Genomic DNA, 57671 nt, shown 5'->3' on the forward strand with positions numbered 1-57671 from the left:
GCGGGGCCGTTTCGCTGGCGAGCAATTCGCTGAGAATGCCCGGCATCAGCAGCGAACCGCTGACGAGCGAGCGGATGACGTTACGGCGGGAAGTATTCAAGGCGTTCATCCAGTCCATCATAGCAACGAGCACTGGTCCGGTCGCAACTGCCGTTCGTCTCCGGCTTGCGTCCCAGGCTGGCCAGCCAGTAAGAATAATCGTAGTCCGTGATTGCCGGCAAACCGCGAGAAAGAAACACCATGTCCGATCTCTCCAAGCAGCAAATTCCGCCCGCCACGTTCACCACGCTGCTGCAAACGATTGCTGCCCAAGCCAGCGTCGCGCTCGGGCTGATTGCCGATCCGCGCACGGGCAAGCCCGAGGTCAACCTCGACCTGGCCAAGCACTTCATCGACACACTGGTGTTGCTCGATGGCAAAACCAAGGGAAACCTCACCAGCGACGAAGCGGCATTGCTCGCCGCGGCCACGGGCCAATTGCAGATGACGTTTGTAAATCTGAAGAACAAAAAGTAATTCGCTCGCAGTATTGCTGTGCTGCTATCGCGTCCCGGCAGAACAACCGGCATTTCTGCTCAATCCCTACAGCGAGCTGGTCGATAGGTAGGAACAGGGGGACGCTATGAACCGATTTCATCTTCAACTGCGCGCACTGCTGGCAAGCTGCTTTCTCTGCGGCTGCCTGCTGACCAGCAGCGCCAACGCAGGTCATCCCCAGTACTGGACGATCGGCCGGCATCAGCCTGGCGAAAACGTGCAGGCCTTGCATCCCCAAGGTTACGCTTACGGTTGGTTCGGCGCGAGTTCGCGACCTCAAGCCGCACGGCAATCGGGCTACTACGGTTTGTACCGCCAGTGGAACTTCGAATAGTCCCGCCAAGCCAAAAGCTAAGCGTTTCGCCGTTGCGTGGCAGCGCCACGACCTTGCCACACGCGGCCTGGTGAGCCGCTGCTGTCGGTGGCTTCGAAGTGAGCCTCGGGGTGCGACGGCCGCATGTACTCGATCATCGCAAAATTGGCGGCGTCGATCAGATACTCGGTGTTGCCCGTCTCGGCATACTTTTGCAGCCGCAACTCGAGCGACTTGATCGCATCGACCTTGTGCGGATAAGCGTCCGCCACCTTGCCGTACTTGTGAAACGACACGAGCATGCGGTTGCGCATGTACTGGACAAACTGCTCGTCAAATTCAGACTTCGGCAGCAACGGATCGGCGGCATTCTTCATCTTGGTTTCTCGCTGCGTCCCATTTTACGGGCGAGGTGCGAAGGCAGCAATGAGCGCGCTGCAGTGTTCGCCCACGCGTCAGTCCTTCTTGGCATGCGTCTGCTCGTACACCGCCAGTAGCACCGCTTCCACATCGGCGTATTTTTTCTTTGCTTTCAGCACTGCGTCGAGGCTCTTGCGGGCGTCGGCTTCATTGTGGCCGAGGGCGCGGAGGGCTTCGTAGGCTTCTTCGACCACGTCGCGCTTGATGTCGGCTTCGTAGGTCACATCCTTGGCGATGAGGAGTGCGAACTTCGACATTTTTCGCCGCAGCTTGGCAATGATCCGTTCGCCGAGCGCTACGCCAATGCCGGGAAGCGAAGCCAGCCCCTTGGCGTCTTGCTCTTCGATCATGCTGGCGATGTCTTGCACGGGCCGAACCATCGCGCGGAGAGCTTTTTTGCCGCCGACGCCGTCAACGGAGCAGAACATTTCGAAGAACTCGCGTTCCACGTCGGTTGCAAAGCCAGTCAGTCGCGGCGTGACCTTGCCGCGCGAGGGATCGCCGTCGATGGTGTAGATCGTTTGCAGCGAAACGCTCTGCCCCAGTTGCTGGCCGAGACTGCGGCGGGTCGATTCCGAAATGAAGACCTGATATTCGAACGGGGCGGCTTCGAGCAGAACGAAATCTTCCTGAACTTTCAGCAGCTTGCCGGTGATGCGCGTAATCAAAGTTGAGTCCACTCCGTTGCAGTTGAGAAATGCATCCAGAGCGGCATTGTAGCAACCGCCGCTTAGCGGCGGCGGAAGCGGCCGCGGGTGGAATTCATCGACGGAGTTTTGCCGTGCTCGCGCTCCCATTGCTGAGAACCGTAGTTGATACCGCTGATGTTGTAGCTCGAATAAGGATTCTTCGAGCTGCCGGCGACGACTTCGAGCGCATTAAAACTGGCCGTCGTAACCAAGACCGCCAGCAGCAAAATGATCAAACGCGTCATGGCCATGCTCCGCAACACTTTCGACTCGACTGTTTCTCAAAATCGGCTCCCCGTATCTTACGAGCGCAGCGAAAAGGCAAATGTTACATCTCTTTCACCAATTGCCGCCGGCCAACCGCGAATCTTACGTACGCTCGCGTTATGATGGTGCCGAACGGCTTGTTCCTCGCGGAAGATCGCAATGCCCATCGAATTCTTGTGCCCGACTTGCCAGCAGCAACTGCGCGTGCCGGACACCGCCGCCGGGAAAAATGCCAAATGTCCCAAGTGCGCGACCATTCTGACCGTGCCCGGCAGTTCTCCCAGCGATTCGCCGCTGTCGCCGCCACCGCAAGCCGGTTTTGATTTCTCGCCGCCGAAACCCGCCCCTCCAAGTCAACCGCCACTAGCTCCAGCGCCGGCGGCAAATTCTTTCGCGAGCACTGCTCCTAGCAACCCTTTTGCCGATCCACCGAAGGAAGCCAACGCGTTCGGATTCAACGACGCCCGTTATGCACCAGCGGGCCATTCGACAAACCAAGCAACCATTCCAGCCGTCGCACCGAATCCGTATGCTTCGCCGCAAGGTGGTTATCAGGTTCAGCGTTTAGCTACGCCGGGCCAACTCGGTTACCAGATTGTCGAGGTCACGCCGATCGTGAACCACGCCATTGAAATCTGGAAGAACCACCTGGTCATCGGCGTCGTTAAGTCGCTATTACCTGCTTTGATATTCATTCCCTTGGTGTTTCTACTGTTGCTGGCGATCGGCGTCGCGGCCAAAGCGAACGAAGCGCTCGCCTATGTCATCATGATTCCGGCCAGCTTGATCTTCGTCGTGGCCGAAGTCTGGCTGTCGATCGGTCAGGTACAGATGAGTCTCAAACTGGCCCGCGGTCAGGAGGCGCACCTCTCCGAGATCTTCGGCGGCGGCGAGCGGTTGCTGCCGATGCTCGCCTACACCCTGCTGCTCGCGCCAGTCATGATGGTCTCGGTCTTTATGGCCCATGTGCCGCTGATTTTATTTCTCCTCTTCTGCTGGCCCTCCTATTATCTGGTGATCGAAGGTAAATGCGGCGTGCTCGAATCATTCCGCCTCGCCAAGCAGATCACGGAGGGGAACAAGCTGACGTCGTTCGTCTTGGCGCTCGTCGTTTATGGCTTCAGCATGCTGGGGTACATGGCGTGCCTGGTGGGGATCATTTTCGTCATCCCGTTGATCTCGATCATGTTTGCGACGGCTTACCTGATGATGACGGGCCAACTGCCGATCCCTCCCAAACCGCAACCGCAGTACTACCCGCCGCAGCCAAATCCGCACCAGGGTTACGCCCAACCACCGCAATATCTACCGCCACCGCAGCGGTGATCTGACTCGGGAGGGCGAGGCTTCCGCCGAGCCGCGGCGGTCAAAAGCAGTCGCCAGCAGCCATTGCCGTTACCTCGGCGGCTCGGCAGGAGCCTCGCACTCCCGCTCTCCCCGGAGTGACGAGGCGAGCCAATCCGGCAAAAATTCTGGCAACCTTTCTTTGCCAGAAACTGCTACAGAGTCTTGATTTGCCGCAAACGAGAGTAAAATTAGAGCTGGCAGCTTTACTCGCCCCGCGCAGGGGTGTAACTTTTTTCCAGCGGAAAATGTTTCCCTTGTCTCAATCGCTGTCAAATCATTGCTGCGAGTGTGCGGCAGCTCGGCTGAGTCTGGGAGTGCGCGATGCCAGCTGGAATGTCGTAGACTGCATTGACCACTGACTGATTACCGAACTGTTGCCGCAATCGGAACAAGGCAATACGTTCAAATCAGTGCCACATTAACCAGGGGAGGTAAAGCGGAACCGAATTCTGGGGACATACGTCAGCTAGCGATATGCGCAGCACATCTCCCGCTGCGAGCCAGCCGATACTCATTACAGAGTGTGTGCTCCCTAAGGAATGAACCCGTCGAGCGATTCACGGTTCCGCCACGGTTATGGCAAAACTGAGCGTCGAGCAATTTTTAGAGTTCGTCGAGAAGAGCAAACTGGCCGAGCCAGAACTGTTGCGCAAAACTCTCGACAAGCTCCGCGCCGCCAATTCCGGTCAACTGCCGGACGACGCCGATCGTGTTGCCGAAGCTCTCATCGCTGCCAACCTGATCACCAAGTGGCACGTCGATAAGCTGATGGACAAGAAGTACAAAGGCTTCATCCTCGGCAAATACAAACTGCTGCGACTACTCGGCAGCGGCGGTATGAGCACCGTCTATCTGGGCGAACACATCCTGATGCATCGCCTCCGCGCGATCAAAGTGTTGCCCAAGGGCCGCGTCAACGATTCGTCGTACCTCGCCCGCTTTGTGCGCGAAGCCCAAGCCACGGCGTCGCTCGATCACAACAACGTGGTCAAAGCCTACGACATCGACAACGACGGCGACACGCACTACCTGGTGATGGAATACATCGAGGGGAAAGACCTGCAGAACATTGTGAAGCAGGAAGGCCCGCTGCCGCTCGAAGTCGCTTGCAATTACATCGCGCAGGCCGCCGACGGTTTTCAATATGCGCACGAGAACGGCTTGATCCATCGCGACGTGAAGCCGGCGAATCTGCTCGTCGATAACAAGGGCACGGTCAAGATTCTCGACCTCGGTCTCGCGCTCCTCGCCGATGAAGAGCGTTCGTCACTGACGGTCGCCCACAACGAAAATGTTCTCGGCACGGCAGACTATTTGTCGCCGGAACAAGCCGTCAACAGCCACAAGGTCGACTCGCGGGCAGATATCTACAGCCTCGGTTGCACGCTCTATTTCGCGCTGACCGGCCATGCGCCATTCACCGATGGTTCGCTGGCCCAGCGGATCGCCAAGCATCAGCGCGAGATGCCGGAAGACATTCGCAAGGAGCGGGCCGAAGTGCCGCGCGACCTCGCCGATATCTGCTGGAAGATGATTCAAAAGCGGCCCGAACGGCGCTTCGCACGGATGAAGGACGTCGCCGACGCGTTGAAGGGCTGGCTGAGCTCGCGCGGTTTCAAAGCCGATGCCACCGTCAGCGGCGCGGTAAAAATCAACGGCACACCGGGCGGAGCCACTGGTGGTGCGGGAAGCAAAGGGGGCTCGTCGAAGGCCCTCAAGCGACCAACGACCGGCAGTGGAGTGCGCAAGACTCCCGCCGTCGATGACGACACACTGGCCGACAAGCAGCGCCAAGAAACGATCAAGGGGATCGTCGCCGAATCGGACGCCGCCGCCAAACCAGGCAGCAGCAAGTCGAACGGCAAAGTCACAGGCGACAGCAGCAAGAACATCAAGGTCGGCCCACGCCTGCCGAAGGCCAAATCGCTCGATACACCCGCAGCCAAGCCCGGCAGCGATACGAAGATGCCCGCCGCAGCCACCGGCGCTGCTGCCGCCGCCAAACCGGCTCCCGCTGCCAAGAAGACCGAAACCGGCAGCTTCGACTTCCTGAACAACTTGCCCGCGCGGTCGGGTTCCAGCCCGTCCTTTCCGGCAGTTTCGTTGCCGAAGAACACCAGCGGCGCGATCCCCGCTGCCAAACCAGCGGCTGCCAAGCCCGCTGCCCCTTCGGGCCCTTATGTAAAAACGGCCCCTGCCGTCGGTGCTGCTCCTGGCGCAGCGGTCGCAACCAGTGCTGCTAAGAAAGCGGCCGCCTTGCCGATGTGGATGTTCCTCGCCGGTGGCGGAGCGGTTCTGCTACTCGTCATCGCCGTTGTCGTCGGCGTGGTGATTTCTAGCAGCGGCAAACCAACGCCCCCCAAGGGAAAACCCGCTCCGGCCAAGAACGTCGCCCCCAGCAACGAACCCGACACCAGCTGGAAAGCTCCCGAGCGCAAGCCAGGCGCCATCTTCGCGCCCGTGACCTAAGCGCTAATGCTCCTTGGCTGTTAATCCTCGTCGAGGATTTCGCTGTAGCCTGAAGTTTGAATCACCTCAGGCCGAGCGCGTTTCAAGCGGATGCGATCGGCGCGGGTGAGTTTGGCTCGTGGCATCTCGACTTTCCGCAGGTTTTTCATGGCAATAAGATGGTCGATCACGCGGCCATCAGTTTCATGTCCCGGATGCTAAGTTCGCGTACGTTCGAGTTGGCAAAAGACTGCAGGCAGTCGCCGGTGATCGGAGTGCTCTCGATTTCCAGCTTATTTAAGCTCTGCAATTCGGCGAGCTGCGCAACGCCGACGTCGGTGACTTGTGCTTCACGCAGGTAGAGCGATTCTAAGTTTGGCAGCCTGGCCATGCTATGCAGCAGTTCATCGTTGATTTCATTGCCCGTCAACATCAGCGTTTCAAGTTGTGGCAGGGCTCCTAAATCAATCGAGTCCAACTCGACATTTCGCAAGATTAGTATTCTCAACCCTGCGCAGGCCTGCAGTTCGCGAAAGTCCGCTGCGGCGAGTTGGGTGTCGGCTATCGACAGCATGTGTAAGCGGGGAAGTTTCGCCAGGGGTGCGAGCAGCCCGCGAGTGGGGGTTGCTGTAATGGTGACTACGTCCAGGTCAAATTGTCGCAACAGCTCTACGTCGCGCGGCGTGACCTTGGCTTCAAAGAAGTAAGCTGACGTGGTGTCGTAGCGATGATCGCCGTACAACAGGCGATTGAAATAGCTCTGCCGGTCGGAAGCTGATGCCGTTTCGAACTTCACTCCTTTTCGCTGATACTCCAGCATGGCCCAACGTTGCGATTCAGTTCGCTGGCGCGCGGCGAGTACGATCCCCACGAGTGCCGTAATGATGAGCAACAAGCGAATGGAAAACTGCGGCAGCCAACGGCGACGAATGGGCGGCGGTGACGGCTGGTGGTTGGTCATCGATGAACGGTGGCGAAGTTAATCGCCGGGTTGGCTCTCGTGTTCTAGAAGCGGGTCGAAAGTTTGCGTGATATCGGGCCGGGCTCGTTTTAGTTTAGCTCGATCCTCCTTCGCGAGCTTCGTCCCTTTCAATTCCAGCGACTTGAGCTTGCGCATGCCAATGAGATGGTCGACGGCGGATGAGTCGACGTTGGTGTCATTAAGTTGCAGATTCGTCACATCCGAATCGGCGAACTCCTGGAAGCAAGAACCGTTGATCGGCGTTTTTGACAGCCACAAATTGCACAGGGCAGGCAAGTGCGCCAGCTTGGCCAAGCCGGCGTCGGTAATTCGCGTGTCGTAAAGGTACAGCAGTTCGAGTTTCGATAGCTTGGCGACTCCCTTGAGCAATTCGTCATTTGCAAAGGGACCGACGAGTTCCAAATACTGGAGGTCAGGGAAGCTAGAGAGATCCACAGGTTCTAGTTCGACTCTCGTAAGCGCAAGCCAGAACAAGTGAGTCCCGCGGAGGTCGTCAAAATCACTGGCGGTAATGCGCGCGTCTTCGATGTGCAATATCCGCAACTCCGGTAGCTTCGCAATTGAAGGCAACAAGCCGCGGACGGGAGTTGATTTAAATCCCACGCTGTCGAGTTGCGGAAATGCGAGCAGCGACGAGGTGTCTGCCGGAGAGATTTTGCCATTTTTCGCAAAGGCAGAACTGATGGCGTCGTATCGCTTGTCGCCGTGGTACAGGCGATCGAGCCAAGGTTGCGAAGATGGACTGTTCGGGCCGTAGAATACAAATCCCTTCGCGGTGAGCTTTTGAAATGCGTGATGCTGAGATTCGGTCCGCTGACGCACGAAGACGAGCAGAACACCACAGAGCGCAGTCGCGATCAGAAGCAGACGCAGCGAAAATTGTGGGAACCAGCGGCGAACAGATGGTGTTGCGTTTGACATGTTCCACGGTTCCCGACGGACAGGGGAAGGCTAACGCTGCGCGATCACCGGCTTTTCAGCGGTTCGTTCATTGGCAACTTGATTCAGCAGCTTCACGAGTTGGTCGCGGATCTTTTCTTCGGCGTCGACTTGCAGACAACTCGTGCGGGCTCGCCAGGTGGTGTAGCCACCGAGTTTGTGGAGTTCTTCGGGCGGGATGTACCCCTCGCAGCCGTTGGCGAGTTCGATGTTCATGGTTGTTTTGAACGGGCTGTTCTTTTTGATGAAGAGGCCGGTGCTGGCGTAGGTTTCGTTGGGGATGGCTGCGATGCCGAGGTCGCCGAGGCGGATGGCTTGCAGTTTCAGCTCGCGCGTCGGCGGCATGGCATGCATCAGGAGCGTTTCGCGAGCGTAGACTTCGGGCACGGTTTTTGGTTTGCGGCCGTCAAACGTTTTGACGAACTCGGTGGCCTGCTCGACCTCTTCTGCCGTCGGCTTGCGGATCTTGAGCGTCAGTTTTTCTTCCTGCATGACGATCGGCAGCCAATCGAAGTATTCGATCTTTTGGAACGCTGCAAACGCCGCAGCGGCGACTTCTTTGGCGACGGTTTCGCGATCGAACATCCGCTTCGGCTTGGTGTAATCCATCAGCCACATGTCGCCGCTGGTCGCGTTGCTGTGAACGGCCATGAAGTCGGCAGACTGGTCGGCGCCGAGGAGCCGGCGCATTTCATCGCAGACATTGGCGTAGTAATCGGCCGACACGCCCTTGGGTCCGCCGACGTAGTGGAGCGAATAATTGGTGAGGACGGCGAGGGGTTTGCCGTCGGGCGTTTGCAGGCTGAGGACGGGGATTTCGGGATCGGTCGGGCCGGTGGCGCGGATCTTGTTTGGATTATCGAAGCCGGGATGCATCATCACGGTGTCGTCCTTCGTGCCGCCGAAGGGATTGGTCGGCGCGATGCCGGGCTTCATTTCCCAGTGACGGCAAGCGACGTTTGTTTCATCGCGGCCGACGGCCCAACCGATGCGGGCGGGTTTGAGTCGTTCCTTGGCTTGGGTAATTCCCTTGGCGATTTGGATGGGTAGAAACTTCGTGTATTTCTCGTCGGCATCGGAGCCGAGACAGCCATGTACGCTTGGCGCGCTGTGCGTGTGCGTGGCAGAGATCAGCATGCGGTGGGTGGGAATGCCCGTCGCTTTGGCGGCCATCTCCTTGGCTTCGTCGAGCAGCTCGCGCGGCATCATGCAGCTATCGACGACGACGATGGCGATCTGCACCGAACCGTCGTCGAGCACCAGGCAGCGGGCATGAATGCGGTCGTCGACCTTGTCGATCACTCGCTCGCTCATGCCGCCGTTCACGATCACCGGCAGCTCAAGCGGCGAAACATCGATGGCGAACGCCCCGGCGCGAAAGACTGGCCGATCGGCAGCAGAAATGATCGAGCAGTAGAACAAGCAAGCGACAGCGGCAAAAACTCGCAGCAACATCGGCGGGCTCCGTGCAGAAGCATCGTGAAGATGTCGCCAATGTAGCAAAGCGGCTTGCGAGTATCACGCCGCAGTGCGGATTCGCTGCTGCGGCTGGATTTGCTGAATGACCGCAGCCGGCGCGATCGCTGCGGCGATGGCCTGCTGCAGATCGGTGGCTCGGCAAGGCTGAGCGACGACCGCGCTGATTCCCGCAGCACGAGCGCGCTCGAAATCGTCAGGGCGCGGGAACGCTTGCAAGAGAATCGCCGGAGTGCTCGGCTGTTCGCCGGGCGTCTGTTCGCACCAAGATTGCCAGGCCGACCAATCGCAGAAGATCCGCAGGGCCGGTTCGCTGGAGATCGCGGGCTGGTACGTCGCTTGCCAGATCGTGCGCTGGCCGAGCGACTGACACAGACCGGCAATGCCCTGATAGTCGAGCTGTCGCGCGGCGTGGATGGCGAGCCAGTGTGGAGCGAGTGGCGCCGTTTCTTCAACTGCAATTTGCGAGAGAATCGCCGCGGCCCCTTGATGCCAGTAGCATCGAGTCGCATCGAGCAACGGCCTGCCGCTGCGCGGTTCGCCTTCCGACCAACTGCCGGCAACGACAACGCAGCGCGCTAGTGGATCGAGGATTTGCACCGCATCGACTTCGGCTTGGGCGAAGTCGCCACTGCGCGATTGCAGCCAGACGACGGCGGAAGCTTGCAGACATTCGGCGGCATCGTTGGCGCGGGCGAGTCGCCAGGCGCGCAACAAGTCAGCCGTCGTTTCAAACGAATAGACAATCGCGCGCGTGGCCAAGTCGCGAGCAACGGCGCCTAGTTCGGGCGAAAGGTTTCGTCCGACGAGATGAATGGTGGGAAAACGCATGGCATCCTTGCCTTCTGAAAAAGTTACTCCGGCAGGAGCAATTCCAAGCGGCTCATTTCGGCGAGCAGATCTTGGGGTGTTTCTGAGAATCGCAACGCTTCGATGAATCCCGCCGAACCGATCAAGCGGCTGAGGCGAGCCAACGTTCGCAGATGGCTGGCGTCGTCGACCGAGCAAATCAAAAAGAATAGGTCCGTCAGCTGGCCACCCTCGGCGCCAAAGGGCATGCCCGATCCGGTGCGGCCGAAGGCGATGAGGGGCTGGGCGAGTATCTGCGGCAACGGCCGGCGCGGGTGCAGCAGGGCGATGCCGTTTTCGAGGGCCGTGGGGTGGAGGTTTTCGCGAGCCCGTACGGCTTCGGCCATTTTCTCGGGATCCCACAAATAGCCCGAGTTGGCGGCCAGTTCGCACATGTCGTCGATCACCGAGCTGCGGGTCCGCGATTCCAGCGGCAGGGCGATGGCCGCGGCGGGCATCATTTCGACGATTCGCACCGGCGGCTGTAGATCACTGGCCGCTCGGTTGAGCACCCCTTCGACGTTTTGCAGGTCTTTCTCATCCGCAGCCCCGATCCGGTCCTCAAGCCAATGGTGGATTTCGGCCAGCGAGAACCGCCATTCACCGCCGTGGCGCCGGCCGGGCACGGTGCCGCGCTCGGCCATTCGCTGCACCTGTGAGGGAAGCAGGTGGAGATATTTGGCCAGGCTATCGAGATCGAAGTCGTCGCGGGTCATGAGAAGGGCTTGGTTGTTGGAGAGCGGGCAATCTGGGATGAATTTTCGCCCGTAATCGCTAGCGATGTCTAGTCCGAAAACCATCTGGCGGAGATAAGCCACCCGGTGGCGTGAAAATGCCAGATTGCGGCTCAGCCTACCCTCCAAAGCCTAGACAGTCCCTAGCCGTCAAATTAACCTAAAACCGTCCCAGATTGCCCTCCCCGCAAATTTTTCCTCCATTTCCCCTCGATAGCCTGCCCCGCCTCCATCGCGAAGAAGTCCCTCTCCCACTGGGATTTCGCGTCGGTTGTCAGCTTGGTTATCCACACGGAGTAGCGGCGACAACTTGTCACCACCCAGGCAATTGGCCTCTCCCTCGCCCGGTAATTCGGGTGGTTTGGCTGATGGTGATCGGCGATCGCGCGCAAAGATTATGACCCCAGAAGAACTCGGTGCTCTGTCAGAGCGAACGCCCCGTTTGCGCTCGCAACAACAAAAGTCGATTCGTCCCAAAGTGGACGAGTCACTGCCGGTCTCAACGCCGCTGCCCTCGCGCGGAACGCGTAATGGCTGGCCGACGACAGCCATCCTCGTGCTGGCCGATGTATGTGCCATTCTCACTGGTTTGACGATGGCTGCGATTGGTGTAGCTTGGTTCCGCGATGCGTGGGGCTGGCTGAACATGGATTCGGCGCGACTCGCCATTGGTTACACGGCTGCGATGTTCCTGGGCCTGCAAGCTCAAGGCTTGTATCGCAGCTTGCAGTTGCGACCCGCCGCGGAACTGCGCGTGATGGTCATCACCAGCCTGCTAACGATCTGCTTGCTTGGCACGATTCTGTTTGCCATGCCCGGCGTTTCGGAAGGGGCCTGTGCTTGCTTGATTTTCTCGAGCCTGGTGTTTGCCTTCGTCGCGCCGCTCTATCGCGCGGTTGTGCGCTTGACTGCTGGCCGCACCAACTGGTGGGGCAAGCGCGTGATCATCGTCGGCGGCAGCCGCCGCGGCTTGCTCACTTATCGTTGGTTGCAAAAACACTCGTCCATCGGTCTGCGACCGGTCGGCATTGTCGAAGATGTGCTGTCGCCGGCCAGCTGCCAGGAAATCGAAGGCTATCTCGGCCAATTCGATGATCTGACCGAGATCGCCGCCGAAAATCATGTCGATACCGCCGTGCTCGCGATGTCGCCGCACTTCGATGACGATACCCGCCGCATGATCTCGCGCGGTGGTTTCGGCATTCGCCACTGGATCGTCATTCCCGAATCGCAAGGCATGCCGCACCTATGGGCCACGGCTGGCGAAGTCGCCGCCCAGCCCGCGCTCGCCATGCACGTTGGTCTGTTGTCGCCGCTGGCGCTTGTCACCAAGCGCGCTTTCGATATGGCCATTGTGACGCTTGGTTCGCTCCTCGCTTCGCCGCTGCTCATCTTCATTGCAGTGGCCGTGCGGTTGAGTTCGCCGGGACCGATCTTCTATTCACAGGAACGGGTCGGCCGTCACGGTCGTCGTTTCCGCGCGTGGAAGTTCCGCAGCATGGTTCCCAATGCCGATCAGGTGCTGAAAGATTTACTCGCCAAAGACCCCGTGCTCCGCGCCGAATGGGAAGCCGATCACAAACTGAAGAACGATCCGCGCATCACCTGGATCGGTCGGATTATTCGCAAGACCAGCCTCGATGAACTGCCGCAACTTTGGAATATCTTCCGCGGTGAGATGAGCCTGGTCGGACCACGCCCGATCGTCCACGCCGAAGTCGAAAAGTACGGCGAGTACTACGAGCAGTACGCTGCCGTCACTCCCGGCTTGACCGGCCTATGGCAGATCAGCGGTCGCAACAAGACGACCTACGAACAGCGGATCGAGTTCGACGCTTACTACGTCCGCAATTGGTCTCTCTGGTTGGATCTGCACATCCTGGTCAGCACCGTCCGCGTGGTGTTGCTGCGAGAAGGTGCGTTCTAATCCTTTGTCGTCGTTTTCTCCGAAACGATCGGTTAAGGCGGATCTACAGCAGGCCAAAGGAACGAGCTCCGCGAAGTTCCGGTTTGGCGAGTAACCTCCACTCGCCAAACAGCCGAAAGTCGCGGAGCTCTTTCGGCGGCGCGGTAGGTTAACCTCCATTCATCGAGCACGGAGTGATCGACGACAATGGAGCGTGAGGGCTACACTGGGCTCATGCCCGAACCCAAACTCATTCAAATCGCCATTGCTGTTGTCGCCCGCGCAGGGAGTTTTCTTATCGGTCAACGACCTGAGGGCGTTGCGCTAGCTGGGTTGTGGGAATTTCCGGGCGGCAAGATGAACGCTGGGGAAACTCCCGAAGCGGCTACCATTCGGGAATGCCTGGAAGAAACCGGCCTGGCCGTGCGCGCCGTATCGCACTATCCAGAGTGCGTGCAGGAATATCCGCACGCGACCGTTCACTTGCACTTCATTGCCTGCGAGCCGATCGATCCAAGTGCGCCGCTGCTGCCGCCGTTTCGCTGGGTGCCGGCGGGTGAGCTCGCCCATTATGAGTTTCCCGAGGGGAACCGAACGCTGCTGAAATTGCTGACGGCAACTTAGTTACCGATTCTCTGGGACGCGGTGTCACAGGCGAGCAACTCGGCGGTATGGCCGATGTCTCACGTTGTTTCCCTCGCGATTCTTTCCTGGAGTTCAGCCATGCGTCCGCTACACAAAGTGTTGTATTTCATCCCGATGGTTTTCGGTTGGCTGGTGTCGTTCGCCGCGCTGACGTTTCTCGCCATCGTTTTTGCTGACGGTCGCGGACGCGATCGCGAGGTAATTCCCTTCCTGATCTTTCCCGCGATGCTGCCGGCGATGATCGGCGTCGGTTTGCCGATGATGATCTTGATGTACAAGGCCTGGAATTCCATTCAGGATGGCTCGCCGCGAACCACGCCCGGTGTAGCCGTGCTGCTGCTGTTCGTGCCGCTATTCAACCTCTACTGGATGTTTCAGGCCTGGTGGGGCTGGGCTCAAGATTTCAATCGCTATGCCCGGCAGCGCAACCTGACCGTGCACCGCGCGCCCGAAGGACTCGCGCTGACTTATTGCATCCTGCTGTTGCTCAGCTCGATTCCCGTCCTCGGCTTGCCCTTTGCGATGGTGAATCAGGTGGTGCTGCTGATTCTGGCTTACTGCTGCATCAACAGCATCAACAGCTTGATCGCGGCTCGCTCGACGACCGTCGAAGCTGAAGTGGTCTAATCATCGGCACCGATTCTCGCCGGCATGGGCTGCATGGCCGAAATCGGTGGGTTTAGTCGAAATTGCCACGAACAGAGGAATGAGCTCCAAGAAATTCCGGTGTTGGGCGCGTGGACGTCTGAAGCGTCACACAACCGCACGCTCATCTCGCCGAACTTGCTGGAATATCGCTAGCGCTTATTCCAGCGGTTCTCGGCTTGTGACCGCCACCACCGAACATGGAATATTCGGCGACAATATTAGCCTTGTTCGGCGCGTTGTAGTCGCAGTGCATGCTTGGCGGTGAAGGCCATCTTGTCGTGCTTTTTCAGAAACGCGCGCAGCTCGGCAACCTTGGCAGTGATGTGAATCGACTCGCGGCGTTTCACGGCGTTGGGGTCTTCGCTGGGCGCGACGGTCTTCACCGAGCCGTTGAGTTCGCCCTTCTGAATGGCAGCGATGATGAAATCGCGATCGAGCATGTAGACGAGCACACGATTCTCGTTGGCAAACTCATAACGCAGAATCGCGTACTCCGGCGCTGCCTCAGGAGCGGCCATGTTCATGCTCACGAACTGCCGCTCACCGATGCGAGTTACAAAGAACGGCTGACGCTTGGTTTCGATCACGCCAATGTCGCTTACTTGATAAGTCACGAGCTCGTGCGTCTTTTCTTGATCGGCGACTTTGCCCAAGATGAACCTCCCTGGTCCAAGTCGATCGGGCTCTGGCTCCTTCTTCTCGCCCTCTTCCTTCGCGGGCTCTTCGGCTGGCTTTTCATCGTTGTACACATCCCACTGGCCATACAGTCGCTCGTCGAGAACCGAATCGGTGGCATCCGACAGCGGATGCTTCGAAATCGGCACTGCATCGCAACCAGTGAGGGCGAAGATGCCGAAGAGAGCGAGAGCCAAAAGTAGACGGCTGAGCGCGAGTGACATGAGAAGCTCCTGAGCGTGAAGAGGTACGCTTGAGATGTTGCGAGCCGGCTATTTATTCCCTGCATTGTCCGTCGAATTCTTCGGCTGCACCAGCTTGTCGGCGAAATCGGCGACGAACGTTCGCTTCCCTTTGGTCACGATGGTGTGCCCTTCGGCTTCCAGCAGCTTTTGCTGAGCAGCGATGCCGCCCGGATATTTGGGATTGAGTTCGCCGCCGGCTTTGAGCGTTCGCCACCAGGGAGTGATTCTCTTTCTGCCGGCGACTCTTTGCTCCTCGGCTGCGTGCGCGGCGATCCAGGCAAAGATGCCGCAGGTAATCGAACAGCCGGTCTCCGTCGCGTGCTGGGCGGCGACGCCCCGCCGGAGTTCGGTAGTCGTGACGAGCTTTCCCTTCGTGACTTGTTTCATCAGGGCATCGATGTCGCGAGGCCGCGGCACGACCATCGTCGCGCCGCCCCAGCGCGCTCGTTCGCCCGGTTTCACATCGATCAACTTCGGCAGGCCTTTTTCGTGCGCGAGTTTCTCAGCCCAGGTTTTGCGTTGCGAGGTTTTTGAAGACGTGGGCATGATAGATTGAATTCCTAAGCAATGTTCGAAGTCACAATTCCTGGCTGACGCCGCGGGTTGTGACGGGCGATGCTGCGCAATATACCCACCACGTAATGCTGGTCGCTAACGAAAACAATGACTGAACCGGCCGCCGATACCGAAGACACTGCCGCCGATCTCGCCCGCTATGCGCGACAATGGCGGTTTGCGCCGCTGGGCAAAGAGGGACAGCGGAAGCTGCTCACATCGCGCGTGCTGATTGTTGGCTGCGGCGCGCTGGGCAGCGTGCAGGCGAATACACTCGCGCGCGCGGGAGTGGGACATTTACGGATTGTCGATCGGGATTTTCTTGAGCTGAACAATCTGCAGCGGCAGGTGCTGTACGACGAAGACGATGTGGCAGCCGGTTTGCCGAAGGCGATTGCGGCTCGCAATCGATTAGTGCGAATCAATTCGCAAATCGAAATCGAAGCCCATGTCGCTGATCTCGATCACACGAATATCGAACGGCTGCTTGACGGCGTCGATCTGTTGCTCGATGGCACCGACAATTTTGAAACGCGGTATCTGCTGAACGACGCCGCGGTGAAATTTAAGTTGCCGTGGATTTATGGCGGCTGTCTCGGTGCGGAAGGGCAAACGCTGACGATCATTCCGGGAACAACTCCATGCTTGCGTTGTCTCATGCCCGATACGCCGCCGCCGGGAAGTTCACCGACGTGCGATACGGCTGGCATTTTGTCGCCGATCATCAACATCATCGCCTCGTGGCAATGCTGCGAAGCCCTGAAAATTCTCAGCGGTCATCCGGAAGCGATCAGCCGAACTTGGACCATTTTTGACCTGTGGGATGCGACCATTCGGCAGATCAAAATGGGAAACGTCGCCAGCGACAAGTGCCCCACATGCAGCGGCCAAGAGTTTCCCTGGCTCAGCGGCGAGCGCGGCAGCCATACTGCGGTTCTCTGCGGTCGCAACTCGGTGCAGCTAAGCTTTGCCGATCGGCAGAGTATTTCGCTGGAGCAGATGGAAGAGAAGCTTCGGCCGCTGGGGAGCGTCACTCGCAATCGCTACTTGGTGCGAGTGACGATCGACAAATTTCAGATCACCATCTTTCCCGACGGCCGCGCTGTGATCAGCGGCACGGAAGATATCGCCGAAGCGAAGTCGCTGTATGCGAGGTACGTCGGAGCGTAAGTCCACCACCCTCCCCACTCGCGGCCGCTATCGGCCGCGAGCATGCACAATCATTCCCCTTACTTCACCGCTGGCGTTGGCATCGGTGTCGGTGCGGCAGCCGGAGCAGGTGCGTTAGCAGCCTGGCCAGGTGGCGGGAGAAGTTCCTTCTCGCCATCCGGATCGCTGGGGAACATCAGGTCTTGGGGCATGATCACCTCATACGATTCGACCTGCACCGGGCTGCAGAAGAGTTGCGGGAACTCTTCACCGTTGTTCGACAGCAGGAAGCCACCACCGAGTGCCTGATAGGCTCGGACGATGCCCGACAGCTGTTGCTGTTTGGTTTCGAGCATTTGCGTACGAGCTTCGAGCAAGTCACGGGTGGCGAGCAACACGTCGACGTATTCGACGCGAGCAAACGCTTCGGCCAGCGGAGCACGGAACAAGCTGCGGGCGACATCGACCGACTGTTCGAGGGCTACCACTTGCTGTTGTTGAACCGCAACGCTGCGGCGATAGTTTTCAACCTTCGCTACGTTGTTGGTAACTTCGGTGAACGCATTGAGCACGGTCTGCTGGTAAGCGTAGATCGCCTGCAACTGCTTGGCGTTCGCAGTCATGTATTGAGCGCGGACAGCTGACTTGTTGACCACAGGTGCCGACAAGTTGCCAATCGCCTGGCCAATCAACGCATCGGGCGTGAACAAGTAGCGCGGGTTGAACGACTCAAAGCCGACGTTGGCGGTGATATCGAGCTTCGGGAAGAAGTTGGCCCGAGCGACTCGAATATCAAGACCCGACGCGATCACCTCACGTTCGGCGGCTTGAATGTCTCGGCGATTCAGCAGCAGCTGAGCGGGGAAGCCGACCTGGATCTGACGCGAGTCGAGCTTGATGACATCCCAGTTGGCACGTTCGACAGGCTGCGGAAAGCGACCGACGCGGTAATTGATCTGATTCGAGATCTCGATGATTCGCTGCTGCACGATCAAGCGTTGGCTTTGGTTCTTGCGAACTTCGGCGAGGAACCGTTGAACACCCAGCTTCGTACCGCGGGCTGCCTTCAGCTGGGCATCGGCCACGTCCAAGCTTTGCTCTTGAATCTGGATCGTCTGATCCAAGTACAGCAAACGCTTATCGAGGGCGGCCAACTCGTAATAGTTCTCAGCCGTTTCGGCGACGAGTTGGGTGATCAAGTAGTTCCGGCGTTGGATCGCTTCATAGTACCGCTGCAGGGCAGCATTGCGCATGTTGCGATACTGACGCCAAATATCGACGTGCCAGAACAAGTCGGCCGAGAGGCGCGAATAGCCCAGCGGATCCGAAAAGTTGCCGCCGTTCGGCGTTAAGAGCTGACTTTCGGCTGCACCCAGTGGCATCCACTTGCTCGTTCGATCCATGCCGCCGTAGGCATTCAGATCGATGAACGGCAGGTAAGCCCAGCGAGCCTGATAGAGCTCGTTGCTGGCGATGAAGATTTCCTGATTCCGAATCTGCAGTTCTTGATTCGAGGCCAGGCCATTCGTCAGCAGCTGAGCCAGCACCGGGTCGTCAAAGAACTCATAGATGCCGATCTGGCCCGAGTTCTCTTCCGTCACCACTCCGTTGTACGTGTCCGGCAGCGGCGCCATTTCTTTGGCCCCGTACAGGCCAGGAATGCGGCAGCCAGGCAGCGTGAAGGCGAGGATACCAACGAGGATCGTGGCGAACGCAGGCCGTTTGAAATATGACAGCCAGAGTTGTATGGGCATACAGGTTTTGTGGAACATTGCGCGCCCCGGGGGTCAGCCGGCATCATTGCCGTGGTGGGAACAGGTGGGATTCGTCGCAGGCGGGAACCGGCTGTCCGACCCGGCGGGGAGCGCGGGCGGAAATTGTTTCGCAGCGTCACGAACGAGGTCGCGGCGCGGCCACAATTAACCGGCTTACTAAGTATCGGCAGAGAATTGGTCAAAGGACACAGAATCGCTAAGTTGGTAATCTTGGCGATTTCCGGCACTATGGGGAACTTCCTTACAACGCGGTAACCTTCGTTGCTAGGAATAACCGCTGTCATTGCAACAATGAGCTAGCGGTGAGTAGTGCTGAGTTTTGAGTTCTGAGGCAGGATGATGGTGGTTGACGAAAAAAGGCCGGCGTTCTTGCGAACGCCGGCCCTTTGTTTTTCAAGCAATTGATGCAGCAGCTGCGTAAGCGCAGTAACCGCTCTTACTTCTTGTTTTGAATACCGCAGCCGAAGGCCTTGGTAGTAGCAGTTTCGACGGTCTTGCCAGCGAGAACGGCGTCGACAGCGTCGGCGACGTAGTGCTTGGTGGCGTCCTTGGCGACTGGCTTGTCGTCGAACGCGCCGACGTATTGGATGGTCCGCGTGCCGTCGAGCACATAGATGTGCGGCGTGACCTTCGCGCCGTATTCGGTGGCGGTCTTGCCGCTTTCATCGAACACATAGGGGAAGTTGAAACCCTTGTCTTCGGCGCGGGTCTTCATCGCGGCCAGGTCTTCAGTCTTGGTGTTGCAGTTGATGGCAACAAAGGCGACGCCCTTTTCCTTGTACTTCTTGGTGAATTCGACGAAGCGATCTTCGTAGGCCACCGAGACCGGGCAGATGTTACAGGTGAAGCAAACGACAACGGCCTTGGCATCCTTCACGTCGGACAAGGACAGTTCCTTGCCATCGACGCCCTTCAGACCTTTGAACTCAGGGGCTTTTTCGCCGGGTTCGGCGGCGAACAGCGGAGCGGCGACAGCGAGCGCAACAACGGCGAGCAACGAGAACAAACGCTTCATGGACAGACTCCTGAACGAAAACAATCGGCAGCCGAGCACAATGCCCACCGCCGCAAGTAAGCAGAACGTCAGTAAGGTGAGGATGGCCGAAGCAGCGAGTTCATTCGCGTGCAACAGCAACAGTGGCTGGCGGGTCTGCGATCCTTCGACGGCCCGAGAAAGAAAGCCAATTGGCCGCATTGTAGGAGGCAAGAAGGCAAAGTCAATCAGCAAGCGTTGATGCGGGAAAACAATTCTGACAAGCGTCAGAATGATGCTAGCAACGCATCCGCCACGGAATCATCTGGTCGGCGGGGGCTCATCGCTTAATAATAGGGTGCGCAAGTGGAATACCTGCGATTGCGAGGATGGCAATGCGATTTTCTGATTCCGTGTTAATTCGACAGGTTCTATGGGGACTGCTGGTGATCAGTGGTTCGCTGACCTGTGGTTCGCCTGTGCAGGGTCAAGAGAAACCGCCGGCGCCGACGTTCACTATCCCTTCATTTACACCGCCGAATATTCCCTCGGTCACACTCGGGGGCGAACAGTTCTGGAGCGATGAACTGGTCCGCAATGGCTGGAGGTTGCAGCTGAACGTGATGAGCGGGCATCATCGGTTGCTCGACAACAAGGATGTTCGCCGCGCGTGGGGCACGCATGATCAGTGCCACGAAAAGTTCGCCGAGATCGCGCGGGCCGAGGCCTGGCCGCCGGTGAAGAAGAAAGTGGTGATCACACTGCACGGTTTGATCCGCAGTCGCGAAGCCATGGAAGGGATCGGCGCGTTCTTGCAGAAGGAAGGAGACTATGAGTGGGTCAACGTGGGCTATGCGAGCACGCGGCGAACCATCGATCAGCATGCGGAGTCGCTGGCCAAGATCATTGCGGGTTTGGAAGGGGCCGAAGAGATCAACTTCGTTTGTCATAGCTTGGGAAACATCATTGTTCGTCGCTATCTAGGTGAAGCCTCGGCCACGGAGCCGAAGTGGAAACCCGATGCGCGAATCAAGCGGTTTGTGATGCTCGGTCCGCCAAACAACGGCGCCGAGTTGGCGAAGCGATTCATCGGCAACAAAGTAGTCGCCATGGTGATCGGTCCCAGCGGCAAGCAACTCAGCAAAGATTGGGAAACTGTTTCGACCAAACTAGCCGTGCCGAAGTGCGACTTCGGCATTATCGCCGGCGGCAACGGGAGCGATGGCGGTTTGAATCCGCTGATCGCAGGCGATGACGACTGGGTGGTCTCGGTCGCCGAAACGCGTTTGCCGGGAGCTTGTGATTTTCGGTGCGTCAACTTGTTGCACGGACAGTTGATGAATGATCCACAAGTGCGGAGCTATGTGCTGGAGTTTCTGCGGACCGGTTGTTTTGAATCGGCTGACCGCCGACAGCCAATTACTGCCCCGGCCGTCCCCCGGTAGCTGCCAGACGCGACAAATTGTCGCAGCTGGCTTTTACTGCGCGTAAGAAGGGGTTCATACGGAAAGCCGCAGTGTTGGCATGGTTCACATATGCGGACATGCTCATGTTTTTGAGCCTTTTCTAGTTCTTTTGATCATCAAATCTTCAAATAAGTTCTAAGTAATGACGTCACATGACGTTTCGGCGGCGAATTACCGCCCATCTGTTAAGACAAGTAAACGGGGAAAAGCTTCGTTCATCTTGCATCTATTTCCTTGCATTTAGAATTCTTTACGCTCAGAATGCGACACTTGTAAGGGTTGTAGGGGGGTAGTTGTCCTATCTTTTGGGACCCGTCAGCGGTTCCAAAGACAACTCCGTCTCGACCCAGCCGCCAGTGTCACGTGAAGCATCTCTCCCACATTCCGCGGGTTGCTGCGCGCTCGTCCGTTTCCAGTCGTTCCGGCCTGGAAGCGTGGTGGATTCTCTTTTCCGTTGCCTCGATCGCCTGTCATTCATTGCCGAGCGGAGCATCCTCTCATGTCGCGTCTTTCCCTTCGTTCTGGTTCCAGGTCGAATTCTCAGCGCTGGCTCATGCAACGCGCCGCTGAACGCCGTCGCCAACGGCGGTTGTTTCTCGAACGTCTAGAAGAGCGCGCGGTGCTGGCCACCATGACCTGGGATGGATCGAGCAGCGCGCTGTGGTCGGATGCAGCCAACTGGGTTGGCGACATCGCCCCCGCTGCAGGCGACGAATTATTCTTTCCCGCCGGCGCGGCGAACCTGACAAACACCAACGACCTGGCGGCAGGGACCACGTTCAATACTGTGTTGTTCACCGGCAGCGGTTACAACATCAGTGGCAATGCGATCACGCTCACCGGTGGTCTGACTGCGAATAACGTGACGGGGAACAATACATTCACGCCCGCGATCACCATCCAGAATGGCTTGACGATTATGTCGGCCAATCCTGGTACCACGCTCACGATGGGCGCGATCGACACCGCTTATCTGGTTGGTGCTACGAGCCTGCTGGGCAGCAGCGCGCTGACCTTCGATGGCGCTGGCACGACGGCAGTGAATGGCGTGATCTCGGGTAATGGCAGCATCAACAAGCTGGGCGGCGGCCTGACGATCCTCAGCGGCAATAACACATACACCGGTCTCACGGATGTGCGGCAGGGATACTTGCGCGCAGCGAGTGCGACGGCGCTCGGTTCTGCAACCAGCGGCGATACGCAAATTCAAGCCGGCGCGCAACTGCAGGTGGCGGGCACTTTCACGATTGCCGAGCAAGTTGCCTTGCGCGAAGGTGGCGTTGGCTTTGGCAGCGGCACGAACGTGAGCGGTGTGGGTGCGTTAAACGCCATCAGCGGTACGGTTACTTGGACGGGCAACATGGATTTGTCCAACTCCAACGCCTCGATCGGTGTGGAGAGTGGCGCGACGTTGATCGTTAGCGGCGTGATCGCCAATCAGACGGGCAGCACCATGCGCCTACTCAAAGCAGGCGCCGGCACGCTGCGGCTGACAGGGACCCAAGCGAATGTGTACCGCGGCGATACCGTGGTTTTGCAGGGAACGCTGGAACTCGGCAAGACGGCCGGCGTGAACGCGATCGGCGGCAACCTGGTCATTGGCGACAACATCGGCGGCGACAATGCAGCCGCTGTGCGATTGCTCGCCAACAACCAAATTCCGCACATCGAATATTTCGGTGCGGCGCTGACGACGACCACCATGAACAGTTCGGGCTTGCTCGACTTCAATGGTTTCACCGACACGATCGGCAATCTGACGATGGTCGAAGGGTCGACCTATTCGGCCGACATCAACTTGAACGGCGGCACACTGGTTCTGGGTGGTGCAGCACTGACCTTGAATGGTTTCCAGGGAAGCAGCGGTGTCACGCCGGCTGCGACGATTAGCAACGGCACGTTCGATCTCGGCAGTTACTTCAGCGGCGCTGGCGGCGGCCTGGTGAAGACGTTTACAGTCAACGACACGCAACTGGGCAACGTCGCTGCAGACCTGGTGATTTCGGCCAACATCACCGGCGCTGCCGATATCGGCATCAATAAGGCCGGCGGCGGCACATTGGTGCTAAGTGGCAACAACACGCTTGCCGGGCCGGTGGCACTGACCGCGGGTATTGTCGGCATTGGCAGCAACAATGCGTTCGGCACCGGCATTGTGAGTTTGCAAGGTTCAACGCTGCGCGCCTTTGGCGCAGATCGAACGGTTCCCACACCGGTTTCTCTCGATGCCACCGTACCGGTGCTGGGTGATCTCGATATCACTTTCACCGCGCCGGCGACGTTGACGGCCGGACGCACCATTCAGGTGATGGATCCCAATGCGATCGTCACGTTTGCCGCCCCGGTGGGCGAAGGAATTTTTGGTTCGCAAGCCTTCGCCAAGAGTGGCCGCGGAACTTTGCAATTCACGGCAGCGAATACCTTCAGCGGTGCGTTCACAATCAACGACGACGGCGGCACCGTGTCGCTGGCGGGTAATGGCACGCTGCAAAATGTGACGAGCTTTACCATCGGCCAAAACGGCGTGCTGAAACTGGACAACAGCGGTACGAATCTGACCGACCGCCTCAACGATGTGTCGGTTATCAACAACAATGCGGGCGAAGTGTTGCTGGTGGGCAATCCCACAGCAGCGAGCACGGAAGTCACCGGCACGATCAATACTGGCGATCAACTAGCCACCACCATCAGCGTGCAAAATACGTCGGCTGGCGCGCAGAGTGTGGCTCTAGTCGCGAATGCGCTAGGGATGGGTGGCACGCGGAATATCAACTTCCAAGCCATTGGCGGCACGCTGTCGGCGACGGGTCCGAACCGCATCGTCTTTCAGAACAACCCGGGCAACCTGATTGGCGGCACGATTTTGACGGGAAGCCGAGTGACCAGCACCTCAGGCCTGGATGTGGCGACGTACGGCAACGCGCCCGAAGGGATCGCCGTCGTGCCGCTGCCGGCCGCGGGTTACACCAGCGACCTGACGAATGCGGGCTTGCTGAGCAATGTGAAGATCACGACGCCTGGCACTTACACGCTGACGAACTCAAAGCTGATCAATTCGCTCATCGTGGGACCGGGTGTAACAATCAACGGCGCCGACGTGCTGCTGAATACCACTTCGGGCATCATCCTATTCACAGGCAGTGGCACTAGCGCAATCAATGTCGAGTCGCTCAACGCCGGTAACGGTTCCATCTCGGCCGACGTAGGGATGAATGCGACGATCGGCAGCAACATCATCGCAGGATCGATCTTTAAAGCCGGCCCTGGTCGCGTGATTTTGACCGGCGACAACACTTTCAGCGGCAACTCGGTCGTGAATCAAGGTTTCCTAAACATCCAGCGGAGCAGTGCGCTCGGCTCGGTCGTGGGGACCACCACGGTTCGACAAGGTGCGACGCTCGAAGTCGAGCAAACTACGTTTGGCGCGGTGAACATCGGCTTGGAAACAATCGGTTTGAACGGCGTGGGTGTGAGCACTACGGGAGAATATGCGGATGCGGTCGGTGCGCTGCGCAACGTGGCGGGTAACAACTCGCTGGCGGGCCGGATCAACTTGGGTGGCAATGCGACCGATCTGACCGGCGCGACGTTGCTCAACGGTTTTCCGGTGATTACGAACGGCACGACCTTCTTCAACGTCGCCACCGGTTCGCGCTTCACGCACACTGAGAGCATCGTCAACGATGTGGAAGTGATCAAGCGCGGCGGCGGCACGCTGGAGTTTGCTGGCGCATTTCAAAACACCTACAACGCGTCGACTCGTGTTCTCGAAGGGACGCTCGATTTCAACAAAGAGCCGGGCATTCCTGCCGTCATCAATACCGTCTTCATCGGTTCGGATCGAACTGGTGCGCCGGCAGCTACGCTCAAGCTGAGCAAGAACGAACAGATTCGCGACAGCGGCACGGCGGGCACGTTTATCCACAGCTCGGGTTTGCTCGACATCGGCCAGACCGAAGGCTTTGGCGGCACGCTGACGATGGTGGTTGCCGCCAATGGCGGAGCCAAAATTGCGATCGGCAGCGGCGGTACGTTGACGACCAATGGCGACCTCACGGTGATGGCAGCCGGCACGGGCAACGCCACTGGCGCGTCGATCACCGGCGGGACTGTGGCGCTGCAATACCTGGGGATCATATCGGTGGCGAGCGTTCGCACTTGGCAAGTGAATGACGGTGCTATCGGCAGCGATCTGACCGTGAATGCGGCGATAGTCGATGGCACTGGATTGCAATCCATGGGCATTACGAAGAACGGCTTTGGTGCGCTCGAGATGGGGGGCACCACGGCAAATTCGATCACGGGCTTGACCACGGTCAACGAAGGTGCGCTGCTGCTCAACAAGGGGAACGGCACGGGCGGTGTTTCGGCATTGCAAGGGACGCTGCAGGTCGGCGACAACAACCCGCAGTCGGGCTTTGCGGGATCCGACATCGTGCGCTGGCTACAACCGAATCAATTGGCCGATTTTTCGGCACCGATCACGGTGACGGCTACGGGGCGGCTGGAACTCAATGGCAAGAACGAGGTGATTGGTAATGTCGATGCCCAAGCAGCGCTGACCCTGCAAGCCGCTTCGTCGGTCGATCTCGGTGGCGGCACGCTCGGGATCAATGGCAACATTGTTTCGACTACGAGCACCGTAGCCACGCTGTGGACGCCGAACGCAGCGCCGCGAATCACTAACGGCACGCTCGATTTCGGCGCGGTGCCGCGCACGATCGACACTGGCAATGATGTGAATCAATTGCCGTTTGAATTGGAGATTGGGGCCAACCTGACCGGGACGGCGGGTTTCATTCAAGCCACGACCACCGGCACGGTGCTGCTGAGTGGCAACAACAGCGGCTTGTCGGGCGAAATTTATCGCGGCGGTGGCAACCTCGCCGTTGGCAGCGACACGGCGTTTGGTGCTGCCAAGGTGTTTATCTCAGGCGGTCACCTGACTACTTACAATGGCCCGCGCAACCTGGCCAACGAATTCTTTATGTCGCCGACGACGATCGCATTCATCGGCGGCAACGGCTATGCAGGCTCGGGCGCCATTGGTGGTGGTGGTAACAATCTGACATTCAGCGGTCCCGTGCAAATCGTGAACATCACGGGCGCTCAATTCCTTCCTTCGCAAGCGGTCGCCGGCGTCCTGGAGTTTGCAGGTGGGCTCGGCGAATCGGGCAACACATTTAGTTTGCGCAAGCAAGGGCCGGGAACGATTGTGTTCTCGAGCCCGGTTACGCTTAGCGGCGGCATCGAGATCGGTCAGGACCCGGGCGGTTTTCGCTGGTACGGCGGCACGATGGTGGTCCGCGGCCAGGGCTCGATTCTCAACTCGGGTTTCTTAATTGGCACGGGGGGCGTGCTGCAGATCGACAACAGCCAGGGAAATCTCACCAACCGGATCGGCGACACTGCCGCGATCGACTTGTTTGGCGGCACGCTGGCGCTGGTCAGCGGTTCGGGCGTACAAGCCACGGAATCGGTCGGCTTGGTGCGCGGGCGCAATACGTTGCGCGGCGAAGTGCATGTGCTCACTAGCCCGGCGCCAGGGAGCAGCGCGAACTGGCGGTTTACTTCGGTGGGGCTCGAAGGAACCAGCAACGGCACGACACTGAAGTTCGTGGGCCGTGGCCAGGCGATCACTGATACTGGTTTGAGCCGCGTCGCTGTGAATGCGCTTCCCACCGGCGGTTCCGCAATGGTCGACGGCATCTTGCCGTATGGTGTGATGCAGGGGCCGAGCGGTTTCGACTTCTTGACGATTACGACTGCTCCAGCCACAGCGCCGTTCGACAACTTCATAACGTCGCTGACCAGTGGGGCCAATTTCGGCACGTCGCTGGCCACGGCAACGGCGACGGTGAATGTGAAGTTGACCGCGAGCGAAACGCTGGCTGCTCCCGCAACCGCAAACGCGGTGCTGCTGGCCAATGGCGGCATTATCGTTGGTGGCAACGACTTGACGGTGGATACGGGGCTGGTGATCTCGGCGGGCGTGGGAAATCAAATCACAGCACCCAACTTGAATGTGGGTGTCAACGACGGCCTGTTCTATGTGAACGACAAAACCGACTTGACGGTTTCCAGTGCAATTCCGCTCGGCCGGGCAACACTGATTTTGGCCAAGGGTGGCTTGGGCTTGCTGACGCTGTCGGGGACGAACACGTTCAACGGATTGGTGCGACCCACGGAAGGGACGATCCGCGCTGCGAGCAACAACGCGTTTGGTTCGACGGTGAACGGAGCGACCGTGACGTTTGGCGCGACCATCGAACTCGCCGGGAATATCTCTATCCCTGCAGAAACCTTGACGCTCAATGGCAACGGCGAAGCCAACCTGGGTGCAGTTCCGCTCCGCAATTTCAGCGGCACGAATACATGGGAAGGAAATGTGGCGCTGCAAAACAACCGCACGGCCATTGATGTGCCGGCCGGACAATTGAATATCGGCACGGCTTCGTCGACAGGCATCGTGAGCAACCAGGGCTTCAACAAATTTGGCTCCGGTACGTTGCGATTCGCGGGGAATGCCAGCAACACGTTCGCATTTACCAGCCTGGTCTGGCAAGGCACGGTGGAGTTGGGCAAGACAGGCGCAGGAATCGCCGCGATTCCGATCATGAGCGACAACAACGAGTTTTTCGTGGGCAGCTACTGGGGTGCGAACGATTCGGCCAACCTCAGTTTCCTGGCGAGCGATCAGATTGGTGATGGCTTCCGCAGCCGTTTGCGGATCATGGCGTCGGGCATTTTGAATTTGAATGGTTTCTCGGAAACGATCGAGGGTCGACTCAACACCGGTGTTAACCACGATGTGCTTGGTTTGGAAATTGGCCCGATCAGCAGCTCGGACGTGAATCTGGGTGGCGGCACGCTGCGGATCGGCAACAACGTGTCGGAGAACGGCCGCATTCAAACGCGAGTTCTGGCTGGCGGTTATCCAGTGCCGGCAGTGATCAGCAATGGCACGCTCGAATTGACGGGGCCGTTGGGATCGGCCGGCGGTCCGCGGCGGATCTTGGTAGATGACAGCGCCGGCATTGAAGACTTGTTAATCTCGGCGACCATCGCCGATGGCGCGGGTGGCAGCACGCAGCTCAGCAAGAGCAATCCGGGTCGGTTGGTGCTCGCCCCATCGGCTGCGGGTGGAAATACTTACACCGGCGTGACCTCGATCGAAGGTGGTGAAGTTGTCGTGCGCAACGCCAACTCCCTGGGTACGAATGCCGCGCAAACGACCGTGCTGGCCGGTTTCAGCCTGCTGGTGGATGGTGTGTCGCTGTCGGAACCATTGGTGCTGAACGGCGTGGGTTATGGCGGCCAAGGCGTGATTCGCAATATCGCCGGCAACAACACGCTGACGGGTGGCGTGACGCTGGCCGGCACCAGCACGCTGAGCGTCAACGCCGGCACGAGCCTCGATATCAATGCCGCGATCAGCGAGTCGGCGGCGTCGGGCGTGACGAAGTTGATGGGTGGTACGCTGACCTACTCGGGCAGCGCTGCCAACACCTACACCGGAACCACGACGGTTGCCGAAGGTACTCTCGTCTTCAACAAGACTGCGGGCACGAACGCCATCAATGGTCCGCTCACGATTGGCAACGACGCTGGCTCGACGGGTAATCTGGATGTGGTGCAGCTCAACGCCAGCAATCAAATTCCCGACAATACGGTTCTCATCGTCAATTCGACGGGCGTGCTGAACATCGGGACGAATTCGGAAACGCTGGGTGGTGGCGCGATCACAATGACGTCGGCGGGCACTCAGGCGTCGTTGATTACGACGAGCGGGGCGGGCGTCTTCAACTTGACCGGCAATCTTACAGCCAGTGGCGCAGGTGGCACGTTCACCACCAAGGCTCCCGGGGCGACGATTGCCGGCACGCTGAACCTGCAGGATGGCGCCCGCACCTTCACGGCCAACGACGCGAACTTACTTGCGATCAGGGAACTCGTGATCGATGCCTTCATCGTCAGCGGCACGACGCCGGGGGCCGGCGCAATCACTACGACGGGCGCTGGACTGGTGGTGCTGAGCAATAACAACACGTCTTATACGGGCTCGACCTTCATCAACGGTGGTGGCGGTCTGGTGCTGCGGAACAGCGGCGCGCTGGGGCCGATCACTAACACTCTGAATATTTCGGTTGCTGCGAGCTTGTTCTTTACCAACTACGGCGCTGCGGCGACGACGGTGACGATCAGCAATCCGATCACGCTCAATGCCGATCTGACGATTCGGGGCGACAACAACGTGGTACTGGCCGGGCCAATCAGCGGACAGGGGGCTGCCAATCGCACGTTGAATCTAACTGTCAACGCCGCGTCGAATTTGACGGTGAGTGGTCCGATCAATTTGTCGAATGATGGGACCCAGCGAACCTTCATCGTCAATACGAATACGTTCAATCACGCGACGAACCTCAGCGGCGTGTTGCGCAACGGCTCGGGGGCAGTCAACCATGCCTTCCAAAAGGGTGGCACGGGCACCTTGATCATGTCGGGCGACAGCAACAGCGGCGCCAATACCGACTTCATCGGCACGACGACAATCAGCACTGGCATCGTGCGGATGGCACACAACAACGCCTTCGGCAACATCGTCGCCGAAACGCAGCAGTTCTCCGTAGGAGGTGGTATCGGCAGTTCGTTCACGCTGACGTACTTAGGCGCAACGACCGCGCCCATCCCCTTCGACGGCGCGGGAAATCCGCCGACTACGGCGCAGGTCGCCGCGGCGTTCAACTTGCTAAGCCCGGTCGTGCGATCTGCGCCGGTGACTGTAACCGGCACACCTGGTAACTACACCATTGTGTTCTCAGGGCTCGCCGGCGTCGACGTCAATGCGGTGACCGTGACGAACCTGGTTAGCGCGTCAGCTTCGGGAGTGGCGACGACCGTCTCTGGCGGCGGCACGTCGGTCTCAGCCGGAGCCACGTTGCAATTGATTCCTGGCTTGAGTGTGCCCGAGTTTATTTCGCTCAACGGTGCGGGCCTCGGCAACTTGGGCGCGCTGCGGTTCATCGATGTTACGCCTGGAACTTCAGAAACGACAACGCTGACCAACGCCAGTCAGACGCTAACGGCGGCCTTCATTGGTGTGGATGGCGGCGGCGCCAATCCCGACCGCCTGATCATCAATGGCTACTACATGAGCGCTGCAGGCGTCACCACGAAGGTGGGCGCGGGTGACCTGGAATTCGGCGGGACTTCCGACAATGGCTTGTCGCTGATCATGAACGGCGCCACGCTGCAGGCCGGCTTCGACGACGGCTTCGACATCCGCAGCGGCACGGTGATCTTCAACAAGGTGACGGGGAGCATGGCCTATGCAGGCGGGACAACAACGGCGCTCAACGTGGGTGACGGTGGCGGACCCGATCGGTTGATTCTGACGGGCGCAAGTCTCGATCACATCGGCGGCACACAAACCCCGGTGAATGTGAATCCTGGCGCTTTCCTGACGATGTCGGGATCTGCCACGACCGAAGTATTGCCGGCTGCGGTGACAATTAACCGGTGGTTGAATGCCACCGGCACAATCGATTCGACGGCAACTCGCACGTTCATTCTCAACAACAACGTGACGGTCGCCAACTTCGGTTACACCGATGGCGCAACGCCAGCTGGCACGATTGCGGGGCAGCTTGATCTGGCAGCGGCGACTCGCACCTTTACGGTCAACGATTCTATCATCTTGAATTCTGCTGAAGATCTCGTGGTTTCGGCCGTCATGTCGTCAGCGACGGCAGGAACGGGCATTACTCGCAATGGTTTCGGCACGATGGCCGTGACTGGGGTGAACACCTATCAGGGAACCACGTCGGTCAATGCCGCCGAACAGCTGGATGGCATCTTTGGTCGAGTGGGCGGCACGCTGGTTGCGCGGGGAGCGGGCACGCTCGGTACCGGGGCGTTGACGATCAACGAAGGCTCGACGGTGACGCTCGACAACAGTGCGACGAATGTCGTGAGCCGGGTTGGCGATGCCGTTGCGGTGACGATGAATGGCTCGTTGAACTTGATCGGCAACGCCGCGGGCTCGACGGAAATCGTTGGCAACGTGACCGTCAATGTCCGCAACAACGGCGGTGCGCCGGCGCGGATCACCATTGATTCGTCGGCTGGCGGTCTGACGATGTTGCAAACGCCAGCCCTCGGCCGTGGCGGCGGCGCGACGGTGGAATTGGTCGGCGTGGGAGCGGCTCTGGGCGCTACGACGAATAGTCGGATTCAAGTCACAACCACCAATCCGCTGGTCAACAATGTGTTGACGTGGGGCACGGTCCGCAGCCCTGGCAGCTTGCTCGATTTGATTACTGATACGGATGGTACGGCGGGTTCGGCGCCGTATTTCCTCGGACCGGTGACGACCTACAGCAACGATATCAATGCTGGCGGCATCGTGCGGTTAACTGGCGGCACGCATACGATCACCGCGAACACGCCGGCCATCGCCGCGCTGCTCATCGAAGGTGGTGCGACGGTCAATAGCAACAACTTCGATATGCTGATGGGCACCGCGACGGCGGGCTTGATTTATAGCGCCGGCGGCAACAACGCGATCAACTTGGGAGCGACCGGCGAGTTCACCTATGGCGCTCGCGAACCACTGTTCCTGGTTGAGTCGGGTAGCCAGCTTACTGCGAATGGTTTGATCAATTCGACGGCAGGCTTGCGGTTGGAACGAGGCGGCACGCTGGTGCTGGCCGGTGATAACGAGCAAGGGGCCAACGGCACTTTCACGGGCGCGATCGACATCGGCTCGGGTACGCTGCGGGCGAGCAATGCCGATGCGCTCAATCAAGCGTCCGCGGCAACGGTCACGGTTCGCAACCTGGCGAGCCTGATTCTCGATGCCGATATGTCCACACTCACTGCACGCACGCTCAACTTGTCGGGCCCAGGTGTGAATAACGCCGGGGCGCTGCAGGTCACTGCAGGCAGCGACATCGTGTGGGGCAACGGAACGTCGAACTTTGCCTGGAACCAAACCCCCGGTAATCTCACTCCGCTACTTGTGAATGTAGCCGCCACCGGCACCTTTAACGCGTCGGGAACCACCACCAACGCGAATGCGCCGCTGATCAAGATCGGCGGCGGATCAATGGAGTTCAGCGGAACGACGGCCAATGCCAATGCATCGGCCATCAGCGTGAACGAGGGAACGTTGATCCTCAACAAGACGGCCGCGGTGTCTGCCGTAGTGAGTGCGCTCACCATCGAGGATCTGGGCAACTTCGATCCGGCCGGCGTGGGCACCGTAACCTACGGTGCTGCAGGCGGCACGAATAATATTGCTGACACGATCAGCGTGGTTGTGAATGATCAGGGTGTGCTGAATCTCGCGGGGGCGAGCGACATCATCAACGCGTTGACGGTAAACGGATCGCGCGTGGGAAGCGACAACCTGGCGACGGGCGCCGGCACGTTGCAGATCAATGGCGGCCTGAATCTGACGGGCGGCACGCTAAGTGGCAATATCCTGCTCAACAGCAACCTGGCCTACAACTCAAACTCGTTTGGACCGAACGGACAGGCGATCATCAATGCTCAGCTGGATCTGAACACGCCCACCGGCAATGCGGCGCGCACGTTTACTATCGCCGATAATTACGCGGTGAATGATCTGGTGATCAATGGCCGGATTTTCAACGGGCGAATTCTGAAGCAGGGGGCCGGGGCGCTAGCCCTGACGAACGCTACGAATGTGCTGACCGACTTCAGCGAAGTTCAGGTGTTGACCATTCCCGAAACGGTGTCGTCCTTTACGCTCAACTTCAATGGCGTGGTGACGTCGGTCATTAACAGCACATTTACGGCCGCGGCGATTCAGACCGCACTCAATACCGTGCTCGGCACGGGCACGACCAACGTAACTCTGACCGGCGGCGGGGGCACTCCTTACACTCTCACGGTCACATTCACAGGCATTCTGGCGGGGGCGAACGTTGCCAACTTTGCGGCCGTGGTCACGAGTGGTTCGGGCACGATTACCGCTGCCGTCACCGACGGCGCTTCGGGCTTTAATTTGAACGCTGGTTCGCTGGCGCTGAATGCGACGGCAGCGCTCGGCGGCGGCACGTTGAATGTGTCCGCAACGACCACCGTGCGTCCGATTGCCGGCGCGGCACTCAACCTGTCGAGCCGGATTTTGATGAATCCGAACCTAACGACAATCTTTGGCGGCCGGCGCGACTTTGGTGGGACCGATGCATTGACGCTTTCTGGCACTGAAATCGTCGTCGTACCCGGTCTCAATCTGAATAACAACTGGCAGATCGACGATCCGTTGTTGAACATGCAAGTCACGGGCGTGATTGCCGGCGGCGCGCGCAACGTCGCGAGCACAAGCAATCCGCTGGTGAAGACTGGTTTCGGCAAGCTCGTCTTGTCGGGCACGAGCACATTCGTGGGCAATGTGACCGTTTCGGCAGGCATTTTAAATCTGCAGAGCAACGGCGCCTTGGGCGCCGCGACTCCGGCACTGGGCAACCTGGCCGGCCAAGTGGTGAGCGTGGCTGGCATGGCTGCGATCGAGCTCGAAGGTGGCGTGACGATCAGCGATCGCACGCTGATTCTGAATGTCGCGAATCCCCCAGCATTTGCGACGGGTTACTTAAATGACTTTAACGGTGCACTGCGCAGCCGCAGCGGTTCGAACATCTGGCGCGGCACGGTCGACATGCGCAGCTTCGATGCCGGGGCTCGCAGCATTTACATCGGCGTCGATGCCGGACAGCTAACGATCGATGGCTCGATTATCGGCACGACGAGCGCCAGCGCGGTATTAGGCAATAGCTTGATCAAGGTCGGCAACGGCACGCTGGTGTTCGATGGCGCCGCCCCGAATCAATACACCGGAACGACGGCGGTCATCAGCGGCACACTGGTGCTGAACAAGCCGGCTGGCGTGAACGCGATCGCTGGTACCTTGGTGGTCGGCGACAACTTTGGCACAGACATCGTTGAAAGCCGTAACGCAGAACAGATTGTCAACACCGCGCTGCTACAGGTGCAAAGCAGCGGTCAGTTGATCTTGAATGGTGTGGCCGCGGCCGTTGCCAACGAAGTTCAAACATTGACGTTCCCAGCCCTGGCGACAACCGGAACTTGGAATTTGTCGGTTCTCGGCACCAATCTTGTGAATCTGCCTTTCAACATCACTCCCTCGGCACTCGAAAGCATGATCAGTGCCGCGATTCCGGGTAGTGTGGTACGGGTGGGTGGCGTGTCAGCGCTGCAATACACCTTCACCTTCCTGGGACCCAATGCCGGCCAGGATGTGGTCGATACCGTGGCCATCGCCCCGCAGGGTAGTTTTGCTAATACGACGACCACGCAGCAAGGTGGTATGGCGATCACGGGGGGTGAGACCGTGAATACGCCGCAGCTGTTTGTGGGCGCCACGAGCAGCGCGAGCATCGACCTCGGCGGTGCAATGCTGCTGCTCAATGGCGATGTAACGGTCACGGCTCGGCCGGGCATCACCACGAGCGTCGCGGCACAAATCACCGGCACCGCGGCCTCTCGCGTGTCGCTGCTGCCGGAAAATGCCACGGTTGCGGCCACGCGGACCTTCACCGTCAACGATGGCTCGGGCCTTGTGGAATTGAATGTCATTCCGGTCATCATCGACAAGCCCGGGACCATCTTCACGGCCAGTTTGACCAAGACCGGCGCCGGGCGATTGTCACTGGCGGGGGACAATACTTACACCGGCACGGTCACGATCTCGCAAGGTGCGCTCCGCATTCAACATCCAAACGCGCTGGGCGATACGGGCTTCGTGCCTGGCGGGCCTACCGTGACGGTGGCTGCGGGCACTGCGCTCGAATTCGATATCGCGGGAACGAACACCATCGACAACGAACTCTTCTCAGTGGCTGGGGCCGGCATTGTCAACGGCAGCGTCACTGCTCTGATGGCGGCGCCCAACTTGGGAACTGGCGCCATTCGCAATATCTCGGGCAACAACCGAGTTACTGTTTCGACGATCGACAGCGTGTTCACCATGACGGCGAACACGTTGTTCGCTGTCAACGGCGGCAAGCTGACCATCGACGGCGTGATCACGGGGGCCTTTGCAGTGATCAAGGCCGGCAGTGGCGACCTGGAAATGGCTGGCAATGTCGACAATGCCTACTCGGGGAATACTTTTGTCAGCGAAGGAAAGCTGGTACTGAATAAGTCGGGCATTGCCCGCGCTATCGGTGGAAACACGATCGCAGGTTCTGGAGAGCTCTTCATCGGCGACAACCTTGGACCCGACAACAGCGACTCCGTGGAATACGCAGCCACGGCTGGTACCGATCAGATCAACGACTTCCGGCCGATACACATTACTCGCAACGGTCGGCTGAACCTGAACAATATTTCGGACTTCCTCACGGGCACGTTCTTTCTCGACGTCGGCTCGACCATGAGCGGCGATGTTGTCACGGGCACCGGCGTGTTGACGATGAATACGAACACGTTCTATGCCATGAGCCAAGCCGGCCAAACGGCCACGAGCCCGGCAGTTACGCTGCAAGGGTTCTACGATGGGAGCGTTACTGGCAATCGCATCTTCACGCCCTACGAAGGGCCCGCCAATGTGGAAATGGATATCCAAGCCGTGCTTAGCGGTGCGGCGGCGGTGACTTGGACCAAGCAAGGCCGTGGCACGACGATCTTCAGCGGCAACAACACCTACACCGGCACCACGCTGGTGAACACCGATGGCGGCACGCTGGTGATCAACTCTCCCGCGACGGTGGCGGCGAGCAACTTCACGGTCAATCCGGGCGCTACGCTCGGCGGCAACGGCACGATCAACGGCACGGTGACGGTGGCCGCGAACGGCAGCAACCTGACGATCGGTGGCACGATCAATCCGGGAACGCCAGGCGCGGCTCCCAATAACACCGGCATTCTGACCGTCGCCAACAACGTCAGTTTCGGCAACCGCTCCGAGTTGTTCGTCGATCTCAATGGCAACGTTCCTGGCACGAGTCACGATCAGTTGCGGATTACTGGCACGGGCACGCTCACCATCAGCAATGCGGTGAACAACGGCGCGAACTTGAACGGCCGCACCGGGGCCGCGGTGATTGCCGGTACGGGCATCAAGGTGATCGACAAGGTTTCGGCGGGTGGCTTTACGGGCACTCCGACGGCGGCCACGCCGTTCTTTGCCAATGCCTTTAGTCTGACGGGCAATATCACGCTCGGCACGCGGAGCTATGCCTATGTCTACAACGACAACAGTGGCCTGCCACTGGGCGATGGCAACGATTTTGTGCTGACGGCGATTCCTTCGACGGTGGTTTGGGACGGCCGTGTCGATGGCGGGGCGATCACGGCTTCGAACAACTGGACGCTGGCCGCCAACTGGGTCGGCGATGCGGTGCCTTCGCCCGGCGATGCGATCCTGTTCAACGACATCGGCATCGGCAACGGCAAAAACTTGCCGTTCAACGACTTCCCCGCACTTTCGCAATTCGGCGTGATCACGTTCGCGAATAGCTCGGGTTCGTACACGATTACGGGCAACTCGATCACGCTGGCCCATCCTACGCTGGCTGCGGTGATCAGCGACAACACCCTGAATTTGCCGGTCAGCAACTCGCTGAATGTGGCGCTCGTCACGGCTACTTTGGCGCAGACCATCACGGTCAAGGATGGAAGCACGCTCACGCTGGGACCAGTCACGATGGTCGCCGCGGCCCCGCTGACCATCAACAACGGCGTTGCCGGGCCGGATGCTACGGGCAACATTGTCTTCGGCGGCACCGTCAACGGAGCGGCGGCGCTCACGATCAATCTGGCCGGCACTGCGACCTTCACTGGCGCGGTCGGTGGCACCACGCCGTTGACGTCGGTCACCATCACGACGGCTGACGATGTGACGTTCAACAGCACCGTGGCCACGACCGGCAACTTGTTGCAATCGGCAGGAACCGGCACGACGACGCTCTCGGGAGGCACGATCGGCGGCACGCTGTCGATCAGCAACGAAGCCGTCGCACTAGCGGGCGTAACGACGACTGTCACCGGCAATACTACGCTCAACGCCACGATCGGCGGTGTAACGCAAACGGCGGGCGCGCTGATCACACCGTCGCTCACTCTGACCGGTGTGGGTGTCTTCTCGCTTCCGCAAGCGGCGAATGATTTCAACACGCTGGCCGCGAATGTCGATGGCGCGACGACAATTCGCGATGTTGACGATCTCCTCATCAGCGGCACGGGCATCATCACTTCGAATGACGACGTCGCCATTCAAACGGGCACCACGCTGGGTGTGAATGCGCCGGTGAATCTGGGTACGGGCGATTTGACGCTTACGACTGGCGCTGCCACCACGCAAACCGCGGCGATCATCGGCGGTGGTTTGGAGTTGCTCGGCGTGGGGCCGTTTACGCTGCTCAACGCAGCCAACGATATCGCCACATTGGCCGCCAACACGACCGAAGCCATCAGCTACAACGATGCCACGGGCTTTGTGGTGGGCACCGTCACAGGCAGTGGCACGACGGGCATTACCACGACGAACGACAATGTCACGCTGGGCGCTGGCGGCGCCGTGACGCAGTTGGCAACGGCTTCGATTCTGTCAGCAACTCTCACGCTGCAAGGCGCGGGCTCGTTCAACTTGAACAGCGCGACGAACGACGCAACCTCGCTCGCTGGCAACACGACCGGCGCAATCACTTACACCGATGCCAACAACCTGGCTCTCGGGGTAATCACGGCAGGCGTCTCGACGGTCACCGTCAACTCGGTGGCCGGTGCTTTGACCGACGGCAATGCTGCGGCGAATAACATCACAGCGGGGGCATTTGTCGCGACCTCGGCAACGGGGGTTGGTACGGTGGCTGATCCGCTGGAAACGACGCTCGGCGGCCTCGAAGCAGCCGGCGGCAGCGGCGGCGTGTTTATCGCGAACACTGGCTCGCTCACCATCGGCGGCGTGAGCGCGGTCGTGGGTGTGAGCGCGGCAGGAAGCATCAGCATCACCAGTACGGCGGGCATCGCCGTTGGCGAGTTGATCACCACGCCTGGCAACGTCACGTTGGCTGCTGGCACGGGCGGCATTAGCACGCCCACCGCGGGCGTGGACGTGACTGCGGCCGATTTGAATGCTACAGCGACGACGGGCATCGATCTCGATACCGATGTGGCGACTGTGACGCTGACGAACACCGGCGCGGGCAACGTCATCATCGACGAAGTGAGCGCCCTGGTGATCACCAACCTGACCGTGGCGAACGGCAACGCAGCGATCAACGCCGGCGGCGCCCTGACGAACGGCGCTGGTTCGATTTTGTCGGTGAGTGGTAACGGCAGCTTTGGCGGTTCGACCGTCAACCTCGGCACGCAGGCAGGAGACAGCCTCGCGTTGGGTTCGCTCGCCTTCAACAGCCCGGGCGCGGTGACGATCGACCTGAACAGCGCTACGGCTCTTGGCGGCACGAGCACGGCGAACTCGCTGCTGCTGACATCGACTGGCGCGCTCACCAACCTGGCCGGTGCGAGCGTCACCGTGACGGGCGCGGCCACCCTGTCGGCGCCGAGCATTTCGCTCGGCAGCCAAGCCGGCGATTCGATTAACTTCGGTTCGCTCAATTTCAACACGCCCGGCGCTGCAAACATCGCCGTCGATAGCAACATGCAACTGTTCGGCGTGAATACGGCTGCCAGCGCCAACCTCTCGTCGACGGCAGCGCTCACCAACGCCGCCGCAGCGAGCATCACGATCTCTGGATTGGGCACGTTTGGCGGGGCGACGGTCAACCTCGGCAATCAGGCCGGCGATACCTTCAACACCGGCAACCTCGGCTTCTCCGGCACGGGTGCGATCAACATCAGCGAAGACAGCAGCATCACCCTGGGCGGTACGAGCAATGCCGGCAGCGTGCAGCTGACTTCGCCAAGCACGATCGATAACGCCCCAGGGGCCAATGTGAACATCACCGGCGCGACGGTGCTCAGCGCCACGTCGATCGCGCTAGGCAACCAGGCCGGCGACGTGTTGAGCTTCGGCCCGATCACGTTTACCGCGACAGGCGGCGGTGTGTTGATCGAAGAAAACGGCAGCCTGCAATTGGCCGGCGCGAACACCGCTCCGGGCGCGATCCTGCTAACCGCCATCGATGCGGCTAGCGCCGGTCAAGACTTGACCTTGGCGGCGGGTGGTTCGGTGACTTCCGGTACGAGCAGCATCACGCTGAATGCAGGCGACAATGCAACGATTGCCGGTAACCTGACCAGCGCGCTGGCGACGACGATTAACGTCGACTTCGGTGATGCGGAGTCGCCTGGCGTGATCGAAGCCACATCGATCAGCGGCGGTGTGTTGACGATTACACCGGTCGGCGTCATCACGACACCGGCTGTCGGCAGCGGCGGCGGCTTGTTCCTCAACGGCAACGATGATTACGACACGTTCTCGCTGCAGCCGCAGGTGACGACCGAGATTCGCATCAACGGCAACGATCCAACCGGCACCGATACGGGCGACAACCTCGCGCTCGATACGAGCGTCGCGACCGGCGCTCTGCTGAATGTGCCGGGAACGATCGCGCCCTACATTGGCGCGGGTTCTGGCAGTTGGACGTTCACCAGCGCGCACCAACAGGTCCTCTTCACCAATATCGAAGAGCAATCGCCGCCGACGCCGTTCCATCTGACCATCGACAACAGCGTTAGCATGATCGGCAATATCGTGATCATGCGCGATGCATCGCAGACCCGCGTGCAGATTCGCAACGGCAGCAACGCTGGGCCGATTGTGTTCCAAGGTTTGCTCACCACGATCTTGTCGGTGCGGGTGCTCGGCAGTGCCGCCAACGACATGGTGACGATCGACGATATCAACACCTTGCCCGATTTCATCGCTTCGGTGCCGGGCGTCGGCGATAACCCAAATCTGGCAGGGACGGGCGAGATCTTCTTCGACGGCATGGGTGGCAACGACACGCTGGTCTACAACCTCAACGGTCCGTCGGTCGCACAGACTTATGCGATTGGTACGGGTTCGTCGCCGGGGAGCCAGGCCGGTGAAATTCTCAGCGTGGGCTCGGGCATCTCGCTGCCGAGCTACTTCCAAAATGTCGAATTGGTGCAGCGGATCGGCACGAATGCTACGCCGGGCTCTTCGACCATCGAAGGGGATACGACGAATAACAGCATCGCGATTACGGCCAGCGGCGCGCTGAACCGAGTCACCGCGACAGGCTACGTGCCGTACGAAGTGAGCAACAGCAGCATCGGTCAACTAACGGTCAACGGCGGTGCGGGAACCGATACGCTCGAACTCATCAGCCTGGGAAGTGGCGCGGGGAACCCGGCCATCAATCTCAACGGTGGCGCCGATGCCGATACGATTCGCGTACACAGCACGAGCACGCACACCGGTCCGGTGACGCTGGTCGGTGGCACGGGGAGCGACATCTTCCAGTTGTTCAACGCACTCAACCAGGTCGACGGCATCGTGGCCCCGATAGTGGTCGACGGCACCGATGGTTCGCTGGCTGCTAACAACGATCAGCTGATCATCGACGACTCGGGCGATTTGACGGCGGACACGGTGAGCATTGGCGCGGTCAATCCGGCCATGTCGGCTGACTATCGCGTGGAAGGGATCACCAGCACCCCCGGCGACGACGTGGTCTTCCGCAACATCGATACGTTGAGTTACACCGGCACGCAGGGGAATGACCTGCTCGATACGCGGCTCGTGAACACCCTGCCCGCGCACGATCTGTCGTTTGTCACGGTCAACGGCTGGTTGGGCGCCGATCAGTTCCTGCTCTACACGTCGGATCAGTTAGGCGGCACGAGCCCAGCGCCGACTGCCACCGCGAGCGGTGTGAACTCGATCAATCTCAACGGCGATGCTCCGGGCAATCCCAACCCGACCGATGGCAACGATATCTTCGGCGAGACAGCGCCGGGCCTCGTTGGCACGGGCAGTGGCAACGCCGGGCTGGCGATTCCGAGCACGCTCCGCTGGATTCGGCCGAGCGTTTCAACGGCCATCACCATCAACGGCGGCCGGCCGACGGGACCCGTCGCGCCGACTGGCGATACGATCGGCGATGTGCTGAACCTCGATCTTTCGTTCCTGCCTGCCAATGCTCCGCTGATTCTGGGTACGGTGTCGGGCATTGTGGCAACGACCGGCGCGCAGCTGCTGTCGTACTCCGAGATCGAAGACTTCAACTTGGCTCTCAACAATAAGTTGATCAACGTGCAGATGGGCGACTTGCTCGTCCTCGGCACGACGGGCGCCGACTTGATTCAGTTCAGCAAGAACCCGGTGCCAGGCGCGCTCGATCAATCACGCATTCGGTTGAACACGCTGGTGCAGGACATTACCACGACCGGCAAGACGCTCGTCTATGCGGGCGCGTCGAACGATTACGTGACGATGTCGAACGTCGAGTATCCCGGCGAAATCTACGGCGAAGACGGCGACGATTACATCGCCGGCGGTGTGGCCAATGACTTCCTGGTGGGCGGCTTGGGCAACGATCAGATCAATGCCAGCCGTGGCGACAACATAGTCTGGGGCGACGATGCGACCGGTTTGATCGCCGGCGTGCTGCCGCAGGATTCTGTCGTCGGTGGCAATGACATTCTCAGCTCTCTTGAAGGCAACGACGTCTTTTACGGTGGTGGTGGCAACGATCAGGTGAGCCCCGGAGCCGGCGATGATTACATCTACGGCGGCGCGGGCAATGATCTGCTCGATGGCGCTCAGGGCGATGACCGCATCTACGGCGGCGATGGCGACGACGTCATCAGCGGATCCGGCGGCAACGACCTGCTCGTCGGCGGCGCTGGCAGCGATCAGCTGATGGGCCGCGACGGCAACGACGTGCTGATTGGCGGCGACGGCAGCGACAGTCTGGTCGGCGACGGCGGCGACGACTTGATCATCAGCGGCCTGTTGTTCAACGAAGCCAGTTCGTGGGTTGGCGTGGCAACCACTAGCACGTTCGACCCGAGCAGCTACTCCCGACTGACCGACAACGACGCCGCCCTCATGCTGCTCCTGTCGCAGTGGGGCAGCCTGCACGACAAGAGCTCGCTCGGCTCGGTGACCAGCGACGGCGATCCCGATATCGTCGTCAACGGCACCGGGAACGACGATCTGACGTTTGCCACCACCTAATTGCGAGGGTGGCCGGTGCGAGCGCCAGCGGATTTACGCTGGCGTTGGTTCCTGCAAAGCTCGCTCGGTCGGTTGCCCATCCCGGGGTCCGATGTTAAACTTTCGTTTTCGTCGCTTGGCCCTAAACAGGCCGAGGCGGTGGGCGGGCGCTGCAACCATCGCCGCCAAACAACACCCGGCGGGGTAGCTCAGTTGGTTAGAGCAACGGCTTCATAAAGCAAACGAAGCCTTCTTTTTCTTCCCGCGAAAACCACCGAAAAAGCCTTATTTTCCAGGCTTTTCTTGCTGTTTCGGACCGCCTGCGAAATGCCGTACAAATTGGCGTTTTCCGGGCCTTGCGGTTGTAATTACAACCGGCCGCTGCCGAAAATTCTTAGAACTTTAGTGGTAGTTATTGTGAAAACAGGCGATAATAAAAGTAGAGGCATAGAAAGTAGCAAAATGACGGCTAAAGAGATTGTTTCGGCAGTGAGAAAAGCCCAGGCGAATGGCGAAGATGTGACTGCCCTATTTCCCGTCCTTATTGAATTAGTGCTGAAACTCGTCAGCGAGCGCGAGCGGTTACTTGCAATGATCGAATCGCTGAAGCGGCGGCCGACAGGATTTGCCTAGGCACGCAGATTCTTCAGGTGGCGATCGGCGAAATGCTTAGCTAGAATCCGCTCATGCCAAGAGCGGTTAATTGGAGAAATTACGATGGGTGGTGATTGGGATCCAGATGGACCAGTGGGGCCTGCTTCCTCCGGACCTGGGTATCAGGGCTGCTGCTGTTCCGGAACGGCAGCATTAATCTTGATTTCGTTCTTACTGCTCGGCGCGATCGGCTCGACAGGAATAGCGTTACTGTTTCGGTATCAGATCGCCAGTAATTCAACGCCCCCAGTTCCAGCTGTGCTGCAGGCGAAATAAAACGCCCGGTGAGTTACTTCACCGGGCCCGGTTTCCCTTGGGCCTTCGCCTTTCGTTTTGCTCGATTCACCGCGTCGATCACCTGCCACGCGACTTAGCGACCCTTCTACTTTCCAAGTGCCTAGCCGCGACGGTATCCGGAGTAATCGCCATGGCATAGGTATCTCCGGATCAATGTCGGATCACATTCAAAGTGAATGATGACGGCACGATCCTCAGCGAGGTTCATGGCGAATTACTGGTTGACTTGATCGTCTCGGCGTTCGCGAGATCTTGGTCGCCATCGGAACATTTTCAGGCCAACCAGTTGCGGTCACTCCCGTTACACCCAAGTCATCCAATAAGCCTGTTGGGCTGCTCACCGCCAAAGAAGTGGCCAGCGATTGAAAGTGTCAACCGCCACTGAGAGCTATGCCCTTTGCGCTGAGGGCAGACTGCAACACCACCGCGTTGGCACCGGCCAGAAGAAGCGATTCCGCTTCACCGAACAACAACTCGCCGACTACCTCGCGGCGACCGAAGTGATTCGACCGCTGGCGAAGATAATCGCGGACATGGAGAAAACCGAAAAGGAAGAGAAGCGGCAGAAGCGGGCTCGCAGATCGTCCCAGGTTGCGAACGAGGGTTATTCTCGCTTGCGCGAATTTGGATACGGCGACGGATCCCCGAAGAAGAAAAAGAAGAAATAATATCCATCCAGACGCGCTACTCAGGATCGTTGATAACTTGCAAAAGTTTCGAGATACATAGTTGATTCATGCTGGTCTTGCGATCGTGCGCCTCAGCCCGCAGCGATTCGTGCAAACTCTTCGGCAAGCGAACTACAATAACGCACGTTGGCTCCTTGACTTCCACAGCCGTAACGGACTTTTCACGAAGCCGGGCAACCATGGCCTGTATCTCTGCGTACTGAGCGGTCTTCTCGAACGCGGCCAGTTCCTCCGGCGAAGTAAAGAGCTTACGGACAAGTCCGTCGACGCCTAGGACTTCGCGGAAGAATTGAATCCAGTCTGGCTGCTTCTGAAACAGCATGCTCGCTATGCGTGTAGCAGTTTGGGAACGCTCTTCAGAGGGTTCGGCAACCAACTCGATCGAATCGTTCATGTAAGCCACTGTTTGACGCGACGATATCCCCTCGGTGTTTCTCAATCGCCCCGAACCTTCAACCATCCGAGCACTGGTTACATCCAATTCCGCCAATGCGCCTTGCTCAACCAACCAGTAAAGTCGCTCTGCTTGTTCTGGTGTCAAGTCGACCGTTAGCAGCACACTGCCTCTCGCCTTGGAAACAACCCGTACTGTGCCATCCAGCTTGAGTAGCTTTCCAATCGCTTCCAGAACTGCAATTTGGTCGGTCGCCGAAAAATCGTCGAAATTCTTATTGATCTTTAACTCAACAAGCTGCGAACCCGTTTCAATGGCAACGCCCCCGGAACCGTAATCACCACTTCCGCTGAAATCGTTCTGGTCGACAAAAACATGCTCGTCGAGTTGATTCTGCGTCAGAATACGCCGTTCGCCGAGTGGAGGCATAGGAGTGATTTGCTGAGTCAAAAGCGAATACATGCGGTCGTACTCAGCCTTTCTCGTGACGTTGTAGCAAGTGACAGCACGAAGAACGTCAGGAGCAAATTTGCGGTCTTCATTGTGAAAGTAGATAGGGATGTATTTTGCGTTCTTTGACTGGTTTTCGTAGATTTCTTGAGTAATCAGAAAACCTTCATGGCTCGCTCCATTGCCCTTGCCGGGCTCTTCATGGCCTTCGAATCTCGCTTTGTAAGTTTTCGAAAGTACAACCAGCACATAATCAACAGACTGAAGTTTTGTAAGCATCCACCGAGGCCAGCCTTCTGGCGGAAATTCAACAAACTGATCAATCTCCGCATGAATTCCATCCGCTCGCAACATTGCGCAAAAAGAAGCAACTCGTTTTTTGTGTTGCTCCGAATCGTGGCTGTAGCTGATGAGAACGCGACAAGGAGGTGGATTAAGTTCTGGCATAGCAGGAACGAAATGTGGGATTACAAAACTAAAGGATTGATTCTATCAGATACTTAACCGGGGCAAGATCAATTCGCCCCAACCTATGTCGGTCGATTGCGATTTCTCCTCGATCACGCTTCTTCAATCCGCTCCGCGACATCGAGAAAACGTTTCGCGTGTCGCTGCAGGGCACGGATCAATTGCCCCGCCAGATCCAGTTCCTTGGCACTCAGCACCGCCTCGAAGGGCGGGTCACTGCAAACGTTCAAGTAGAACTCACAAATGCTTCTCAAGATGGTGCGTGCGCACGATGCCGAGCACCGCTAACCTCGCCTCGTCTTCGGTGGGCAGCGGCGCCGCATTCCATGTCTGGTCGCACAGCGGGCAATACCACTCGCCGTAATAGCCTGGCCTGCCGATCATCAGTCGCACCGAGTACGAAATGCCTCCAACTCGTAGCTGGTAGTGCTCGCGCTGGAATTTCTTTGTCATCGTGCGGGCGATTGTAGGCCTGCAGCGACGCGTCCGAAATTACGACAGGTGCTGTCACAACTTTCCGGCTTCTTACCTGATCCTGCTAGAACTGCTGCTCCTGCCGGTCTTGGGTTACCGCGAAACAGAAAAACCCCTGACGAACGGGGCAACATCCGCCAGGGGCCGTGCATGGAGTCCGCCGACTCTTCCGCAGGCGGGATTCTAGCTGAAGACGGCAAGCTGCTTTGTCATGGAATTCACGACAAGAACCCCGGCACATGCTTCGACACGTGCCGGGGCTGTCCGTGTGAGCAAACCCTGCTGGAATGCCCACGGCGGCGATTCACAAAACCCGCCGCAATGCTGACAGCAAGAGGCTCCGTCCAAAGTCGCCGGAGCGCTTGTGGCGGGTTTAATCCAACAGTCCCTTCAGAACGGCAATCTGCGCTCGAAGCAGCGTCGGCTCTTCCCCGGATGCTGGTGGCGCGCCGTAAAACAGCTGGCTTGTTTTACGGGTCCACTGGTAATGATGTCCTTCGCCAGTAATGACGGCGATTCGGCGGCCCACGGTGGTGTCGAACAGCTCCACGCCAGATTCACCTGCTGCGCGCCATACGAATCGCTTGGCAGTGATTGCTTCACTCATTTCTCAACTCCCGTAAAAGAATTCGGGGCGAGGGGCCAATGGCGGTTAGCGGCCCGCAGCGAATAAGTGTGCCTACAACATGACGCAAGCGGCACGGACTGTCTGTGGTTTAGAACACCACGCGGGTAGAATTCTCTGGTGCAAGTTCATTCCGCCTTCTCATGGTGTTCTGCGAACCTAGCCCCGGCGTGGGCCGGAGATTCTTTGTCGCGTTCAACGTACCAGGAGATTTTCAAGCTACCGTCGTTGGCTCTGGTTACGTCGGCGATACGCCAACCCTTTTTAATTCCCGCGTGTAGGGCTCCATCCAACTGGGCACGAGCAACGACCTGAAATTCGCATCGTTCAAACACGGCTGAGCGTCTCCTGGCTCGATTATCACACCAAAAGCAGGAGACATCTGTCGTGAAATACGCCACAGGAGCCTTGGCAGTGTGCGACACGCCGCCAATTCGCTGCCAGAGCAGCTCAAAAGCCGCTCTGGAATGAAGGTTATAAGATAGTTGTGATCGGTCACTTTGGGCTGCTGTTTGGCAACTCGCTCTGCAGCCGGTGCGCAACTTGGCCGCCGTCTTGCTCGTTTACCAGCCGACAGAACTCCTCACGGGGATCTGCGAAGAGGACGGTTCGCTCGAGCTTACCTTCCTTGAAGATGCCAGCACGCAGCATCGGCCAGCCGCGTTCGCCGATGAGCGGCAGTTGCGAGACCATCGTTTCACGGTGCCGCGCGGCCACTTCATGCACGATCCGAGTGAGCGCGTCGCGGACCTTCGTCAGCGCGTCGAAGAGCTGCATCTCGATCGTCTCGCTGCCGTCGTTCACGATCTTGTGCAGCGGCGAACTCTCGATCGAGCATTCACCGTCTTCTGGATCGTCGAACCTCGTGTAGCAGTAGCAGCAGTCAATCGGCTCGCGCTTACCGCCGGGCCTGATACGCAGCGCTCCGCGCGAGAGCCGCGTCAGGTAGCTCGCCATGGCCTCGGGAGGCAAGTTGCTTCGTCGGTCGTACGCGAACAATCCGACCGGCGGCGGGACGTCGATTACAACATCCGTGGTCTCGACCGGCTTGTTCGATTCGGTCTCTTCGTTTCGTTTGCGCCTCAAGAAGCACCTACTGTTTCTCGGTTGAAGTATTGGGATGAAGTGATGTTGCGCGAGTGCCAGTCGGCGGCACGACCAACGGCCTCGGCGGAATGATCGAAGAACGTGCCGGCGAAACACCAGCGCCATCGGTCGCGGACGAACTCGACGGCGCCGAGCTTCTCAAGCATCTGCAAATCGCGGTGCGTGGTCCTAACGTGAAACGGGCGACACGCACGCTCGTTCACTTCGTTGTTGATTTCTTCGAGCGTGAGACCGAAGCGCAGCCCACGAAGGACCTCGGAAGTAAGAACAACACGCTCGAAGGCGATACCGCGTTGCGTTTCGGCCTTCACGCAGCACCGCCTTTCGTGAATTGCGCAATCTCGGCGGCAGTGGGCTCGATGATGCGGAGAGCTACCTCGAATAGCGTGACCTTCCGGTCTTTCATCGGCGTATTGAGAAACCACGCGCCGGGCGGCACGCCGAACTCGACGCCGACGAACCAATCGAAGTCGCCCGATAGCGCGTCCTTCCCCGGGAGTTTGCCCTGATTGCTCTGCCAGCATTCAGCTAGGCAGGACTCACGCGATAGAAATGCCCAACTGCCGCCGTTGTAATGCTGCTCCGGATTACGCGTGACTTCGACGGAATCCGCGCACAGCGACAACGAAGGCATGCTGAGCGCGTGATGCGGCCGAAAGGTTGGCAACTTCGCGTCATTCTGCCGGCTGAACTCAAGCGTAAATACGAAGAATTGGCCTGCGATGGGGGTGAACTTCATGAGCGCACCGTCTTTCGCCGCTTGGGGCGAGATGGTTTCAGCGGATCCACGCGGGCCCATCGCTCTTCTATGAAGTAGCCGCCTGCCGGATCACTGGCAAGCCAGATAGAAAACAGATGGCTGATTACTTCGTGCAATTCAACCTGGCGGTCGACCAGATCGTGATCGGAACCTCGCAAGTCGTACACCACGAACTCGTCGCGTTGCATGAGCTTCCAAGAAGCAATTGCTTCCTCGTGTGTCTCGAGTCGCTCTTGAATGTCGCGAAGATCAGGCGGGACGCTGACGAGTTTGCCCGCGATCATCACGATGATGTTAAGGTCGTCTGCGTTCCTGTCCCCCGCAGCACAGCGCAGCCAAAGGCGAACTTCGTCGATCGATGCGGTTGTGTATACGCGCTCGGGCTGAAGATCGTACTCGTGTGAACCAATCCAGATTTCGTACGGCGGTCCGGCTTTAGCCGCCGGTTTGTCTCTCTCTGCGGCGGCAAGCCAGTATTTCGCGATCGCTTTGGGCTCGGTTTCATTCGATGCCCGCCGCAGTTTTCGGGCTGCCGCTCGCTGTTGTTTTTTGGTGGTTCGCTTCATGCGGCACCTTCTTCCAACCGCAGAGGTTGCAGTGAGCCCATACGAACGCGAACCGTGCTGCGTTGCTCGGGTTCGTCGTGGAAATCGAGCGAGTTGTGAGCTTTCGAATAGGCCAAGGCCACGTGCTGTATCAGAAACCGGTCGAGGATTCGGCCAGTTTCAGTAACGACCTCGTACACCGCGATCGCGTCGGTGAACTTGCCGGGATGTGGAACTTCGGCATTGCCAAGCGCGAACAACGCGGCGACACGGGCCTTGCTTACCTTTCGCTTCGCGGCCGACTGCTTGCCCTTCGTCTGTCGATCTTTCTTTCGTCTTTTCACTTATCACCGTGTATAGAGATGGAGAGAGAACGCACCGTAGGCCAGCACCTGCAACAGCTGCAGGTGAGCTACGGGTGAAAATGGTGCCGACGCGCGCAGCGGCTCGCCGGCTGGTTAATCAGATGGAACTCGCGACTATCGATGTTTCCGTTCGATGACTGCCGAACTGCTGACTACGGCAACAGCCTGCGACCACGCGTTCAGTGCAGCGCTCGCAGCCGGCAACTGGTCGAACTTTCCAAGCGTCAGGCCGCGGGCGCTGAGGACGCGATAGGTTTCGTTCGACGGGCGGCGGTCATCAGCAGGAAGCCCAACGGGCTTTGCGGGAGTAACTTCGATCGGCCGTAGTGGCAGTGGCGGAGTCGAGTCGAGAGGTTGATCGGGCAGATCTGCCCTGAGATAGACGCGCGCAGCGCCTGCAATTACACTCATCCGTGCATCCTTCGTGTAAGCGTTGGGTGTCAGGTCGCGGGATGGTGCAAACATCGCCGCGGCCATTTTTTGCGCTGACCAGTTTGGTCTGCGAATGGGGTATTATGCACTTGCGGGTAATTTCGTCAACCCATTTTTGCATAAATCAATGACCATTGAAGAACAGCTCCGAACAGCAATCAACTCTTGCGGCATCTCGGGAAATGCTCTCGCTAAGGTGTCCGGAGTTTCTCAGTCCGCAATTTCTCGGTTCATGACGGGCGAGGATATTCGATTGAGCGCTGCTTCAAAGTTGACCGAGTATTTTGGCCTCGAGCTCACAAAGAAGGATGGCCCATCGCCGGCAAGTGTACCACCGCGGTCAACCACGGGTGAAAAGGGCAGCACAAAGCCCAAGGCCAGGTCTGCAAAGAAAGCCATCAAGTGAGCCGTGCGATCGCACGCTGAATTGTGGACTTTCGATAAGCTAAATGTTTCACGATTGCCGGTGTTCTGACAAGCATTTCGGCATGATGTTTCGAACAGGCGTTGAAGTCCGCCATCATGGCTATAAATTGGCAAAGGTAGTCCTTCTTGAGTCCTAGGAAGCAGGTACGGATTCTTGCTACCTCAAACTTGTCTTCTGGAATCCACTTCGCGCCATGTTCGAGAAGTATCTTGATTCCTGCGAAAATTTGCGTCGCCCCTTCGCTCTCCCTGGGCTCCCGTTGCCTCGACCGTGGACCGATCCAAACTGTTGCGGAGCATTCTGCATCGTTGATTGCTTTGCAAATTGCCGTGCATCCTCCCTTTGACGAATCGTTGGGGCTCACGCCTTTTGAAAGCAGGCGTCGCAATGCGGTATGGCCTTCGTAGCGGACCAGCAGCGGTAGCAATTCTCTCGCCTGCGGTGTGAGGTCAAGATTGCGAAATGCCAGTAGGTCAAACACCTTGAAGTTCCGGTAGAAAGCCGCCCACTCACACGCAGACATTTCATGATCGGCAAGTCGATCATCATCCGCGAGAAGTGCGGTTCCGACTTGAAATGGATCAGCTCCAAGCCACATCATCAATGAAACCCATTTCAAATCGCCCGCGACGCAGTGATGTCGAAGCGCAGCGCTTGCTTGGTCCATGATGTCGGGTGATTGCGTGAGGCAATTCCTGAATACACCCAAGGCCGATCGAACTCGCTTCACAAATGCGAAGGCGAAGGGAGTTCCAGTTCGAATGTCCGCCCCGCCGGCGATATGCAACTCCATGATCTTTGGGTGCCATGATGCGAACATCTCGGCCATGTCGACTTTCGTCGAGTCGAATCCGTGCTCGACCAGCAGTCGCACAATGTCGACTCGCCTCATCTTCATCGCTCGGTTCATTGGACATTCGTAATCCGTCGGCTCTTGCAATGCTCCGCCTTCTAGCAAGATTTGAACCAGGCTGTGAAATCCTCGGTCGATTGCAAACTCAAGCGCTGACATTGGTCGATTGCGCCCATGACGCGAAGTCGGTGGGTTGTTGAGCGGCTTGCCCTCTGCAATCCATTGCTGTACCTCAAAGAGATGGCCGTTTTTGCAGAAATCGATTAACGGAGCGACCTGGTCGTATCGTTCTGCACGAAGATTTTCGATTGTATGCATGCATGTGACTCGGCGCGAATCATCCCCTTTTTGATCCCGATTCGCAACATTTCTTGCGAGCTTTTGTAACTTGCCGAGTGCTCCTGCATGTGATTGATACGGCAAATCAGACGAAGAAGCCCATACGCACGGTGATGCACTGCTAGTTGGCTGCGTAAGGCTCCTCGCCCAGCGATTAGGAAAACCAACTCGAGTTCGCTTCGTCCGCTAGTGTGGCGTTATCTCAGAACAGCCTGATCTCCACCCGACGCTGCCGCGCTCCCGCGCACGAGAATGGCCAGCGGACACGTGATGACCCCGTGCCACCCAAGAATCAGGAGCAAATCCGGGAATACCTTTTTATTCTCGTTCACGCCGTAACAAATCGCGGCGAACTTCGCTCAACGTAGCATCGCTCCTTTCAACAACCTTCTACTTAGGAAAATAGTCATGACCGCGTTTCCAAAATACCAGCTGAATATCGCCGCTAGCCAATCGGATTCCGCCCCAGCCAGCGAGGGCTCAACCCTGCCTTTCGCTCGTCGGTGCCTGATCAACTTCGCCCTCCTGGCCGCTGTGGGGCTGGGTCTGTCACTGACACCGCGGGCCAGCCAGGCCGGTGATATCGACCTGCGGAACGGCACCTTCCGCAGCAATTGGTGCGGCTTTGACGCTCGGATCCAGCTCACCCGGCGGCCTGGGCCCGATTTCATCTTCGATGGCACCGTTACGATCGAATCGACAGGACAAGTTGACAAAGTGTTTGTTCGACAGCTCGACGACGATTCCCTGCACATGGTGCGGTACCTGTCCGGTTCCCACTCGGGACAAACCCAGGTCATGGTCACCCATCCTCCGGAATTGCTGAAACGGGAGGACGGCAAAACCGTCGCGAACTTCGCAACCAAGAAAACCTACGGCTACGGAGCCAAGCTGGCCGGCTTCCTCCGCATGACCATGCGGTAGTAGGTGGAGTCGCGCTCGCCAACCTTTAACTCGCAAATGATCGCGAAGGGGGATGCAGGCAACTGCGTCCCCTATTCGCGTTTCGTTCCATTCCCTCGAAGATTCGCGGCGGCCATGGATACGAAGTTTTCTGTTGTGCCACTGGGCTTTGAGAAGAAGGTCAAGGCGCCGTATAGCCCGGCGGCGGGGTCACGACTTCGAAGTCCGAGCCCTTGACCCGCCGCAGTTCATCGTGGAAGACGGGGAGACGTTCGTCTCCAGAGACAGACAAGCCCCAGTCCATTCCGTTGTCTGCCATGAACATGCCGTACCGTTTGAGAGCTTCGAGGATCACGCGCGCTTCGGGCGAGAACTTTGAGGTGTCGAAGTCCTTCCGCAGACGAAACCGTTCGCCCATACGCGGTAAGTTCTCGTCGGTCAGCTTGCTGGCAAAGTGCGTCGCAGGGTAAACGTAGGCTCGGCGCGAACGCGTGACGGTGAAACGGAGCGCGTGATCGATCACGCCGCGCTGAATCTCGTCGTAGCGCACGATGGCGGGCAGGATTGGCAGACCTGCGGCGTCCGATGAAGTCCAACCGTCGGGTCTGAGCTTGTTCGAAGCGAGATCGAAAATGGCTGCTCCATCCGCGTGCCAACCGGCGTCCGACTTGGTCAGCCGATAGAACTCGTAGACCTTGCGGCCTACTGGATCGAAAACGATGCCGTGGCGATCTTGCTCCAGGTCGGGCTTGCCGCGCTGCACATCATTCAGGGATAACTGCTTCAGCATCGGATCTTGCTGGAAGGAAGCGGGCCAACCTTCGATCGGCGTATTGTCGGCGACGGGATACGGGCCTGGGTCCGATTCGTCGGGCCCCAAGATGAGTTTCACATCTACCTTCTTCTGGGCCGGCGGCACGATGACGAACGCCATGTCCTGGTTATAGCGCAGGGGCTTTGCGGCACCGACCGAAGCGATCATCGCCGTGGAGTTAGGGTGCACTGGCCAATCTTCAACGAGCGTATTCCAAGGATTGTTGGCAGGAAATATTTCCGCTGCCGACATGATGGCGTCCGCGTCCGGGGTGTTGTAAGGAATAGGCTTGGCAATCGCTGGCATCTCGGTCGACTTGATCCGCTCCAGGCGAGCGGGGTCGGTCTTGATGGCGTAAGCCACTGCGCTGCCGACTCCGCTTTCGAGGTAGATATCGCCGACAAGCAGCCTGACCGGACTTTCGCTCGCAACATACCAACGTCGCACTTCGGACAGCTTTGCGGGCGAGCCGTTGGTGTTCTTGAGCCCTGGGATTGAGATGCGGACTTCGTTCATACCCGGCTTCAAGACGAACGGAGCGACGACGCGAGTTGCGAAGGCCTTTGTCTCGGAATGGAAAAGGTTGAACTCGATCGAAAATTCCTTCTCGCTCTTGTTGATGATGTCCAAACGGAGCGTCTCGAAGGGGGTCCAATCCGCAACCCGCGAGACCTTTTGGCCGAAGGTATCGATCACGTCGATCTGCACCGCCGCGCCGCCGAGCTCTGGCGATTCCACCTTGGTTAACTTAGTGTTGTCGTCTCCTACTTCGGATGGCAGCTCGCCCGCAGTTCCGCGCATCACGTAGACCCGCGTCGTTTTATTCGTCGGTTCGGTCGGTGGTTTTTTGGCTGGCATGGGTTGCACAGCCGGATTCTGCGGTTTGACCTCGCTCTCCTGATGGGTAGCTAACAGTAAACCATCCGCGCCCAGATTTGCCCGCGCACCATTGGCAGGTTCAGCGGCGCCGATGGCAGGGCTTCCTGTGCGCAAGCGGTAATCGTGTCCGGCGGCGTTCACAAACAGCGGATCTCTCGACAGATTGCCCGTCCCCTTGATCGTTTCTTGAGACAACGTGTAGGTAACGGTCGCTTTACTCTTCTCATCCGCTTCGACGTCATCGCCGCCGTTATTCCACAGGATGCAGTTCTTGACGGTGACCTTAGAGTTCCAGGTCGCCTTCACGGCGCTCCCTGCAACCATCGGCGTGGAAGTGTGATCGGCGATCGTCACGTGGTTCAGCACGAGAGTCGATCCCACGCCGTCCTCGTTACCGTCGACATAGACTGCGCCTCCCTCGCCATCTGGCTTGGTTTTGTTGGCGTAGACAAGATCGTGAGTCAGCGAGGCCTCGGCTCCTTCATCCGCAAAGAACGCTGCGCCCAGCGAAGGGGCAAAGTTGCCGGCGAAGATGTTGTGAGACAGTTTGTAGTGCCCGCCCTTGTTAACGACGATCATTCCGCCCCCCCAGCCGTAGCCTAACTCCCGCCCGATCTCGTTTCCCTCGAGGCGATTGTGCGAGACTTCAGCGCTCGGAGAGAAAATGAAAACGCCGCCTCCGTGATCGCTGACGCCGATGTTCTTCTGAATGGTGTTGCCGCGAATGACCATTTTGGGCCCGTCAGCAAAGATTCCAGCCCCTCGTCCCGAGACATTCCCGCGGATGACGTTATTTAAGATCGAAATGCTGGCGGCAGTTGAATAGATGCCCCCTCCTAGCGCTTCTCGGTCTTGCTTGCGCGGCGGGCAAGTCTGGTTTTTCTCGATCACGTTGTGCGCGATCGTCGGCGAGCCTTGGTAAATATAGAACCCGCCACCGCTCAACGAAGGCGCCGCCACCGAACTGGGCCCGCCGCCCGTAATCAGGAAACCGTCGATGACGCTGGCGCCGGCTTCGTACAGCGTCACCACCGAGTCCTTGCCGTTTCCTTTCAGTTGCGCGGGATGGGCAGCAGGGTCGCGCACTTTGAAGTTGCCCGCGGTCCCAGCAACATAGTCGGCCTTGGTTCCGCCCGCATAACCTCCGTAGATGCGCACCGCTCTTTCCTGCACGCGAATGTTCTCCGGATAGGCACCACCGGCCACCGCAATGACGGCGTTATCCCTCGCAAGGTTGATGGCCTGTTGCACAGTCCGAAACGGGCGAAGAGCGCTGCCATCCTGAGCGCCGGCGTTGTCGTCGTCCACGTAGAGGTTAGCTGGGACGACGATCCGAGCACCATCCCTTGCCGCGTCTGCAGCTGATTGCTGGGTGGCCGCTGGCTGAGCCATCAGCAACCGGGGCGCAGGGATCAGCAGGATTGCGGCTAACACCAACAAATTCCAGAAGCGTCGACGCGGCATTTGATTGGGTGCTTTTGTGGGAGGCAAACGCGCTTAATCGTGCGATTGCGCATAGGTTCAGCGGGTGAATTGCTCTGTGACCGGTCATCCTAAACAAACGGTCGATCATACGCGATGTGAAGATGCAGGTGAGCTGATCGCTAAACCAAACCGAGTTCGTCTGCCTCACGATCCGCTTCGGCAATCTGGCGCCGACGTTCGGCGAACGAAGCACTTACGGGAGGCGAATCGACGGAGCCATTGTCTCGCGCGAACATTCGCTTGATCGCCTCGAGCGACCTGTATCGTCGACCGCCAATCCAAACCCACTCGAGCTTGCCGCTCATCGCCCAGCGGTGAACGGTCGCCGGGTGCGGATGAGTCGGGATCCGCCGAGCGGCCTGCGGCAAAGTTATCAGTGTTTCTGTTTCGATGCTGATCATCGTGATGCCCGTAAAAAGGCAGTTAAAATCGGCCTCGTTTGTGGGCCGGCGCGAACAACTCGAAGAACAAATACAGTCGCCGATTAGTTGCAGTTTCTGCGACTTGATCCACTAATTGGCATCTACGATATAGACGACGAGGTATCAAGACATGGAAAAAAGTGGCCCGGTTTTTGACGCGATTTGCGACTGATTAACATGGCGAGCCCTCAATCCGACCCCAAATCATATCGAGCTATGACCCAAGACCCAACCGTTAAAAACAAACCGCTTGCAGTCGTGGTGCACGGCGTCGGTGAGCAACTTCGTTTTGAGACTCTTAAGGTATTCATCGAAGGCTGGACCAAGGACTTAGAGTTACCTGTAACAAGAACTCGAGCTCAGATCGCGGCAGAACTGCGGCAACGCCAAGTCGTAGATGAGCCAGAAATGCCGTTCAAATTGGTCGAGATCAACTACTCCCTGGACTTAGATGAATTTGCTCACTTCGGAGAGCGTGACTCTCGAAATTGGATCCGCTCATTTCGCAATCGACTTCGTGAAATTAACAAGCAGCGCTGCACAGCAAATACCCCGAATGATTTTGCAGTAATCGATCACGTCACGGATGATGTGCTCTTTGCTACCGCGCTCACACAATTTATCGCCAGCAGGTTCAATATCCAGGCATCCGGAATCGAACATGCCGCGTTGCACTTCATGAAGCAGGTTCAATTGTACTTAGATCATGAGCCATATCGCGAGAAGGTTAGCGAGACATTTCAATCGTCCATGGAACGTTATGCCGCCAATAGCAGTTCGGAAGATAGGGGCATCACATTGGTTTGCCATAGTTTGGGAACCGTCGTAGCGCTTCGTGGCATCGTGGATGCTGCTAATACTGGGAAGCAATGGTTTACACGAATCGACCGTCTTATCACTTTTGGCAGTCCGATCGATACCGTGCTGCTCCTCTTCCCAGAACTATTCCCTAAATTTGCAAGCCCACAAAAGAAGAAGATCGAATGGCTCAACTATTCGTTTGGGAATGATCCAATTGCGACAGACCTTGCCCTTGCCAGACACTGGGCGAGCAATGACTCCTCCCCTTTTTGCAAGGATGCTCCTGAGGAAATTGACTTGGGCCCCGGAGCGTTAACCACGGCGCACACCGACTATTGGCGTGAGTCAGCAATGTATATGGACATCATTACATATTCAAAATTCACAGACGAAGAAAAGAGGAATCGGCGATTGCATTTACGCAAACAATCTATTTCAACAATTTTTCATGTCGTTGGCTTGGTGTTGGCTGCAGCCGTCGGATGGTTGTTGGTCGTATGGTGGGAAGAAAATCTGAAATTCACGGATTCGGAAAGAGCTACGGAGTTGGCCGGTCCTACCGCCCAATTGGTTTGCTGGGTCGCCATGACTTTCATGGTCGTGTGTCACGTAAAATGCTGGAGCGCGAAAAGCAAGTATCGCCCCGTCTGGTTGCTCTCTTGCGGCGCAATCTCGTTTTTGTTGGCTACATTTTTGCCGGGCCTACCGCTTTTGGGAGAAGAACTCAATTACTGCTTCCCGTCTGTGCCTTATCCACTCATCGAATGGTGGAAACCGGGAAATCTGGTTCTCATTATCGTACCGCTATCCGCAACGCTAGGAGTCTTTCGCAGTGGGAAATTGGATGTGTCTACCCGAGCCAAAGCAATCGTGGGTGGGCTCCTCGCTGTTTCAACGGTCGTGCTTTCGCTCGCAGTCGGATATCGGGACAACCCATCAAATGCGTCGTCTGAGTTTGGTCTTCTAACACTCACGTTTTTATTATGGTGGTTGAGCGTTCTGATATGCCGCATACATGAAGTGTACGCGTCGTTTATCGGCGGACGCGCACATCTAGACTACTTATCCTCGGCATGGGGTGAGGAGAGCACCAAGCGGCATTTTCGTTGCCCCTTCTTGAGCAAAGAAACTGTGAGCGCCCTGGATCCAAATCTTCACTAACCGTCGACCAGCTGAAGACGATCATCACTAGACGGTCAGGCGCCGTTCGATGCCGCACAAGCTGACCTCGTGATTCGCGACTGAGGAAACGCGTTGCGAGTGGTAATAATCGGCTAAGCATGGGGGCGACTAGTGCGCAGGTCTGCG

General features: G+C 58.5%; 42 protein-coding genes (1 of these 42 running past the window's edge). 15 read left to right on the plus strand and 27 right to left on the minus strand.

The features are described 5' to 3' along the window. Together M9Q49_RS26120 and M9Q49_RS26125 are read right to left on the minus strand one after the other, a co-directional pair. Window positions 1-109, minus strand: the start of a protein-coding gene (locus M9Q49_RS26120) for a DUF1501 domain-containing protein (protein ID WP_254512234.1). The gene continues 1265 nt to the left of window position 1, outside the view; only the first 109 of its 1374 coding nucleotides appear in the window; its start codon is at window positions 107-109; its stop codon lies off the left edge, out of view. Beyond that, entirely contained in the window at window positions 81-242 is a 162-nt protein-coding gene (locus M9Q49_RS26125; protein WP_254512235.1) for a hypothetical protein, read from the minus strand. The genes M9Q49_RS26120 and M9Q49_RS26125 overlap by 29 nt, the downstream gene beginning before the upstream one ends. Between M9Q49_RS26125 and M9Q49_RS26130 the strand changes: the two genes are divergently transcribed. Next, on the plus strand, window positions 241-516 hold the full coding sequence (locus tag M9Q49_RS26130; protein WP_254512236.1) for a DUF1844 domain-containing protein: 276 nt from the start codon (window positions 241-243) through the stop codon (window positions 514-516). The genes M9Q49_RS26125 and M9Q49_RS26130 overlap by 2 nt on opposite strands. Window positions 517-622: 106 nt before the next feature. Further along, window positions 623-871 carry a hypothetical protein gene (locus M9Q49_RS26135; RefSeq protein ID WP_254512237.1) on the plus strand — a complete coding sequence of 83 codons (249 nt, stop codon included), beginning with the start codon at window positions 623-625 and terminating at the stop codon, window positions 869-871. A gap of 17 nt (window positions 872-888) precedes the next feature. Here M9Q49_RS26135 and M9Q49_RS26140 read toward each other — a convergent pair whose 3' ends face one another. The 3 genes from M9Q49_RS26140 to M9Q49_RS26150 all read right to left on the minus strand — a co-directional run bounded on the left by M9Q49_RS26140 (window position 889) and on the right by M9Q49_RS26150 (window position 2204). After that, window positions 889-1227 carry a hypothetical protein gene (locus M9Q49_RS26140; RefSeq protein WP_254512238.1) on the minus strand — a complete coding sequence of 113 codons (339 nt, stop codon included), beginning with the start codon at window positions 1225-1227 and terminating at the stop codon, window positions 889-891. 78 nt (window positions 1228-1305) lie between these two features. Then, window positions 1306-1938: a Holliday junction branch migration protein RuvA gene (gene ruvA, locus M9Q49_RS26145; RefSeq protein ID WP_254512239.1), complete on the minus strand. Its 633-nt coding sequence runs from the start codon at window positions 1936-1938 to the stop codon at window positions 1306-1308. A 62-nt stretch (window positions 1939-2000) separates the two neighbouring features. Next, a complete protein-coding gene (locus M9Q49_RS26150; RefSeq protein WP_254512240.1) occupies window positions 2001-2204 on the minus strand; it encodes a hypothetical protein in 204 nt (67 codons plus the stop codon). 181 nt (window positions 2205-2385) lie between these two features. Between M9Q49_RS26150 and M9Q49_RS26155 the strand changes: the two genes are divergently transcribed. After that, window positions 2386-3552 carry a zinc-ribbon domain-containing protein gene (locus M9Q49_RS26155; RefSeq protein WP_254512241.1) on the plus strand — a complete coding sequence of 389 codons (1167 nt, stop codon included), beginning with the start codon at window positions 2386-2388 and terminating at the stop codon, window positions 3550-3552. 597 nt (window positions 3553-4149) lie between these two features. Then, the gene (locus M9Q49_RS26160) at window positions 4150-6042 is read left to right on the plus strand and encodes a serine/threonine protein kinase (RefSeq protein WP_254512242.1); all 1893 of its coding nucleotides are present in this window, start codon (window positions 4150-4152) and stop codon (window positions 6040-6042) included. Window positions 6043-6062: 20 nt separating this feature from the next. Here the strand turns inward: M9Q49_RS26160 and M9Q49_RS26165 are convergent, their stop codons facing one another. From M9Q49_RS26165 to M9Q49_RS26190, 6 genes are all read right to left on the minus strand, one after another. Continuing rightward, window positions 6063-6212, minus strand: a complete 150-nt coding sequence (locus M9Q49_RS26165; protein ID WP_254512243.1) for a hypothetical protein — start codon at window positions 6210-6212, stop codon at window positions 6063-6065. Next, window positions 6209-6916 carry a leucine-rich repeat domain-containing protein gene (locus tag M9Q49_RS26170; protein WP_254512244.1) on the minus strand — a complete coding sequence of 236 codons (708 nt, stop codon included), beginning with the start codon at window positions 6914-6916 and terminating at the stop codon, window positions 6209-6211. Before M9Q49_RS26170 ends, M9Q49_RS26165 begins: the two co-directional genes overlap by 4 nt. An 84-nt stretch (window positions 6917-7000) precedes the next feature. Next, the gene (locus tag M9Q49_RS26175; protein WP_254512245.1) at window positions 7001-7924 is read right to left on the minus strand and encodes a hypothetical protein; all 924 of its coding nucleotides are present in this window, start codon (window positions 7922-7924) and stop codon (window positions 7001-7003) included. A 30-nt stretch (window positions 7925-7954) separates the two neighbouring features. After that, entirely contained in the window at window positions 7955-9397 is a 1443-nt protein-coding gene (locus M9Q49_RS26180; RefSeq protein ID WP_254512246.1) for a hypothetical protein, read from the minus strand. Between the two features lie 63 nt (window positions 9398-9460). Then, the gene (locus M9Q49_RS26185; protein ID WP_254512247.1) at window positions 9461-10249 is read right to left on the minus strand and encodes a hypothetical protein; all 789 of its coding nucleotides are present in this window, start codon (window positions 10247-10249) and stop codon (window positions 9461-9463) included. Window positions 10250-10272: 23 nt separating this feature from the next. Next, a complete protein-coding gene (locus M9Q49_RS26190; RefSeq protein ID WP_254512248.1) occupies window positions 10273-10983 on the minus strand; it encodes a PTS sugar transporter subunit IIA in 711 nt (236 codons plus the stop codon). Window positions 10984-11398: 415 nt separating this feature from the next. Here M9Q49_RS26190 and wbaP point away from each other — a divergent pair, with 415 nt between their 5' ends. The 3 genes from wbaP (at window position 11399) to M9Q49_RS26205 (ending at window position 14179) form a co-directional block, all read left to right on the plus strand. Further along, complete coding sequence (gene wbaP / locus M9Q49_RS26195; RefSeq protein ID WP_254512249.1) at window positions 11399-12928, plus strand: undecaprenyl-phosphate galactose phosphotransferase WbaP; 1530 nt, start codon at window positions 11399-11401, stop codon at window positions 12926-12928. Between the two features lie 213 nt (window positions 12929-13141). Continuing rightward, window positions 13142-13531, plus strand: a complete 390-nt coding sequence (locus M9Q49_RS26200; protein WP_254512250.1) for a (deoxy)nucleoside triphosphate pyrophosphohydrolase — start codon at window positions 13142-13144, stop codon at window positions 13529-13531. 99 nt (window positions 13532-13630) lie between these two features. Next, complete coding sequence (locus M9Q49_RS26205) at window positions 13631-14179, plus strand: hypothetical protein (protein WP_254512251.1); 549 nt, start codon at window positions 13631-13633, stop codon at window positions 14177-14179. Between the two features lie 239 nt (window positions 14180-14418). Here the strand turns inward: M9Q49_RS26205 and M9Q49_RS26210 are convergent, their stop codons facing one another. Beyond that, window positions 14419-15099: a hypothetical protein gene (locus M9Q49_RS26210; RefSeq protein WP_254512252.1), complete on the minus strand. Its 681-nt coding sequence runs from the start codon at window positions 15097-15099 to the stop codon at window positions 14419-14421. Between the two features lie 48 nt (window positions 15100-15147). Further along, window positions 15148-15666 (minus strand): MGMT family protein, encoded by a 519-nt coding sequence (locus M9Q49_RS26215; RefSeq protein WP_254512253.1) that lies wholly within the window; start codon window positions 15664-15666, stop codon window positions 15148-15150. 117 nt (window positions 15667-15783) lie between these two features. On the opposite strand from M9Q49_RS26215, the gene M9Q49_RS26220 reads away from it, so the two are divergent. Then, on the plus strand, window positions 15784-16845 hold the full coding sequence (locus tag M9Q49_RS26220) for a ThiF family adenylyltransferase (protein WP_254512254.1): 1062 nt from the start codon (window positions 15784-15786) through the stop codon (window positions 16843-16845). Between the two features lie 59 nt (window positions 16846-16904). Here the strand turns inward: M9Q49_RS26220 and M9Q49_RS26225 are convergent, their stop codons facing one another. Both M9Q49_RS26225 and M9Q49_RS26230 read right to left on the minus strand, forming a co-directional pair. Continuing rightward, on the minus strand, window positions 16905-18578 hold the full coding sequence (locus tag M9Q49_RS26225) for a TolC family protein (RefSeq protein ID WP_254512255.1): 1674 nt from the start codon (window positions 18576-18578) through the stop codon (window positions 16905-16907). A 457-nt stretch (window positions 18579-19035) separates the two neighbouring features. After that, a complete protein-coding gene (locus M9Q49_RS26230; RefSeq protein WP_254512256.1) occupies window positions 19036-19614 on the minus strand; it encodes a thioredoxin family protein in 579 nt (192 codons plus the stop codon). A 353-nt stretch (window positions 19615-19967) separates the two neighbouring features. Between M9Q49_RS26230 and M9Q49_RS26235 the strand changes: the two genes are divergently transcribed. From M9Q49_RS26235 to M9Q49_RS26250, 4 genes are all read left to right on the plus strand, one after another. After that, window positions 19968-21017: an esterase/lipase family protein gene (locus M9Q49_RS26235; protein ID WP_254512257.1), complete on the plus strand. Its 1050-nt coding sequence runs from the start codon at window positions 19968-19970 to the stop codon at window positions 21015-21017. A 574-nt stretch (window positions 21018-21591) separates the two neighbouring features. After that, a complete protein-coding gene (locus M9Q49_RS26240) occupies window positions 21592-42201 on the plus strand; it encodes an autotransporter-associated beta strand repeat-containing protein (protein ID WP_254512258.1) in 20610 nt (6869 codons plus the stop codon). A gap of 306 nt (window positions 42202-42507) precedes the next feature. Beyond that, window positions 42508-42813, plus strand: a complete 306-nt coding sequence (locus M9Q49_RS26245) for a hypothetical protein (RefSeq protein WP_254512259.1) — start codon at window positions 42508-42510, stop codon at window positions 42811-42813. Window positions 42814-43499: 686 nt separating this feature from the next. Beyond that, window positions 43500-43799 carry a hypothetical protein gene (locus M9Q49_RS26250; RefSeq protein ID WP_254512260.1) on the plus strand — a complete coding sequence of 100 codons (300 nt, stop codon included), beginning with the start codon at window positions 43500-43502 and terminating at the stop codon, window positions 43797-43799. 16 nt (window positions 43800-43815) lie between these two features. Here M9Q49_RS26250 and M9Q49_RS26255 read toward each other — a convergent pair whose 3' ends face one another. The 9 genes from M9Q49_RS26255 to M9Q49_RS26295 form a co-directional block, all read right to left on the minus strand. Further along, window positions 43816-45111 (minus strand): SEFIR domain-containing protein, encoded by a 1296-nt coding sequence (locus M9Q49_RS26255; protein ID WP_254512261.1) that lies wholly within the window; start codon window positions 45109-45111, stop codon window positions 43816-43818. Between the two features lie 258 nt (window positions 45112-45369). After that, window positions 45370-45585, minus strand: coding sequence for a hypothetical protein (locus M9Q49_RS26260; RefSeq protein WP_254512262.1), 216 nt, complete (start codon window positions 45583-45585; stop codon window positions 45370-45372). Between the two features lie 394 nt (window positions 45586-45979). Continuing rightward, a complete protein-coding gene (locus M9Q49_RS26265; RefSeq protein ID WP_254512263.1) occupies window positions 45980-46213 on the minus strand; it encodes a hypothetical protein in 234 nt (77 codons plus the stop codon). 513 nt (window positions 46214-46726) lie between these two features. Further along, entirely contained in the window at window positions 46727-47317 is a 591-nt protein-coding gene (locus M9Q49_RS26270) for a hypothetical protein (protein ID WP_254512264.1), read from the minus strand. Beyond that, window positions 47314-47649: a hypothetical protein gene (locus M9Q49_RS26275; RefSeq protein WP_254512265.1), complete on the minus strand. Its 336-nt coding sequence runs from the start codon at window positions 47647-47649 to the stop codon at window positions 47314-47316. Before M9Q49_RS26275 ends, M9Q49_RS26270 begins: the two co-directional genes overlap by 4 nt. Next, window positions 47646-48077, minus strand: coding sequence for a hypothetical protein (locus M9Q49_RS26280; RefSeq protein ID WP_254512266.1), 432 nt, complete (start codon window positions 48075-48077; stop codon window positions 47646-47648). Before M9Q49_RS26280 ends, M9Q49_RS26275 begins: the two co-directional genes overlap by 4 nt. After that, window positions 48074-48664, minus strand: a complete 591-nt coding sequence (locus M9Q49_RS26285; RefSeq protein WP_254512267.1) for a hypothetical protein — start codon at window positions 48662-48664, stop codon at window positions 48074-48076. The genes M9Q49_RS26280 and M9Q49_RS26285 overlap by 4 nt, the downstream gene beginning before the upstream one ends. After that, a complete protein-coding gene (locus M9Q49_RS26290) occupies window positions 48661-48987 on the minus strand; it encodes a hypothetical protein (RefSeq protein WP_254512268.1) in 327 nt (108 codons plus the stop codon). Before M9Q49_RS26290 ends, M9Q49_RS26285 begins: the two co-directional genes overlap by 4 nt. Before the next feature lie 135 nt (window positions 48988-49122). Then, window positions 49123-49419, minus strand: a complete 297-nt coding sequence (locus tag M9Q49_RS26295) for a hypothetical protein (protein ID WP_254512269.1) — start codon at window positions 49417-49419, stop codon at window positions 49123-49125. A gap of 148 nt (window positions 49420-49567) precedes the next feature. On the opposite strand from M9Q49_RS26295, the gene M9Q49_RS36205 reads away from it, so the two are divergent. Next, window positions 49568-49846, plus strand: a complete 279-nt coding sequence (locus tag M9Q49_RS36205; protein ID WP_390845015.1) for a helix-turn-helix domain-containing protein — start codon at window positions 49568-49570, stop codon at window positions 49844-49846. Here the strand turns inward: M9Q49_RS36205 and M9Q49_RS26300 are convergent. Continuing rightward, window positions 49839-51038 carry an ankyrin repeat domain-containing protein gene (locus M9Q49_RS26300; RefSeq protein WP_254512270.1) on the minus strand — a complete coding sequence of 400 codons (1200 nt, stop codon included), beginning with the start codon at window positions 51036-51038 and terminating at the stop codon, window positions 49839-49841. The genes M9Q49_RS36205 and M9Q49_RS26300 overlap by 8 nt on opposite strands. A gap of 429 nt (window positions 51039-51467) precedes the next feature. Here M9Q49_RS26300 and M9Q49_RS26305 point away from each other — a divergent pair, with 429 nt between their 5' ends. Further along, on the plus strand, window positions 51468-51983 hold the full coding sequence (locus M9Q49_RS26305; RefSeq protein ID WP_254512271.1) for a hypothetical protein: 516 nt from the start codon (window positions 51468-51470) through the stop codon (window positions 51981-51983). Window positions 51984-52143: 160 nt separating this feature from the next. Here M9Q49_RS26305 and M9Q49_RS26310 read toward each other — a convergent pair whose 3' ends face one another. Both M9Q49_RS26310 and M9Q49_RS26315 read right to left on the minus strand, forming a co-directional pair. Beyond that, window positions 52144-55089, minus strand: coding sequence for a right-handed parallel beta-helix repeat-containing protein (locus tag M9Q49_RS26310; protein WP_254512272.1), 2946 nt, complete (start codon window positions 55087-55089; stop codon window positions 52144-52146). Between the two features lie 170 nt (window positions 55090-55259). Next, on the minus strand, window positions 55260-55541 hold the full coding sequence (locus M9Q49_RS26315; protein ID WP_254512273.1) for a DUF1580 domain-containing protein: 282 nt from the start codon (window positions 55539-55541) through the stop codon (window positions 55260-55262). Window positions 55542-55778: 237 nt separating this feature from the next. Here M9Q49_RS26315 and M9Q49_RS26320 point away from each other — a divergent pair, with 237 nt between their 5' ends. Continuing rightward, the gene (locus M9Q49_RS26320) at window positions 55779-57524 is read left to right on the plus strand and encodes a hypothetical protein (protein WP_254512274.1); all 1746 of its coding nucleotides are present in this window, start codon (window positions 55779-55781) and stop codon (window positions 57522-57524) included. Window positions 57525-57671: the final 147 nt, after the last annotated feature.

Origin of the sequence: Anatilimnocola floriformis, from assembly GCF_024256385.1 — a bacterium.
GTDB lineage: Bacteria > Planctomycetota > Planctomycetia > Pirellulales > Pirellulaceae > Anatilimnocola > Anatilimnocola floriformis.

Excerpts from the sequence above, each read along its gene's own strand:
- M9Q49_RS26130 (WP_254512236.1), top strand. The coding sequence starts at position 241 with ATGTCCGATCTCTCCAAGCAGCAAATTCCGCCCGCCACGTTCACCACG.
- M9Q49_RS26125 (WP_254512235.1), bottom strand. The coding sequence starts at position 242 with ATGGTGTTTCTTTCTCGCGGTTTGCCGGCAATCACGGACTACGATTAT.
- M9Q49_RS26135 (WP_254512237.1), top strand. The coding sequence starts at position 623 with ATGAACCGATTTCATCTTCAACTGCGCGCACTGCTGGCAAGCTGCTTT.
- M9Q49_RS26140 (WP_254512238.1), bottom strand. The coding sequence starts at position 1,227 with ATGAAGAATGCCGCCGATCCGTTGCTGCCGAAGTCTGAATTTGACGAG.
- M9Q49_RS26150 (WP_254512240.1), bottom strand. The coding sequence starts at position 2,204 with ATGACGCGTTTGATCATTTTGCTGCTGGCGGTCTTGGTTACGACGGCC.
- M9Q49_RS26155 (WP_254512241.1), top strand. The coding sequence starts at position 2,386 with ATGCCCATCGAATTCTTGTGCCCGACTTGCCAGCAGCAACTGCGCGTG.
- M9Q49_RS26160 (WP_254512242.1), top strand. The coding sequence starts at position 4,150 with ATGGCAAAACTGAGCGTCGAGCAATTTTTAGAGTTCGTCGAGAAGAGC.
- M9Q49_RS26175 (WP_254512245.1), bottom strand. The coding sequence starts at position 7,924 with ATGTCAAACGCAACACCATCTGTTCGCCGCTGGTTCCCACAATTTTCG.
- M9Q49_RS26180 (WP_254512246.1), bottom strand. The coding sequence starts at position 9,397 with ATGTTGCTGCGAGTTTTTGCCGCTGTCGCTTGCTTGTTCTACTGCTCG.
- M9Q49_RS26185 (WP_254512247.1), bottom strand. The coding sequence starts at position 10,249 with ATGCGTTTTCCCACCATTCATCTCGTCGGACGAAACCTTTCGCCCGAA.
- M9Q49_RS26190 (WP_254512248.1), bottom strand. The coding sequence starts at position 10,983 with ATGACCCGCGACGACTTCGATCTCGATAGCCTGGCCAAATATCTCCAC.
- wbaP (WP_254512249.1), top strand. The coding sequence starts at position 11,399 with ATGACCCCAGAAGAACTCGGTGCTCTGTCAGAGCGAACGCCCCGTTTG.
- M9Q49_RS26200 (WP_254512250.1), top strand. The coding sequence starts at position 13,142 with ATGCCCGAACCCAAACTCATTCAAATCGCCATTGCTGTTGTCGCCCGC.
- M9Q49_RS26205 (WP_254512251.1), top strand. The coding sequence starts at position 13,631 with ATGCGTCCGCTACACAAAGTGTTGTATTTCATCCCGATGGTTTTCGGT.
- M9Q49_RS26210 (WP_254512252.1), bottom strand. The coding sequence starts at position 15,099 with ATGTCACTCGCGCTCAGCCGTCTACTTTTGGCTCTCGCTCTCTTCGGC.
- M9Q49_RS26215 (WP_254512253.1), bottom strand. The coding sequence starts at position 15,666 with ATGCCCACGTCTTCAAAAACCTCGCAACGCAAAACCTGGGCTGAGAAA.
- M9Q49_RS26220 (WP_254512254.1), top strand. The coding sequence starts at position 15,784 with ATGACTGAACCGGCCGCCGATACCGAAGACACTGCCGCCGATCTCGCC.
- M9Q49_RS26225 (WP_254512255.1), bottom strand. The coding sequence starts at position 18,578 with ATGCCCATACAACTCTGGCTGTCATATTTCAAACGGCCTGCGTTCGCC.
- M9Q49_RS26230 (WP_254512256.1), bottom strand. The coding sequence starts at position 19,614 with ATGAAGCGTTTGTTCTCGTTGCTCGCCGTTGTTGCGCTCGCTGTCGCC.
- M9Q49_RS26235 (WP_254512257.1), top strand. The coding sequence starts at position 19,968 with ATGCGATTTTCTGATTCCGTGTTAATTCGACAGGTTCTATGGGGACTG.
- M9Q49_RS26240 (WP_254512258.1), top strand. The coding sequence starts at position 21,592 with ATGCAACGCGCCGCTGAACGCCGTCGCCAACGGCGGTTGTTTCTCGAA.
- M9Q49_RS26245 (WP_254512259.1), top strand. The coding sequence starts at position 42,508 with ATGCCGTACAAATTGGCGTTTTCCGGGCCTTGCGGTTGTAATTACAAC.
- M9Q49_RS26255 (WP_254512261.1), bottom strand. The coding sequence starts at position 45,111 with ATGCCAGAACTTAATCCACCTCCTTGTCGCGTTCTCATCAGCTACAGC.
- M9Q49_RS26260 (WP_254512262.1), bottom strand. The coding sequence starts at position 45,585 with ATGACAAAGAAATTCCAGCGCGAGCACTACCAGCTACGAGTTGGAGGC.
- M9Q49_RS26265 (WP_254512263.1), bottom strand. The coding sequence starts at position 46,213 with ATGAGTGAAGCAATCACTGCCAAGCGATTCGTATGGCGCGCAGCAGGT.
- M9Q49_RS26280 (WP_254512266.1), bottom strand. The coding sequence starts at position 48,077 with ATGAAGTTCACCCCCATCGCAGGCCAATTCTTCGTATTTACGCTTGAG.
- M9Q49_RS26285 (WP_254512267.1), bottom strand. The coding sequence starts at position 48,664 with ATGAAGCGAACCACCAAAAAACAACAGCGAGCGGCAGCCCGAAAACTG.
- M9Q49_RS26295 (WP_254512269.1), bottom strand. The coding sequence starts at position 49,419 with ATGAGTGTAATTGCAGGCGCTGCGCGCGTCTATCTCAGGGCAGATCTG.
- M9Q49_RS36205 (WP_390845015.1), top strand. The coding sequence starts at position 49,568 with ATGACCATTGAAGAACAGCTCCGAACAGCAATCAACTCTTGCGGCATC.
- M9Q49_RS26300 (WP_254512270.1), bottom strand. The coding sequence starts at position 51,038 with ATGCATACAATCGAAAATCTTCGTGCAGAACGATACGACCAGGTCGCT.
- M9Q49_RS26305 (WP_254512271.1), top strand. The coding sequence starts at position 51,468 with ATGACCGCGTTTCCAAAATACCAGCTGAATATCGCCGCTAGCCAATCG.
- M9Q49_RS26315 (WP_254512273.1), bottom strand. The coding sequence starts at position 55,541 with ATGATCAGCATCGAAACAGAAACACTGATAACTTTGCCGCAGGCCGCT.
- M9Q49_RS26320 (WP_254512274.1), top strand. The coding sequence starts at position 55,779 with ATGACCCAAGACCCAACCGTTAAAAACAAACCGCTTGCAGTCGTGGTG.